The sequence below is a fragment of the Pseudomonas mangiferae genome, assembly GCF_007109405.1.
Classification (GTDB): Bacteria; Pseudomonadota; Gammaproteobacteria; order Pseudomonadales; family Pseudomonadaceae; genus Pseudomonas_T; species Pseudomonas_T mangiferae.
In genome coordinates, this window is record NZ_VJOY01000020.1 from 1 (window position 1) to 54009 (window position 54009).

The window sequence follows — 54009 nt, forward strand, 5'->3', positions numbered from 1 at the left end:
GATTGGGAGGCGGGCTCTCGGGCGGCGTGGATCCTGCCCACCTGCCCGTCGTCGGGATCAACGGCCCCATCAAACACTGATCAGGGAGGAACCGCCGTGGGTCAACCCGCTGCGCGCATGGGCGATGTCGCCCTGCACAAACAAGCCGAAGGCGCCATCCTGCAAGGCGAGCCCAGCGTACTCATCGGGCGGCTCCCCGCCGCCCGCGTGGGCGATCTGGTGAGGCACAACCATGCTGAAGAGCCGATCGTCGAAGGTGAACCCACCGTACTGATCGGTGGCCGCCCGGCGGCGCGTCTGGGAGATCTCGTCGCCTGCCAGGGGGCCATCGCAGTGGGCTGCGACAGCGTGTGGATCGGCCTGAATCGGCAGGGCGAGTGCTTGAAAAGCGCGGGGGATCACGGCACGGCCCTCGTACGGTCCGATGAGGGATGAGCCCGCCTGTTCCCTCCCCGTGTGAATGGTTCGCCGCTCGCCTCGATCCAGCGGCGGGCAGTTGCTTCGCCTTGATCGACAGCAGTCGTCACCCTCTTTTTTCTGACGTGCTGAAGCGGCATGGCATACGGGCCCGCTGTTTGTTCACTGGGATTGCCGAGGTTCGCCTCGGGCGGTATGCGCCCTACTGCGCCGAGTTTCCTCTGGATGGCGCTTTGGCTGCATTCTGGTTCAACCATCAGGGCCAAGGATGGCGCGAACAGTGGGGATGGTTGTTTCAGAGCCAAGCCGACCTGGATACGTTAAGGGGGCACTTCAAGAAATTCGTTCAGGTGGAGCTATCCGATGGAAGCTCCGCCTACTGGCGCTTCTATGACCCTCGCGTGTTCTGCAAGATCGTCCCGCTGATGACCCAGGCTCAGCACACCCAGATGTTCGGTTCTCTGATCAATCGCGCCTATTGCTTTCACGACCCCCAGCGAGCACTGCTGGAAGTGGGTTGGAAATCCTCTTGGCTGGATACGCTCTCAGGCGTACGCAGCCTGGAACTCAAGACCCACATACTCCCGGACTTTCCATGATTCAGTTCAATGCTCATCAACTCCAACAGCTTGCCCAGGCGGAACAGGACACGTTCGTCGATAAGGTGCAGGCGCATTTCCTGCAAACCTACATCCCCGATGCCAGGGAACCCTGGGGCGACTATACGCCACCCGAGTTGCGTGCCCTCATTGAGCGAGGGATCGCGCGTGCGAAACAGTACGGTTTTAACAGCGAAGAAGAGTGGTTCGATTTCCTCGTATGCCAGATGGCACTGGGAGAGGGATTCGAGTGTGATCCGCGTTATCCCTGGGCAGCGGCCATTCTGAACGACACGCAGGGATTGGAGCGTTCGCAGCGGCTATACAAGGCGATGATCATGCAGAGGCACATCGATATAAGGGAAGAGGTCCGCTGATACATGCACCCAATGGAGCGATACCCTGGCGAATTCGATGAATTTGCGCAGCTCGTCTATGAGGCCAAACTCGAGCGCGAGCGGAAGGTGGAGCAGGCCAATGCAGTGTTTCGAGACACACTGCGCAAGATGCGGGCCGATATCCCAGTCTACCAATGCAAGGATGGCAACTGCTGCGATGCGCGGTGGGCAGATGTGATGAAAGAAGTGGATTTCATCTCTGAACACCCTGACCCTATCGAGCGCAATCGCCAGATCAATGCTCTGTATGCCGACCTTTACCTCAAGGACCCCAACCAGAAATGGGCTGCAACTGCCGCCATCGTGTCCAAGCAGGTAGGATGTACGATGATGGGAAATCCGCTTGTAAATAATGATGTCCTAGGAAAAGGCAATGTTGCAATTTTTCAGAATATCTACCCCATCCTGAAGGTTTATCAAACGGCGAGGCCGCCTTTGACGGATGAGCAGCTTTTGAAATGCATAGAGCAGCACTTGATGCATTTGGATCCACGAGACCGCAAGAATTTACTAAAAGCAATTGATTTTATGATGAAAAACAAGCCGCAGGAAGCAGCATTAGCCATTGCGGAGCACGAGCAAAGTGTAGTAGTGCAAAACGCTATGTGGGATGATAATTTACTTGTCGTACAAGCATGGGTTAATGCCAAAACTGGGGAGATCGCTGTAGACCAAAGCGTTTATTTCACTTCCGGGTGCGATAAATCCGATAGCACTCGACTGAGCTTCCCCGGAGACCTGAATGTTTCCAACGCCAAAGATCGCGTAAATTTCTATAAAAATAATTTTTTACCGAAATTTGATGAAGTCAATACACAACCCGATAAGATTAATGAAATTCTGGGCGGAATCCGGGGCAGAGGGGAACGTTAATAATGCATAGAACGTTCCAGAGGCTTTCAAGTAAACTCACCTCAGGCTGGGGCATACTTTTTTCCTTCATAATCGCTATAGCAGGGGTAGGTCATATGGTTTATGAAAAGGTAAAAAATCCATGGGCCTCCTATATTAATAGGCCTCCTAGGGTCCTCAGAGTAGAACTGGGTATGCCATATGATGCGTTCATTGAAAATAATTCGAAGGATATTTTTGCTGAAAGTAACCCCTATGAAGGAGTCGACGATTATATAGTTTTTTCCATGGATCCTATCGCTGAGCCCAATATGAGCACCGTTATTGTCGAATATGGGGTCCCGAAAGTCGTTTTCACTTTACCGCGCTCCACGTTTGTGTCAACGGATTTTGTAGCAGGACATCTTAGGAGTTTATCGGTTAAACCACTTATATATCCAGTCAAGCGCGAAGAAGCTCTGAGGCTGGCGGGTGATTTGATAAAAATGTTCGATAACAGCAGCCTGAAAGCTGTCAGCGGAGGATTCCAATTCACCTTGGATGAGGTCAAGCTACGTATGCAGCTTCCAGTTAAGGATATGGATTATAAGTCGTTTCCTGTGGGTAGTTGGCAGCGCAAGGAGTCCTACGGCATAGGCGAATTTCAGGTTTTAATCAAAGTACTGGACAGACAGCTGCCGCCCGCAGAGCAACTTTATAGTGTCGATGTATCGATAACTGGATTGGACCTTCATGATCGGTTACCTGATTTGGTTAAAGAGGCTCGTCGACGTATTCATTTAGTGGGGACCAATGGCCCTTGTTCACCAGATGACTATCAGAGCTGTAAATACAACGATATGCGCATTTATTTGAATGCCTTGCGAAAGGCAGGCCTAAGTCCGCTTAAGCCGCAATAGACCATCTGATTCCTATAATTTTGGCTGGTGTATCGCTACCGAGATGTTGCAGGTGATGAAATCAAGGCCGCCTACCGCTACGAGGGCCTCTCCCGGCGCATCCTCAAGCAGGTGCTGCGCGGCGACACCCTCTCGACCACCCGCTTCGGCTGGGAGGGCGATCGCCAGTGCGCCGAGGTCGGCGAAGACTGGCAGCGCACCACCGTGCACGAACCGGGCGGCTTCGTGCCGCTGCTGCGCCTGGAACAGGCCCCCGCCCCGGACCCGCTGGAGCTGATCCAGGCCCGGCGCCTGCTGGCGAGCCAGGGCTAGGCCCTGCCCGCTGCCTACCGGCCGCCGGCGGACGCGCTGCGACTGGCCTGCTTCCATACCGACCACCTGGGCACCCCACTGCGCCTGACCGGCGAAGACGGCCAACTGCGCTGGCAGGCCGAACCGGACGACTGGGCCGCGGTACGCGCCGAACGCGGCGACACCGACCAGCCGATCCGCTTCCAGGGCCAGTACCATGACGAGGAAAGCGGGCTGTACTACAACCGCTACTACGCCCCGAGCTGGGACGCTACGTGAGCCAGGACCCGATCGGGTTGTTGGGGGATGAATGGGTATGCGTATCCGCTTGATCCGCATCTAAATGTTGACCCTAACGGCCTTGCTCCTTGTCCGCCTGGAACCGTTTCTCCTGGTACAGCTTGCTATATATCTGACGCAAGTGGACGGACTGGGCATCCAAATGAGGGAAGATGTGCAACAGGCGACTGCGCAGCTGACATGCCAAGAAAAAATGATTTAAGAGCTCCGGATTTTATCAATTTTCAAGTTGATATGTGTATGCTTAGTGCTTGGGGTACTTTTAGCAGAGACGGAAAAGCATTTTTTGGGTTTGGCACTAACAAAACTTATCCTTCTTTATTGAATATTTCTGGAAGTACTAGTGCTGGATGGCTAAATAGAGCTCAAGTTTATGAAGGGGATGTAAACAATTTTTTAAATGGATATTCAGCAAGCGGTACTAAAGCTTATTATTATCTAGGTGGCGGCGTAGTTTCATCACCCGGTAATGGTACAGCGACACTTATTGGGTTTGGCGCTGGCGCAAGTAAGGGCGTAAACAGCAATGCTGGAGGAAGTGCTGGCGCAGGTTACACTTATGAACAGGGCGATACAGGGGTGACTTGGTAATGTTTGGCGGTTTTCTGGAAAAAATCTTAATAAGAAAACTATCAGACCTTGGTTGACGGTTTTTCTATTTATTTTTATGCTTGGAACTATTATTTATGCAATTTCTAATGGGTAGAAAAGTAATCCTTGCTAAGATTTTAGTGGCAATTAATTTCATTAATATATTTTATAGTATTTCTAATATCTGATCGATGCTTGGCATGTTTATATAGTTTTTAAATTGTTATTTAAAGTTAGGCTGCTGAAATGTTGAGCAGGTTGAAATTTACTGCGCTACAGGAAATCTTAAAGAATTATTTTTGGTGTCGTTAACTGTCTATACTTAAAGAGATATAAAAATTTTTAACTCCTGATGAAGTTGTGCTTAGAAAGCATTGGTATTAATGGTTTTGCTTTAACCTCTACATCCAGTGGGGGCTGGGTAGGCGAAAGAGGTGCGGCGGGTTTAATGAGCTGTCAGCAGTACTCATATTGTGCTATAGATTAATTGAGGAATGAAAATGGGTTTGGTAAGTAGGGTTTTTCTTATTTTTTTATTTTCTTCAATTGTATCCTGTTCTCAGAGTAATGATGGTAGAGAGGAAGAAGGTGAAAAATATGTTGATTATTTTAACGGAAAATTCAACTCCAGGAAAATTTCTGAAATTTATGAAAATGCTTCAGAAAAACTCAAGGTTGGGGTAAGTAAGGATGATTTCGTTGGGAGTATAGAAAAAATTAGAGAAATACTTGGTGAAAGAGTTTCAACAAAAAAGGATAAGGTTTTTTATTTGAAAGATGGTGATGGTGTTCCATTAATAGTCTTGACATACAATACAAGATTTACTAATGGGGTGGGTGCAGAGTCTTTCCTTTTAGAGTTGGAAGATAATCGCGTTTCTTTGCACCGGTACAATATTAATTCGGATGACCTTATTCGTAGTCTTCTACTAGGCGAAAAGAAGAAATAGGCTCAATTATTTATTGTGGAGAATGGGCAAGGGTGCCTTAGCGCAACAAGTACTGGGACTACTAGCGAGCGGAGTCTAGTCTTGTCGGAGCCGTACCGCCTACCGCCTACCGCTTTCAGTAAAGGAATGGATGCTACCAAAGCGGCCTTGGAAGGGCTGCAGGCCTTAGTAAATGTTTACTTGGGAAGGGTTTGTCCGGAGTAAAGTATTTGGAAGGAATGAGCGCGGGAATGGCTATGAGTGGTTGTAAATGAAACTCCGCTTTTTGCTTTATGTAGTAATTATTTTTTTGGTCGCATTGTGTTGGCATGTCAAAATGGCGATGATTCCTTATATGCCTCCCAGCAGCTTTATGCATCAGGTCTTCTGAAGTTAGAGGTGGGCGATTTAAAAGCTGCAATAGATAATTTTAAAAGATCAGCAGGTCTAGGGTCGCCTTCGGCCGAAATTAAGTTATGTGAATTAAATGTTTATCAAGCTGGTTCTAGCGATCGAGATTCAGATAGTTATTGGTGCGAAAAATCAAATTCAAAAAAAATATATAGAAGAACTGAGTTCTAACGCTTCCAAGAATTTAAAGGCTAAAGAGTACCAAAAAGCCATTGCTCAGTATCAATTGGCAAAGAAACTTGGAAGTAATGAGGCGAGTTTACAGCTTGGAGTTATTTATGCCTCTGGTCTGGGGGTTGAAAAGGATTATGAAAAGGCGTTTTCTTACTTGCAGCCTTTGGCTAGCAACGGTGACGCTAAAGCCCAATTCATTTTGGGGTCAATGTACGAAATGGGTCAGGGTGTTAAAAAAACATGGTCTGATGCTGTAGCTTGGTATGTGAAATCCGCAGGTCAGCAGAACACAGCAGCTACTAGTGCGCTTGCATATTTATATCGGACGGGTGAGGCCGATCCGGTAATTAAAAAAGATGCTAAAAAGCGCGAGAATTATATAGCGCAATAGAAAATTATTCTCTGGCCCAACGTGAGCTGGGGCAAATGTATGAGCTGGGCGAAGGAGGAAGTGCCGATGAGGAAAAAGCAGCGGAGTTTTATAAGAAGGCAGCCAGGCAAGGAGATGCTTTAGCCAATCAACGCTTGGCAAGCTTGTATTTAAGAGGAGCAGGTGTGGAGAAGGATATGATTAAAGCTGCCGCCCTGTTCATAGTAGGTGATGGCGAAAACCTTAGCGATAGTAGTCAGGAACTATTGAGTATAATGAAGCCTGAGCAGAAAAAACGTTTTGGTAGATCTGCTTGATAACACTGAAAAATTATATGAGTAGAATGGTGAATATTATGAGGGTATCTGATTTTTGGGTTTTGATGTGATCATATGAAACGATGACCGTTGGCGCTCTATAAATCCCGGTACCTGTTACCGCATAGCTCGATGGTTATTGTCGAGCGCGAAGCGATGAAGCTATTCATGGAAACTGTTTTGTTAGCGGTTTTTCTGGAGGTACAACAGGAGATTACAGAGAGATGGGTTCCGGTGTCGGCAGCTTTTCTGGGCAAGAACAGCCACATTAATAGACGGTGGCCTGGGAGCAATGGCTGGGATCTTCTGTCGGAGTGTGTGATGTGTTTGGAGGGAGTGTTGCAGCTAATCCATCGGGTGCAGCATTAAACCTCGGGCTTGGTTGGGGAGGAGCAGGTATTACCCCTGAGTCTAACACCAAAAAAATAGGGAGTATAGATGGGAAATAGAAGTGTGGATTTTCTGAAACTGCTAAAGGGTTGCATCTTCACTATCTTTCTTGCCTTCTTTTTGGGGGTTTGGATTTTATTTGAGGCGCCTAAAAGCTCGGGCGTCGCAGACCTAAAGAGGCTGGAGGAGGAATTCGTAAAAATTCACCCCCCTGCATATTCCTACCAATCAGGGGAAAAACATGCATCTTCTAAAGTCAGCTCGGGTTTGGTTCAGCAGTTTTATCTAACTAAAATGGCGGAAGTAGATGTTAAGGATTTTTATGAAAAGCAACTTCTTGCTAATGGTTGGCGTGAATCACCCATAGAAAGCTTAACAGAGTGGACCTATTGTAAGGGAAGGCTTCGGGCTGAAATTTCTCCACAAGCGAAGCCGTCAGGCTATACATTTTCAATAAGTTGGTTTAGTCAAAATACATCAGGCTGTCCATAGCGAGTATGTCGACCCCCCAAATAGTCGACTGGGGTGATGTTGATAATGCCGAAAGGAATTGGGGTAAAGATTTGTTGTTTTCCGTATTTGTCTAAGTTCGCAGGTTGCCGCCGCAACATCTGAGGTTTTCATGTATTTTAGATTTTCCCTTTATAGTAAATTTTTTTGAGCTGTAGCGCTGGTTTAATTTTTGCTCTTTCTACGGTAGTTGCAAGTGCTGCGATGGCAAGGAAGCAGGGTTGTATATGGTCAGAAAAATTTCATTGTTTTTATGATTCTCATGAAGGGCCTGAGTTATCTGCTCAAGCTGCTTGTTCGCCGAATCACATATTTTACATTTCGAGTATTGAGCGGAAATTAATGCTGGTAAATCATGCGAGCTCCACCGTATTGGCTACTTATGTGAATCCGGGGTTGATGGAAATTTCGTGGGCACCGAACTCCAATGCTTTTTCAATAAATGTCAGTGATGGGGGTGGCGTAGGAAGCTGGGGTGTTGACTATTACACTGTTGACGGAAATGGTCTGCCTCAAAAGCACGATGTCACTATTCAAGTAAGTAAGGCTTCCGAGAAATTAGCCAAATGCGATGAGCAGGAAGAGCCCAATATCGCAATGTTGAGCTGGCTGAATAATGGACAGGGGGCCCTGATGGTGGCGGAGGTCCCGCCTCATTCTTCCTGTTCGAATATGGGGGCGCTACAAGGCTATAGGGTAAATTTGAGTGGAGGGGAAATTCTGGAAGTACTAAGTGAGAGCGAGCTTAGGCAGAAGTGGGGGAGGGTTTTAGGTGATAGGATAAAGCGGATACCATAAAAAATTTTACTTCCTGCTAACTGATAAGCATCGCGTTCTTTATTGTTTTGTAATTAAGAAAATTAAACTATATGAAAATTCTTAAAAAAATCTCATTGGTAACTCTGTTCGCTTTTCTCGTGGCTTGTGCGCGGATCGATCAGGAGATGACCAAGTCCGCCCAGCCCCACATGGATAGCCTGCACCAAGCCTATAATGCAAAGGATTTTTCCGGAATTTATAAGCGATCCGGTTCAGGCCTCAAGGCAGGCTGCACTGAAAAAGAGTTCACCAACTTTCTCAAATTCGTGCATGCCACCATGGGTGAGGCGGGAGCTTCAACGGTAGTGGGCATGCAAAAAATGCTGAACACGCAGGGTGAGCGGCTCACGATTTACACCTTGAATACCCACTTTGCCCAAGGTGAGGCGCTGGAGATTCTCTACATGCGCAATGACGACGGAAAGCTTGCCTTGCACCGCTATGAAATCAGGTCCGATCGGATAATGAAGCGCTTGGCCGAAAAGCTGGCGGAAGACGACGACGCTTGAGGGCATGAACATTTAGGGAAATAAAAAACGGGCGCCGTGGCGCCCGTGCCGGGTTTCCCCGGTGAAAGCTGCGCCGGCCGGAGCCGGCGCGGTTGGCATCAGAACTTGTAGCCGATGCCGACCATGTAGACCCACGGGTCCACGTCCACGTCGACCTTGACCTTGCCCACGCCATCCAGGTTCGTGGTGGCCTTGGTGTCGATGTCCATGTACCAGACAGCGGCGTTGAGGATCAGGTGGTCGGTCAGCATGTAGTCCATGCCGGCTTCCAGGGCCAGGCCCCAGGAGTCGTCCAGGTCCAGGTTGCTGAAGCCCTGCTGCTTGCGCTGGCCGGTCAGCTTCTCGTCGAAGAACACGGTGTAGTTCAGGCCCGCGCCGACGTACGGCTGGAAGGCGGAGTGCGGGTCCAGGGGGAAGTACTGCAGGTTCAGGGTCGGCGGCAGGTGCTTGATGTCGGCCAGCTTGCCGTCCAGTGCGCCCAGGCCTTTCACGCCCACTTCGTGCTTGAAGGGGGTGGCGGCGATCAGCTCGATACCGAGGTTGTCGGTGAGCATGTAGGTGCCGGTCAGGCCGAGCTGGGTGTCGCTGTCCAGGGTGGCTTTGGTTCCGCCTACCTTCGAGCCGGCGATGGACAGCTTGGAGCTGTCTTCATGGGGATCGACCGTTGCGGCGCCGGCACGGATGATGACGTCGCCGGCCTGGTGCGCGTTGGCCAGCGGTGCGGCGATGGCCAGGGCGAGCAGGGAGGCGGTGAACAAAGACTTGCGCATGATGGGCTCCATCAGGTTATGAGCATGTGTTGGCTGAGTTCAATGTTAGGCAGCGCGCTGCCCCCGGTCTTGATCCAGCTCAATGGATGGCCATATGACGGAGCGGGAGGACCCCGAAACGGGGAACGAATCGCGGTGCCGGCACTCAGTCCGGCGTGTCGTACGGGTACAGCTTGCTGGCGCGCATCCGGTATCCTGCCTGGGCCAGTTCGCTGTGGGTCGCCTCGACGTGCAGCGTGCCTTCCACCCAGAACGGCTGGTAGAGCGCATCGAGGCGGACGCCGTCCGCGTGCTCAATGTAGACGATCTGATTGGATGGCGGCGGCGGCACGTGGATGCAGGCGCCCAGGTAAGGAACGAAGAGGAAGGTGGTCACGTTACCGTCTTCGTTGACGTCCAGGGGTACCACGTAGCCAGGCAGCTTGATCCGCTGGCCGTCCAGGGCCTGGACCACCGGCGCCGCCGGGGACTGCTGGAGCGCCGCCGGCCCGCTTTCCGCCGCGGCCAGGGCATCGGCCAGAGTCTGGGCATGCAGTGGCAGGGGCGGCGGCTCGGGCGGGGCGTCGGCGGGGATCAGCTCGGCCCAGTTCAACTCGCGCAGGGCATCGGCGCCGGCGGGCGCGGTTCCGGTGACCAGCAGCAGAGCCAGCAGGCCGGTGAGCAAGGCGCGCGTCATAGCCGGATCGACAGGCCGTCGGCCAGGGAGTGGCGATAGGCGCGCCAGGCCGGGATGGCCCCCATCAGCAGCGCCGCCAGCAGGATCGCTCCCAGCAGCGCCCACTCGTAGGCGCTGGGCGCCTCCAGGGGCAGGTAGAGGCCGAAGCGGCTCTGCACGTAGCCCTGGCCTGCGAGTATCCCCAGGTAAAGCAGCGCCAGTCCGGCCGCCACGCCCGCCAGGGCCAGGGCGAAGGCTTCCAGCACCAGCAGGCCGGCGATGTGCCAGGGGCGTGCGCCCACGGAACGCAGGATCGCCATTTCCCGACGCCGCTCGTTGAGGCTGGTGAGGATCGCGGTGAGCATGCCGATCAGCCCGGTCAGCACCACGAACAGCGAGACCACGAACAGCGCCTGTTCCGCGGTGCCCATCAGGCTCCACAGTTCCTGCAACGCCACGCCGGGCAGGATCGCCAGCAGCGGTTCGCCCCGGTACTCGTTGATCTGCCGCTGCACCGCGAAGGTGGCCACCTTGTTGTCCAGGCCCAGCAGCATGGCGGTGATGGCCGTGGGCTGCAGGTCCAGGGTGCGCGCCTGTTCCGCACTGACCCGGCCGGCGCCCCGGGCCGGCATGCCGTTGCGCCAGTCCACGTGCAGGGCTTCCATGCCCGCCAGGGAAATGTGCAGGGTACGGTCCACCGGCGTGCCGGTGCGGGCGAGGATGCCGCTGACCACGAAGGGCTTGTCATCGTGCTGCACCAGGCTGACGGTGCTGACGCCATGAGACAGGACGATGCGGTCGCCCAGGCGGTAGTGCAGCGCCTCGGCCACCTCGGCCCCCAGCACCACGTCGAACAGGTCGTCGAAGGGCTTGCCCTCGGCCAGGCGCAAGGGCTGGCCACGGCCGTAGTGGTAGTGCTCGAAATAGCGGGCGTCGGTGCCCATCACCCGGTAGCCACGGTGGGAGTCCCCCAGGGAAATGGGGATCGCCCACTTCACCCGCGGGTGATGGGCGAAGGCCTCGAAACTGTCCCAGCGGATGTTGTTGGTGGCGTTGCCGATGCGGAACACCGAGTACAGCAGCAGGTTCACCGCGCCGGAACGGGCGCCCACCACCAGGTCGGTGCCGCTGATGGTGCTGGCGAAGCTGGCGCGGGCCTCGCTGCGCACCCGTTCCACCGCCAGCAGCAGGCAGGCCGACAGGGCGATGGCAAAAACCGTGAGCAATGCGGTGAAACGGCGGTTGTTGAGGCTGGCGAGGGCGAGGCGCAGCAGGTGCATGTCAGGTCTCCGCCGGCTGGCTGGCGCGATTGAGCGCATTGAGGGACAGATCGCGGTCGAACAGGCCGGCCAGGCTACGGTCGTGGCTGACGAACAGCAGGCTGGAGCCGGCGGCCCGGCATTCGGCGAACAGCAGGTCGAGGAAACTTTCCCGGGCATCGGCGTCCAGGGCCGAGGTGGGTTCGTCGGCGATCACCAGTTCGGGTTGGCCGATCAGCGCCCGGGCGGCGGCCACCCGCTGCTGCTGGCCGATGGACAATGTGCCGGCGCGGCGCTCGTGCAGTCCCTCGGGCAGGCCCAGGTGGCCCAGCAGGGCGGCGGTCGCCGTCGCCACGCTGCCGTGGCGCTGGCGTGCCCGGTCGCGACGCAGCCGGGAGAAATGGCAGGGCAGCGCCACGTTCTCCCGCACCGAGAGAAACGGCAGCAGGTTGAACTGCTGGAAGATGTAGCCGGTATGGTCGACCCGGAAGCGGTCCCGTGCCGCCGCGGACAGCGCGGCGAGATCCTGACCCAGCAGGGCGACTCGCCCGCGCCCGGCCTTCTGCACGCCGCCCAGCAGGCCGAGCAGGGTGGTCTTGCCACTGCCGCTGGGGCCGCGCAGGAACAGGGTTTCGCCCGGCGCCAGGGTGAAGTGGCGGATGTCCAGCAACTCCGGCTGGCCGGGCCAGGCGAAGCCGAGGTCGGTGAGTTCGAGCAAGGGCGTCATGGAAGGTCCCCGGGGGCGCCAAGGGCGCGGCGAGCCGCCGCGCGGTGGGTCAGAACTGCAGGGTCGCCTCGGCGGGCGTGAGGGACACGCCTTGCTGCCCCTTGGGCCCGATGACCTGGGCGCGCAGGGTGTGGGTCGCCGGGAAGCGTTTGAAGAACGCGCCCAGGTCTACCTGGCCGAGGGAGCCAGGGTGGGTGCAGGCCAGGCTGTAGTCGGCATCGATGTCACTGTGGACATGCTCGTGGTGCTCGCCCGAGGCTGCGTGGTCGTGGTCGTGGTCGTGGTCGTGGTCGTGGTCGTGGGTCGCGTCGCCGAACAACGGGCTTTTCACCGCGAGGCTGCTCACCGAGCAGCCGGCGGCGGCCGGGATGCCGAACAACTCCAGCGGTCGTTCCAGCTGTGCCCGGGCGGCGGCCAGGGTCGCCTTGTCCGCCTCGCTGGTGGCGGGGTGCTCGAAGCCCACCAGGTTCATCGCCGGGCTTTCCAGTTCGATCTCCAGGGTATTGCCTTCCAGCGCCAAGTTCAGGGTGGCTACGCCGTGTTCGTGCGGGGCGAGGCTGGCATGGTCGTCATGGGCAACGGCCAGCAGCGGCAACAGGGCGAAAGGGAGAAGCAACGAGGACGTGCGCATGACGACTCCGGACAGCTGGGAATAATTTGGTTACGTTATAACAAATTTTACCCGCTGAACAGGGTGCTTGGCGCGATAACGGAGGCCATGGGAGCATGCCGGCTTGAACGAAGGAGTGACCCATGCGGATTCGCGGCATGATCGGCGACTGGCCGGTCGACCTGACCCTCGAACTGGACGCCTCGGAGTGGGCCGCGCTGGCGGGGACGACATCGGCACCCGCCACGGTGGACGCCGCGCCTCTAGTCGCACCGAGTCCGCCACTTGCCGAACCGCCGGCGGATGGGCTCTGGCTGTCGGCACTGGACCTGGTGCGCCAGGCCGGTCATCTGGATGGCCCGCGCCTGCTGGCCGACCTGGAGTCCCTGGCGGGTGGCGCGGCAGCGGGCAAGCGGTTGCTGGTCCGGCTGCGCCACTGTCCGCAGATCGCGGTGGAGAGCGGGTCGGACGCGCCCGTTTACCGCTGGGTCGGCTGACGATCACCTGGCGGGAGGCCCCGCCAGGGCAAGGCTTAGGCGAAGAACGCGCGCTGCGTCGCCCGGTCGGGGCGACACGCTCAGAATGAGAAGGGAAGGGCGGGGCGGTACAGTCCGCCCCGGGAGGCACTCAGTACAGCGCCTGGTAAAGACGGCGGCGATAGGTCGCCACCAGCGGGTGGGCGCTGCCCAGCAGGTCGAAGACCTGCAGCAGCGTCTTGTGGGGCAGACCGTCGGCATAGCTGCGGTTGCGCACGAAGAGCTTGAGCAGAGCGTCCAGCGCCGGCTCGTACTGCTGGCGGGCCAACTGCTGGATGGCCAGTTGGTAGACGGCTTCGTCGTCCTCCGGTTGCTGAGCCAGGCGGCTCTTCAGGGTGGCGACTTCCGGCAGGTCGCCGGCCTGGCGCAGGAAGGTGAGCTGCGCCCGGGCCCCGGCCAGGGCCTGCTTGTGCTCGTCCCCCTGCACGGCATCGAGGACGGTCTCCGCCTCGCCCAGTTCGCCCCGCTCGGCCAGGCAGCGGGCATAGAGGATCAGCGCGGCGGCATTCTGGTTGTCCTCCACCAGCACCTGCTTCGCCAGGGCCTCGGCCTCGCCGATGCGGCCCTCGGCGAACAGCGCCTGGGCGCTCTCCAGCAGGTCCGCTTCCGGTTCCGGCGGCAGTTGCACGTGGGGTTGCAGCATGGCGCGGATGGCCGATTCCGGCTGCGCACCGGCGAAGCCGTCCACCGGCTGACCGTCCTTGAACAGCACCACGGTGGGCAGGCTGCGCACGCCGAAGCGCATGACGATGTCCTGCTCCACGTCGCAGTTGACCTTGGCCAGCAGCAGCTCGCCCTGGTAGCTCTCGGCAATCTGCGCCAGCAGCGGCATCAGCGCCTTGCACGGGGCGCACCACTCGGCCCAGAAATCCACCAGCACCGGCTTGTGGAAGGAATTCTCGATCACCAGTTGATCGAAGCCGGCGGCGCCGGACACGTCGAAGATGTAGGGGGTGGCGCTCATGGCTCGCGTCTCGCAGGCGAAAAGTTGCCACTATAGATGCGGGCGCGCGGGGCTGTCTTCAAGCCCGCCGTGCGGTACGGGGCTGCCGGGAAATGCGGGAGAACGGGCGGCGGAATCAGGCGGATGCCGGCGCGTCAGCGTCGTCTCCGGGATTCCGGCCATCCGGCCCGCCGTCCGGCAGGCGCACCTTCACACCCCATCGCGGCGTGCGTGGTACAGGCTGACGTGGCGGAATTCCGCGGGTTCGGCCAGGTCCGGCCAGGTGCAGGCCTCGAGGCGCGCCAGGCGGCGGTACAGTGGATGGGCGAAGTCCCGGACCCGGGAGTCCGCCACCAGGGCTTCCCGGCCGCGCTCCAGGAAGGCGTCCAGCAGCGGCAGGTTGGCCCGGTCGTAGAGCACGTCGGCCACCAGGATCAGGTCGAAGCGGTCGGCCTCGGCGAAGAAGTCCTCGGAGTAGCCGAGGGTGACCCCGTTCAGTGCGGCGTTGGCGCGGCTGGCCAGCAGCGCCAGCGGGTCCAGGTCGCACGCCACCACCTCGGCGGCGCCGGCCCTGGCCGCGGCGATGCCGGCGACCCCCGAACCGCTGCCGAAATCCAGCACGCGCCGGCCGCGCACCCAGTCGGGGCGCTCCGCCAGCCAGCGGGCCAGTACCAGGCCACTGGCCCAGCAGAAGCACCAGTAGGGGGGCGCCTCCAGCAGGCGGCGGGTTTCCTCCGGGTCGAAGGCGCGATCCATGTTGGCGGCGTCGATCAGCCACAGGGACAGGTCGGTACCGGGCAGCGGCTGGGCCAGCAGGCGCGCTTCCCCGAGCAGATCGCCCAGGGCGTCCTGCAGGGCCGCCGGCGGGGTCACGGGGCCGGCACCATCTGCAGGGCGCCGAGGGTCTGGGTCTGGGGCGCGGTAATGCGCTGGGCCGGCAGGTGCTGGGTCAACTGGCCGGACTGGCTGACCCGGCCGCGCAGCTCCACCCGGGCCTCCGGGGGGAACACCTCGGGATTGAAACGCAGGCGGAACGGCAGGTCGGCGCCGGTGCCCTGCAGCTTGAGGCTACCCAGCAGGCGCTGCGGGCGGTCGCGCTCGTCGATGACCAGCAGCGCCAGTTCCACCTCGCCGCCCGCGGGTACGTTCTTCAGGCTGCCGACGAGTTCCCGCAGGTTGGCCGGCAACGGTTCCTCCAGCGGGGCCACCGGTTTGCGGGCGACGGGCTTCGGCGCCGGGGCGGGTTTGGCAGGGGTGGGCGACTCGCTGACGCAGGCGACCAGCAGGACGAGCACCGCGGACGGGATGAGCAGGCGCAGCAGCATGGCAGGGCTTACCGATGGCGAAGGAAAGGCGGATTTTCCTGCGTGCGCCGGGATAACGCAAAGGGTGTGCGGGGTGGGCGCCGAACGGCAGCGACGCGGGGCGCGGCAGCGGAGGCGGGCGGCTTGTCTCGTCGGTCGGATGCGCTACCATGGCCGCCTCCTTTCCCGTTGCCCCTTTCTCCCCATGCATTGTCCTTTCTGCGGCGCCCACGACACCAAGGTCATCGATTCGCGCCTGGTCGCCGAGGGCGAGCAGGTCCGCCGGCGGCGCGAATGCCTCGCCTGCGAGGAACGCTTCACCACCTTCGAGACCGCCGAGCTGGTCATGCCGCGGCTGATCAAGCAGGACGGCAGCCGCCAGCCCTTCGACGAGGACAAGCTGCGCGCCGGCATGCAGCGGGCGCTGGAAAAGCGGCCGGTGAGCGTCGAGCGCCTGGAGGAGGCCATCGCCCACATCAAGCACCGCCTGCGCGCCACCGGCGAGCGCGAGATCAAGTCGCGGGTGCTGGGCGAGCTGGTGATGGCCGAGCTGCAGAAGCTCGACGAGGTGGCCTACATCCGCTTCGCCTCGGTGTACCGGCGCTTCCAGGACCTCAACGAATTCCGCGAGGAGATCGAGCGCCTGGCCCGGGAGCCGGCCAAGGAATGAGCGCGAACGATCCGGCGTTCATGGCGCGCGCCCTGGAACTGGCGCGCAAGGGCGTGTATTCCACCCACCCCAACCCGCGGGTCGGCTGCGTCATCGTCGCCGACGGGCAGATCGTTGGCGAGGGCTGGCATGCCCGGGCCGGCGAACCCCACGCCGAGGTCCATGCCCTGCGCCAGGCCGGCGCCCGGGCCCGCGGTGCCACCGCCTACGTGACCCTGGAACCGTGCAGCCACCACGGCCGCACGCCGCCCTGCGCCGACGCGCTGGTAGCCGCCGGGGTGGCCCGGGTGGTGGCGGCCATGCAGGACCCCAATCCCCAAGTGGCCGGGCGCGGCCTGCTGCGCCTGGCGCAAGCCGGCATCGCCGTGCACAGCGGCGTGCTGGAAGAAGAGGCGCGGGCCCTCAACGTTGGCTTCCTCAAGCGCATGGAGCACGGTCTGCCATTCGTGCGGGTGAAGCTGGCCATGAGCCTGGACGGCCGCACCGCCATGGCCAGCGGCGAGAGCCAGTGGATCACCGGGCCCCAGGCGCGGGCCGCGGTGCAGCGCCTGCGGGCCCGTGCCAGCGTGGTACTGACCGGCGCCGACACCGTGCTGGCGGACGATGCCCGGCTCACCGTACGCCCCGACGAACTGGGCCTGAATGCCGAGCTCACCGCCCTGGCCATGACCCGCCCGCCCCAGCGCCTGCTGGTGGATGGCCGCCTGCGGGTGCCCCTGGACGCCGCCTTCTTCCGCGCCGGTCCCGCCCTGGTGGCCACCTGCGCCGCCGCGGCGGCCCGCGACCGTTACCACGACGACGGCCACGAACTGCTGGCGGTCCCGGCCGCCAATGGCCACGTCGACCTGCACAAGCTGCTGCTGGCACTCGCCGCCCGCGGTGCCAACGAGGTGCTGGTGGAGGCCGGGCCGCGGCTGGCCGGCGCCTTCGCCCGCCTGGGCCTGGTGGACGAGTACCAGATCTTCGTCGCGCCCAAGCTGCTGGGCTCCAGCGCCCGCCCACTGCTGGACCTGCCCCTGGCGCGGATGGCCGAGGCCCGGGCGCTGACCATCGTCGACATCCGTGCGGTGGGCGACGACTGGCGGATCGTCGCGCTGCCGGCCCGGTGAGCGCTTCGGCGTCTCCGCCCTTCCGACCGAGCGGCGTTCTGTGTTAAAAACACCGTCCGGCCGCGAAATGGCCGGTTACGTTCTCAGGGCGGGGTGAAAGTCCCCACCGGCGGTAATGGCGAATGCCTAGCCCGCGAGCGCCCGGTACGGCTCACGCCATCCGGGGTCCAGCAGATCCGGTGCGATTCCGGAGCCGACGGTCATAGTCCGGATGAAGAGAGAACGGGATGCTGCCTTCATGGCCGCCGTCCGGCGCGTCCGTGCACTCCCTTTCGATCGAAAAGCCCTGTTTTGTCATGAAACAGGAGATCACTCATGCCTTATCCCCTTGCCGCACGCACCCCGTGCCCGCGGCCCCTCAACGCGAACCGCGCCCTGTCGCGCGCCGTCGGGGAGGTCCCATGTTCACCGGCATAATCGAAGCCATCGGCACCCTTCGGGCCCTGACGCCCAAGGGCGGCGACCTGCGCGTACGGGTCGCCACCGGCGCCCTGGACCTGGGTGACGTCAAGCTCGGCGACAGCATCGCGGTGAACGGCGTCTGCCTCACCGTGGTGGAACTGCCCGGCGACGGCTTCTGGGCCGACGTCAGCCGCGAGACCCTCGCCCGCAGCGCCTTCCCCGGGCTGACCGTGGGCAGCCGGGTCAACCTGGAAAAGGCCCTCACCCCCAGCAGCCGCCTCGGCGGCCACCTGGTCAGCGGCCACGTGGACGGCGTCGGCCAGGTGCTGGCCCGGGAGGATAACGCCCGCGCCGTGCAGTTCCGCCTGGCGGCGCCCCCGGAGCTGGCGCGCTACATCGCCCTCAAGGGGTCCATCACCGTGGATGGCACCAGCCTCACGGTGAATGCGGTGAACGGCGCCGAATTCGAACTGACCATCGTGCCCCACACCCTGGCCCAGACCATCATGGCCGACTACCGGCCGGGTCGCGCGGTGAACCTGGAGGTGGACCTGCTGGCCCGCTACCTGGAGCGCCTGCTGCTGGGCGACAAGGCCGCCGAGCCCAGCGGTTCCGGCATCACCGAAGGTTTCCTGGCCGAACACGGCTACCTGAAGCATTGAGAAGGAGCGCCCCATGGCACTCAACAGCATCGAAGAACTGATCGAAGACATCCGCCAGGGCAAGATGGTCATCCTCATGGATGACGAGGACCGGGAGAACGAGGGCGACCTGATCATGGCCTCCGAATGCGTGCAGACCGAGCACATCAACTTCATGGTCAAGCACGCCCGCGGGCTAGTGTGCATGCCCATGACCCGGGAGCGCTGCGAGACCCTCAAGCTGCCGCTGATGGCGCCGCGCAACGGTTCCGGCTTCGGCACCAAGTTCACCGTCTCCATCGAGGCGGCGGAAGGGGTGACCACCGGCATCTCCGCCGCCGACCGCGCCCGCACGGTACAGGCCGCCGCGGCGAAGAGCGCCCGCGCCGAGGACATCGTCAGCCCCGGCCACATCTTCCCGCTGATGGCCCAGCCCGGCGGCGTGCTGGCCCGCGCCGGCCATACCGAGGCCGCCTGCGACCTGGCGCGGATGGCCGGCTTCGAGCCCAGCGGGGTGATCTGCGAGGTGATGAACGACGACGGCAGCATGGCCCGTCGCCCGGAGCTGGAAGCCTTCGCCGCCGAGCACGGCATCCGCATCGGCACCATCGCCGACCTGATCCACTACCGGCTGATCCACGAGCGCACCGTGCAGCGGGTGGCCGAGCAGCCCCTGGACACCGAGGTGGGCCCGTTCAACCTGGTGACCTACCGCGACGCGGTGGAGGGCGACGTGCACATGGCGCTGACCCTGGGCCACATCTGCCCGGAGGAGCCGACCCTGGTGCGGGTGCACAACATGGACCCGCTGCGCGACCTGCTGATGGTGCGCCAGGCGGGCCGCTGGAGCCTGCGGGCGGCGATGCAGGAAGTGGCCAAGGCCGGCAGCGGCGTGGTCCTGCTGCTGGGGCATTCCCTGGACGGCGACGAGGTGCTGGCGCACCTGCGGGACGCCGACGCCAGCGCCAAGACGCCCAGCACCTACAGCACCGTCGGCGCCGGCTCGCAGATCCTGCGCGACCTGGGGGTGCGCCAGATGCGCCTGATGAGCTCGCCGATGAAGTTCAACGCGATATCCGGTTTCGACCTGGAGGTTGTAGAATACCTGCCCGCCGAATGAACCCTGCCCGTCGGACCGGCCCCTTAGCCGGCCCGGCGGCGTCCATTATGTTCAGTGCGGCGCGCGTCGCACTGGCTCTTTAATTCGAACGAGATCGTCCATGACCCTGAAGACCATCGAAGGTAACTTCATCGCCCCCCAAGGCCGCTTCGCCCTGGTGGTCGGCCGCTTCAACAGCTTCGTCGTCGAAAGCCTGGTGAGCGGCGCCGTCGATGCCCTCGTGCGCCACGGCGTGAGCGAGAGCGACATCACCGTGATCCGCGCCCCCGGTGCCTTCGAGATTCCCCTGGTGACCCAGAAGGTGGCCCAGCGCGGCGAATATGCGGCGATCATCGCCCTCGGCGCGGTCATCCGCGGCGGCACCCCCCACTTCGAGTACGTCGCCGGCGAGTGCACCAAGGGCCTGGCCCAGGTGTCCATGGAGTTCGGTGTCCCGGTGGCGTTCGGCGTGCTGACGGTCGATTCCATCGAGCAGGCCATCGAGCGTTCCGGCACCAAGGCCGGCAACAAAGGCGCCGAGGCCGCGCTTTCCGCCCTTGAAATGGTCAGCCTGCTGGCGGCCTTGGAGGCCAAGTGAGCTTCAACAGCGACATCGACCACCCCGAAGAGCCGGCGGCCAAGCCCAAGGGCAAGACCGCCGCGCGCCGCGCCGCCCGCAGCCTGGCGATGCAGGCCTTGTACCAGTGGCAGCTGGCCGGGCATTCGCTCAACGAGATCGAAGCGCAGTTCCGCGTCGACAACGATTTCTCCGCTGTCGACGGGGCCTACTTCCGCGAGATCCTCCACGGCGTGGCGACCCAGAAGACCGAGCTGGACGCCGAGCTGACCCCGTGCCTGGACCGTCCCCTGGACGAGCTGGACCCGGTGGAACTGGCGATCCTGCGGTTGTCCACCTTCGAGCTGCGCAACCGCCTCGACGTCCCCTACCGGGTGGCGATCAACGAAGGCATCGAGCTGGCCAAGGTGTTCGGCGCCACCGACGGGCACAAGTTCGTCAACGGCGTGCTGGACAAGCTGGCGCCGCGCCTGCGGGCCGCCGAAGTCAGCGCCGGCCGGCGCTGAGCGCATCCTCGGGCCGGCGGAGATGAACGAGTTCGAGCTGATCCGTCGCTACTTCGCCGTGTCGCCCTGCGCCGGGCGCGCGCCTGGCGTGGCCCTGGGCATCGGCGACGACTGCGCGCTGCTGGCGCCGGCCGCCGGCGAACAGCTGGCGGTCTCCACCGACACCCTGGTGGAAGGCGTGCATTTCCCCGCGGACTGCGACCCGTTCCAGCTCGGCCAGCGTGCCCTGGCGGTGGCCGCCAGTGACCTGGCGGCCATGGGCGCGACGCCCCTCGGCTTCACCCTCGCCCTGACCCTCACGCAGGCCCTGCCGGCCTGGCTGGAGGCCTTCGCCCGCGGTCTCGACCGGATGGCCCGGGCCTGCGCGCTGGCCCTGGTGGGCGGCGACACCACCCGTGGCCCCCTGAGCCTGACCCTCAGCGTGTTCGGCCGGCTGCCCGCCGGGCAGGCGTTGCGTCGCGACGGCGCGCAGGCCGGCGACCTGCTGTGCGTCGGCGGCAGCCTCGGCGACGCCGCCGGTGCATTGCCCCTGGTGCTGGACCAGCGCCAGGCGCCACCGGAGCTGGCCGACCCGCTGCTGGCGCGCTACTGGGCGCCGCAGCCGCAGCTGGCCCTCGGCCAGGCGCTGCGCGGCCGGGCCAGCGCTGCCCTGGACGTGTCCGACGGCTTGCTGGCGGATTGCGGCCACCTGGCCCGCGCTTCGGGCGTGGCGCTGTACGTGGAGCGGGAGCGGCTGCCGCTGTCCGCGCCGCTGCTGGATTTGCTGGGCCGCGAGGCGGCCCTGGCGTGCGCCCTGGCCGGCGGCGACGATTACCGGCTAGCCTTCACCCTGCCCGCGGAGCACTGGCCGGCCCTGCAGGCCGCCTTCCCGGAGGCCCGGGTGATCGGCCGCGCGGCGGCCGGCGAGGGCGTGCACCTGCTGGACGCCGATGGCCGCGAACGTCAGCCCCTGGCCCTGGGCTACCAACATTTCGGACCTTCCCGTGACTGACCACCCCAACCAAGTCTCCGCCGAAAACGTGCCGCCCTCGGTGTGGCGCAATCCCTGGCACTTCCTCGCCTTCGGCTTCGGCTCCGGCACCCTGCCCAAGGCCCCGGGCACCTGGGGCTCCCTGGTGGCGCTGCCCTTCGTGCCGCTCTGGCAGTGGCTGCCGGACTGGGGCTACTGGCTGGCCCTGGCGCTGACCATGCTGTTCGGCTTCTGGCTGTGCGGCAAGGTGGCCGAAGACCTGGGGGTCCACGACCACGAGGGCATCGTCTGGGACGAGATGGTGGGCATGTGGATCACCCTCTGGCTGGTGCCGGAAGGCTGGGGCTGGCTGCTGGTCGGCTTCCTGGTCTTCCGGGTGATGGATATCCTCAAGCCCTGGCCGATCCACTGGATCGACCGCCACGTGCGGGGCGGCGTCGGCATCATGCTGGACGACGTGCTGGCCGGGGTGTTCGCCTGGCTGGCGATGCAGGGCCTGGTCTGGCTCAAGCCGCTGGTCCTGCCCTAGGAGAGACGCCCATGCGCGCCTGGCTGCTGCTGTCTCTGCTGCTCTGGCTACCGGCCCTGCCGGCGGCCGAGGCGCCCGTGAAGGCGGTGCGCCTGGTGAGCGGCGATTGGCCCGGCTTCACCAACCGCGACGGCAGCGGCCTGGTCTGGGACATCATGCGCCTGGTGTTCGAGCCGGCCGGGGTCACCCTCAGCTACCGCACCGAACCGTACACCCGGGGCGTCGGCCTGGTGCAGCGGGGCGAGGCCGATGCCTGGCTCGGCTCCTACGCCGACGAAGGCTTCGATGGCGTGGTCTACGGCCAGCTCACCTATGGCATCGACCGCATCGCCGCGCTGAGCCTCGCCCGCCAGGTGGTGCCCGAATTGAAGGCCATCGGCCGCTACCGCCTGGCCTGGGTCCGCGGCTACGGCTACCAGCGCCACCTGCCGGGCGTGACGTCCTTCCGCGAGGTGGAGCGGCGCAGCGGCATCCTGGAAATGCTCGACCGCGACCGCGCGGACTTCTACATCGATGCCCTGCCGGACGTGGAGGGCGTGCTGGCCCAGAGCCCCGAGCCGCAGCGCTACCGAGTCACCGAGCTGACCGGCATTCCCCTCTACCCCGGCTTCGCCGACACCGAGCACGGCCGTCGACTGGCCGCGTTCTATGATCGTCGCATCGCCGCGCTGATGGCCGACGGCAGCCTGCGCCAGCTCTACCAGCGCTGGCAGCAACCCTATCTGATCGATTCGTACCGGGAGTCCACCGATGCGTCCCAGTGAGCGTTTCCTCGCCTGCCTCTGCCTGTTGCTCGGCCTCGCCGGCACGGCCCAGGCCCAGCCGACCTCGGTACAGGTGGTCGGGCTGTTCCCCAACGCCGCGGTGGTGCTGGTGGATGGCCAGCGCAAGCTGGTCAAGGTGGGCCAGACCGGCCCCGGCGGGGTGCAGGTGGTGAGCGCCGACAACCACGGCGCGGTGCTGCGGGTGGACGGCAGCGAACGCCGCTACGAGCTGACCCGGGAGTACAACGCCGTCACCTCCGGCCTGGGCGGGTCGTCCAGCCGCGCCCAGGCCAGCATCGCCAAGGGCGCCGGCGGCCACTTCTGGGTGGCCGGCTCGATCCAGGGCCAGGGCGTGCAGTTCCTGGTGGATACCGGCGCCAGCGCCGTGGCGATGAACGAAGGCCAGGCCCGGCGCCTGGGCATCGACTACCGGGTGAGCGGCCAGCCGATGCGGGTCAGCACCGCCAGTGGCACCGCCGGTGCCTGGCGGATCACCCTGAACAGCGTCAAGGTGGGCGCCATCGAGGTGCTTGGGGTGGAGGCCGTGGTGATCCAGGGCGACGCCCCTACCGAAGTGTTGCTGGGCATGAGCTTCCTCAACCGCGTGCGCTGGCGCGAAGACCAGGGCGTGCTGCTGCTGGAATCCAAGACCTGAGCGCCCGACCCCGTCCCATTCAACCCGCGGAGCGCGCCGGCCAGCCTGTCGCCACGCCCTCCGCCCTGCCAGGAGTACCCGCGGTGCCCGTCGTGTACGTCGCCACCTCTCAACTGCCCACCCCCTTCGGCGTGTTCGCCATGCACGGTTTCCTCGACGAGGAGACCGGCAAGGAGCACGTGGCGCTGACCCTCGGCCAGGTGGACGACGGCCAGCCGGTACTGGGCCGGGTCCACTCGGAATGCCTGACCGGCGACGCGCTGTTCAGCCTGCGCTGCGACTGTGGCTTCCAGCTGGAGGCCGCGCTGCGGGCCATCGCCGAGGACGGGCGCGGCGTGCTGCTCTACCTGCGCCAGGAAGGGCGCGGCATCGGCCTGATGAACAAGATCCGCGCCTACGCCCTGCAGGACGCCGGCGCCGATACCGTGGAAGCCAACGAGCGCCTGGGCTTCAGCGCCGACCTGCGGGACTACGCCATCTGCCTGCCGATGCTGCAGCACCTGGGTATCGCCTCAATCCGCCTGATGACCAACAACCCGCGCAAGGTCAACGCCCTGGAAGGCTTCGGCATCCGCGTGGCGGAGCGCCGGCCGCTGCAGTTCGGCCTCAACCCCCACAACAGCAAGTACCTGGCGACCAAGGCCGGCAAGCTCGGCCACATGCTTGGCCAGCAGCACCAGAACGAGGCCGATCCGGAGTGACTCGCGGCCAGGTCCGGCAGCGGCTCGCCCTGGAATGGTGGCGGCAGCTGGGGTTCACCCTGGCGCCGCTGTTCGTCTTCAACCTGCTGTTCGGCGCCGCGCCCACCCACCTGACGGTGCTGCAGCTGCCGCTGTTCGCCGCCGGCGGTGCCTCGATCTTCCTCAGCCTGCCGCTGTTCTCCGCCTACAAGCGGGCCTTGTTCGACACCCAGCGTGCCCTGGACAGCGAGGCCGAGCCGGCGGCCTGGATCGAGCTGGCCCGGCGCCGGCGCATCGCCTTCCTGGCCGCCAGCCTGCCAGCCTGGATCGGCGCCGCGGCGGCGTTCACCGGGCTGCACGCGGCGGCCCTGGTGCTGCTGGCCCTGAGCAGCGTGATGCTCCTGTGCCTCTACCGCATCCCGCGCCAGCTGGGCTGATGGCCCGTCTGCTGGCGGGGTTGCTGGCGGCGTGGCTGGCGACCACGGCCATGGCCGCGCCGCCCCGGGTGGTGAGCCTGGCGCCCTCGCTCTCGGAGATCATGCTGGACCTGGACGCAGGCGACCTGCTGGTGGGCGTGCTGGACGGCGGCGAGCGCCCGGCGGCGCTGCGGGGCGTGCCCTCCGTGGGGCGTTACGGCCAAGTGGAGGCGGAGCGCCTGCTGGCGTTGCGCCCCGACCTGGTCCTGCTCTGGCCCGGCAGTGTGCCGCCGGCGCAACGCGAGCAACTGCAACGCTTCGGCATTCCCACCTACGTGGTCGAACCCCACAGCCTGGACGAGCTGGCCCGGCAATTCGCCGAGATCGGCACGCGCATCGGCCAGCCCGCGCGTGGCCAGGCGCGCGCCGCGCAGTTCGCCGCGGGGCTCGCCGAGCTGCGTCGCCGCTACCGGCGCGAGACGCCACTGACGGTGTTCTACCAGGTCTGGAACGCGCCCCTGTATACCGTTGGCGGTGGCCAGATCATCAGCGATGCGCTGCGCACCTGCGGCGCGCGCAACGTTTTCGACGACCTGCGGTTGCCGGCGCCCCAGGTCAGCCTGGAGGCGGTGCTGGCCCGCGACCCCCAGGTGGTGATCGCCGGCAGCCATGCCGAGCTGGACCTGTGGAAGGATTGGCCCCAGGCCCGTGCGGTGCGCAACGGGCATCTGCTGACGGTGCCGGACAAGGGCCTGGAGCGGCCCAGCTTCCAGATGCTGGAGGCGACCCGGCGCCTGTGCGAGCAGTTGGCGCCGATCCGCTGAGGGTTTCGCCGGGCGGCACGGGAAGGCCGGCGCGAACGGGGCGTCGCGCCGGGGTCGGCGTCAGATCGACGGTGTCCAGGTCACGCCCAGGGTGGCGCTGCGGCCTTCCTGGCGGTAGCCGTAGGCGTCGCCCTCGTAGCTGTACAGGGCGCGGGTGTAGTCGCGGTCCAGCAGGTTGTCGAGGCGCAGGTCCAGCTTCACCTCGGTGGTCGCCTGCCAGGCGCCGCGCAGGCCCAGCAGGCCATAGCCGCCGATGCGCTGGCGGTTGTCCGGGTCGTTGAAGCTGCTGCTCACCGCCTGCCAGGTGCCGCCTACGGACAGTGCGCCGAAGCGCCGGTCCAGGTCCAGGCTGAGGGTGCGCCGCGCGCGGCGGTTGAGGGTGTGCCCGGTGTCGCGGTCGCGCGGGTCGACGAAGGCCACGCCCAGGGCGCTCTGCCAGCCGAACAGCTCCTGCTGCAGCGAGGCCTCCGCGCCGTGGATGCGCGCCTCGGCGATGTTCTGCGGCACGAAGCGCGAATCGCTGGCGATGGCGTCCTCGATGTCGGTGCGGTACAGCGAGGCCTCCAGGCGGGTGCGCTCGGCCAGTTGGCTACGCCATTGCACCTCGTAGCTCTTGGAGTGCTCGGGCTTCAGGTCCGGGTTGCTGTAGCCGGGGTAGTAGAGGTCGTTGAAGGTGGGCGCGCGGAAGCCCTCGGCGTAGGAGAAGACCAAGTCGTTGGCGTCGTTGAGCGGCACGGTCAGCGCGCCGCTCCAGGTGTTCTCGCTGCCGAACTGCTCGTTGCGGTCGTGGCGCAGGCCCAGCTCGGTGGAGAAGCCGTCGCCGCGGTAGCGGTGCTGCACGAAGGCTGCCTCGTTCCAGCGCGAGGTCTCGTCGTAGACGGTGCTGCTGTTGAGCCGGTCCTCGTAGAGGTCGGCGCCCAGCAGCAGGCTCTGGCGGTCGTCCAGGGTCACGGTGTTGAGCCAGTTCAGGGCGTCGCGGTAGGTGTTGAATACGTCCGTGCCCGGGTGCAGCTTGTCCCGGCTGCGCTCGCGGTTCTCGCTGTGCCCGGCTTCCAGGCGGCTGTTCCAGCGCTCGGCCAGTTGCGCATCCAGGTAGGCAGACATGTTGCTCAGGTGGAAGTCGCTGTAGGGCTGCTGGCCTTCCACGGCATAGGTGACCGGGTCGAAGTAGCCGAACGGGTTGTCGTACTCGCTGCGACCGCTCTGGTCCAGCACGTTGACCCCGGCTTCCAGGTTCTCGCCGAAACTGTGGCTCAGGGCCAGGCTGAAGGCCTTGTTGCGATAGGCATCGTGGTCCTCGTCGCTGGCGAAGGACTCGCGGGTGCGGTCGATGCCGTGGGTGTCGTCGAGGCTGCCGCTGAGGCTGAAGCGGGTCGCGCCATCGCCGCCGGACAGCCCGGCGCTGCGCTGCCAGGTGTCGCGGCTGCCGTAGGCCAGGCGCGCCCACGGGGCGAGGCCCTGGGCGTCGCCGCGGCGGGTGAAGATCTGGATCACCCCGCCGATGGCGTCGGCGCCGTAGATCGCCGAGCGGCTGCCACGCAATACCTCGACCCGCTCGATCTGGTCGACGTTGAGGAACTGCAGGTTGCTGTCCCCGGAGCTGGCCGAGGCGATTCGCATGCCGTCCACCAGCACCAGGGTCTGGGCCGACTTGGTGCCGCGCAGGTAGACGCTGGTCTGGCTACCGAGGCCGCCGTTCTGCACGGTCTGCACGCCGGGCACCCGGTCCAGCAGGTCGCTCACCGAGCGCGGTTGCAGGCGCTCGATGTCGGCGCGGGTGAACACCGTGCTGGCCGCCGGGCTGTCGGCGCGGGGCTGGGCCTCGCGGTTGGCGCTGATCAGGGTGTCGGAGAGCTTCAGGGCATCGTCCTGGGCGGCGCCGGCGAACGGGACGGCGGGTAGCAGGGCGATCGCGAGGGCGAGTCGGGACAGTTTCATCGGGATGGAATCCTCAAAAGGGCGAGACTTTTGAGAAGGGCAGGCAAGCGCGGGCCCCGGGGCCGGACGCTTGACGGTGATGCCCTCCGCAACACCAGTCGGAATCCGCCAGGCCGGTCTCCGGGCTCTCGATCGTCGGAAGGCTCCGTCGCGCCGCCCGGCCTTCCCGGGCGGACCCAGTGGCATGAGGGGCGGCGCGCAGCCGAGGCTGCGCTCGATCACCGTTGCGGGGGCAGCGCCGGGTTTGCTCCGAAGAGCGCACCGGCTTCCCGTTTAACGCCGTCCGGCGGGACGGCGCACCATGGCGGAAAGTGAAACGCCGGCACCTTATGCGCGGGCGCGGCGCGATGCAAGCGCGCCCGGCGGACGGCCGGGCGGGGGCAGGAGGATCAGCCGGGCAGGCGTGCCAGGCGGGCGCGCACCGAGGCTTCCAGGCCGGCAGCGTCGAGGCCGCACTCGGCGAGCATCTGCGCCGGCTTGGCGTGCTCCACGTAGCAGTCCGGCAGGCCCAGGTTGAGGACCGGCACCTGGCGGTTCTCGCCGGCGAGGAATTCGTTGACCGCCGAGCCGGCGCCGCCCATCACGGCGTTCTCCTCGATGGTCACCAGCAGGTCGTGGCCCTCGGCCAGGTCCCGCAGCAGGGCCTCGTCCAGGGGTTTGACGAAGCGCATGTCCACCACCGTGGCGTCCAGCGCCTCGCCCACCTTGAGCGCCTCGCCCAGCAGCACGCCGAATACCAGCAGCGCGATTCGCCGGCCTTCCCGACGGACCCGGGCCTTGCCGATCTCCAGGCCTTCGAGGCTGGCGTCTAGGGGGAAGTCCGGGCCGTTGCCGCGGGGGTAGCGCACCGCCGCCGGGCCGGGGTAGTGGAAGCCGGTGCTGAGCAGGCGGCGCATCTCGTTGCCGTCGCTCGGGGTCATGACCAGCATGCCGGGGATGCAGCGCAGGTAGGACAGGTCGAAGCTGCCAGCATGGGTCGGGCCGTCCTCGCCCACCAGCCCGGCGCGGTCGATGGCGAACAGCACGTCGAGGTTCTGCACCGCCACGTCGTGGATCAGCTGGTCGTAGGCGCGCTGGAGGAAGGTGGAGTAGATCGCCACCACCGGCTTGGCGCCGTCGCAGGCAAGGCCTGCCGCCAGGGTCACCGCGTGCTGCTCGGCGATGGCCACGTCGAAGTAACGCTCCGGGAAGCGCTCGCTGAACTCCACCAGGTCGGAGCCTTCCTTCATCGCCGGGGTGATGCCCACCAACTGCGGCGCCTGCTCGGCCATGTCGCACAGCCACTGGCCGAATACGCTGGAGTATTTCGGGCCGACCGCCTTCTTCGGCGCCGCCGGGGCGTTCAAGGGTTCCAGCTTGGTGATGGCGTGGTAGCCGATGGGGTCGGCCTCGGCCGGGGCGAAGCCCTTGCCCTTCTTGGTCACCACGTGGAGGAACTGCGGGCCCTCCAGGTCGCGCATGTTGCGCAGGGTGGTGATCAGGGTCGGCAGGTCATGGCCGTCGATGGGGCCGATGTAGTTCCAGCCCAGTTCCTCGAACAGCGTGCCGGGCACCAGCATGCCCTTGGCGTGTTCCTCGGTCTTGCGGGCGATCTCCCAGGCGCCGGGCAGGCGCGAGAGGATCTTCTTGCTGCCCTCGCGCATGCTGGCGTAGGTGCGGCTGGAGAGGATCTTCGCCAGGTAGTTGGACAGCCCGCCGACGTTGTGGGAGATGGACATGTCGTTGTCGTTGAGCACCACCAGCATGTTGGCGCGCACGTCCGAGGCGTGGTTCAGCGCCTCGAAGGCCATGCCGGCGGTCAGCGCGCCGTCGCCGATCACCGCCACCGCCTTGCGTGCGCTGCCCTGCAGGCGGGCGGCGATGGCCATGCCCAGGGCGGCGCTGATGGAGGTGCTGGAGTGGCCGACGCCGAAGGTGTCGTATTCGCTCTCGCTGCGCCGGGGGAAGGCGGCGATGCCGTCCTTCTGGCGCAGGGTGTCCATGCGCTCGCGGCGGCCGGTGAGGATCTTGTGCGGGTAAGCCTGGTGGCCGACGTCCCAGACCAGGCGGTCCTCGGGCGTGTCGAAGACGTAGTGCAGGGCGATGGTCAGTTCCACCACCCCCAGACCGGCGCCGAAATGCCCGCCGGTGCGACCCACCGTGTAGAGCAGGTACTCGCGCAGCTCGTCGGCCAGGGTTTCCAGTTCCGCCTCGCCCAGCAGCCGCAGCGCGTCCGGGGTCGCGGCGCGGTCCAGCAGGGGCGTCAGGGGGCGCTCGCGGGGGATCTCTTGGAACGTCGTGGGCATCAGGCGAATCGTTATAGGTGCGGAAAGGGCGGCAGTTTACCCGATCAGGCGCCGATGCTTGAAGTTGTCTGCGGATCGCCGCCCGTTCCAGCCAGGGCCCGCGCCCGCGGCGTTCGCGGCCCGGGCCAGGCCTGCCGATGACCGGCGTGGGCGACGGGCGGCGCTCAGTGCCGCCGTTCGACGATGTAGCGGGCGAGGGCGCCCAGCGCTTCGGCGTCCGGCCCGAAGCGGCCGAGGGCGTCCAGGGCCTGGTCGCGCAGTTCCAGGGCGTAGCCCTTGGCGCGGGCCAGCCCGAGCAGGGCAGGGTAGGTGGGTTTGTCCCGGGCGATATCGGCGCCCTGGCGCTTGCCCAGGGTGACGGTGTCGCTTTCCACGTCGAGGATGTCGTCCTGCACCTGGAACGCCAGGCCCACCGCCCGGGCGTAGCGCTGCAGGTCGGCCAGGCCGGCCTCGTCGGCACGGCCGCTGGCCAGGGCGCCAAGGCACACGCTGGCCTCGATCAGGGCGCCGGTCTTGTGCCGGTGCATGACTTCCAGGGCCGCCTGATCCAGCTTCAGGCCGATGGAGCCCAGGTCGATGGCCTGGCCACCGACCATGCCGGCGGGGCCGGCGGCGCGGGCTAACTGGCCCACCATGCGCAGGCGGGTGTCGGCGTCCCGGGGGTTGCGCACGGGGTCGGCGAGCACCTCGAAGGCCAGGCTCTGTAGGCCGTCGCCGGCGAGGATCGCACACGCCTCGTCGAATGCCTTGTGGGTGGTGGGCTGGCCACGGCGCAGGTCGTCGTCGTCCATCGCCGGCAGGTCGTCGTGGACCAGGGAGTAGGCGTGGATCAGCTCCACCGCGCAGGCCGCGCCGTCGGCCTGGCCGGCGTCACCGCCCAGGGCTTCGCAGGCGGCGTAGGCCAGCAGCGGGCGCACCCGCTTGCCGCCATTGGTGACGCTGTAGCGCATCGCCTGGTAGAGGCGATGCAGTTCCGCTCGGGGTGGGGTGAACAGCTCGGCCAGGGCCGCATCGACGCGCTGCTGGCAGCGCGCCTGGTAGGCCGCGATCATGCCTCGCCATCCGCCTCGAACGGCGCTTCCTGCAGCTCGCCGTCGCGCTCCAGCAGGATCTGCACCTTCTGCTCAGCCTGGGTCAACGCGGCCTGGCATTCGCGGGTCAGGCGCACGCCCTGCTCGAAGGCGGTGAGGGAGTCCTCCAGCGACAGCTCGCCGCTTTCCAGGCGTTCCACCAGTTGCTGCAGGTCGGCGAGGGATTGTTCGAAATCGAGGGCGGCTTTCTTGCGTGCCATGGCGGTCTCAGGCGGGTTCACAACCGGCGGGACACTAGCAGAGGCGCGCCTTGCGGGCAATCGGCGGGGGCGCCGAATGGCTCAGGCATGGGCCTCCGGCGGCGCGCCGGGGGTGGCGTCGTCGGCCGCGAAATGCAGACGCTCCACCAGGAAATCGACGAACGCCCGCACCTTGGGAGAGCGGCCATGGCCCTGGGGGAACACGGCATTGAAGGCGGGGCGCGGGCCGTCCCAGTCCGGCAGCACCCGGCGCACCCGCCCTTGCTCGACGAAAGAGCGCAGGTTGATGCCCATGGTGAGCAGGATGCCCTGGCCGGTGAGCAGCGGGTCGTACAGCGCTTCCGGGTCGCTGGCCACCAGGGTCGGGGCGATCGGGTAGTCCTGCCACTGGCCGTCCCGGCACAGCGCCCAGGCGTAGCCGTCGTGGCGCCGGGCCAGGGGCAGCGCCAGGGTGCGGTGCTCCCGCAGTTCGTGCGGGTCGCGAGGTTCTCCGTAGCGCTGCAGGTAGGCCTCGCTGGCATACAGGTGCATGGCGAACGTCGCCAGGCGCCGCGCCACCAGGCTGGAGTCCGCCAGGGGACCCAGGCGCAGGGCGATGTCCAGGCGCCGATCCAACAGGTCCAGCCGTTCGTGGCCCAGCAGCAGCTCCACCCGGACCTCCGGGTAGCGCTCGCTGAACGGCCCCAGCAGCGGCGCGATCCAGCGCACCCCGAAGGAGTGGGGCGCCGCCACCCGCAGCCAGCCCCGCGGGCCGCCGAGCACCTGTTCGATCTCCGCCTGCCCCTCCGCCAGGGCCTCGGCGGCGCGTAGGCCGTGCTCGTAGTACAGGCTGCCCGCCTCGGTGAGGGCGATGCGCCGTGTGGAACGGTGCAGCAGGCGTGTGCCCAGGCGCTTCTCCAGCTCCTGGACCTTGCGGCTGACGGTGGTCTTGGGCATCCCCAGCAGCTGGGCGGCGGCGGTGAAGCCACCGGCCTGCACCACCCGGACGAAGACCAGGGTGTCGTTCATATCCAGCGATGGATTCATGGATTGTCCCGTGAGTGGTCCGGTATTTCCCGGAGCAGCCTACTAAACCGGTGAGGGAATCGGGTCCATGCTGTCCACTGTCCCGACGAAGAAACGATTCTTCGCCATTCACCCCTGATAGGAGATCCCCATGACCCTTCCCCCCTTCCTGCGCCAGGCTCTGGCCGGCGCGCTGCTCGCCGGGCTTGGCCTGTCCGTCCTGGCGCCCGCCGCGGTGCAGGCCGCGGCACCCCAGGTGCGTACCCAGGCACCGGGCTTCTACCGGATGATGCTGGGCGACTTCGAGATCACCGCGCTGTCCGACGGCACCGTGCCGCAGCACATGGACCGCGAGCTGAAGGACGCCGCCCCCGGCCAGGTGGAAGCCCTGCTGGCCCGCGCCCACCAGACGTTGCCGGTGGAAACCTCCATCAACGCTTTCCTGATCAACACCGGCAAGCAGTTGCTGCTGGTGGACACCGGCGCCGGCCGCGCCTTCGGCCCCCAGGTCGCCAACCGCCTGGTGGGCAATCTCCGGGCCGCCGGCTACCGGCCCGAGCAGATCGACGCGGTGCTGCTGACCCACGTCCATTCCGACCACTCCGGTGGCCTGGTGGTGGACGGCCAGCCGGTGTTCCCCAAGGCCCGGGTCTACCTCGACCAGCGGGAGCTGGACTACTGGTCCAGTGACGAGGCCCGGGCCCAGGCGCCGGAGCAGAAGAAACCCTGGTTCGCCGCCGGCCGCGCATCCCTGGCGCCCTACGCCCAGGACGGGCGCCTGCGCCCCTTCAACGCGCCGCAGACCCTGTTCGCCGGCGTCAGCGTCATCCCTGCACCCGGCCACACCCCGGGGCACAGCTTTTACGTCGTGGAGAGTCAGGGGCAGAAACTGGTGTTCTGGGGCGACCTGGTGCACGCCGAGGCGGTGCAGTTCCCGGTGCCCACCATCACCATCTCCTACGACAGCGACCAGGGCACCGCCGCCCACCACCGCCTGGCCGCCTTCGCTGACGCCAGCCGCGAGGGCTATTGGGTCGCCGCGCCCCACATCAGCTTCCCCGGCCTCGGCCACGTCGTCCCCGACGGCGACGCTTACCGCTGGCTGCCGGCGCCGTACAGCCTGGGCGTGGAGAAGCGCTAGGGCGAAGGGAGCAAGGCGGGCCCGCCTTGAGGCAGGTGCGCTCTTTCGACGCAACCACTGGAAAGTAGTGATGCGCCCCGGGGGTACGCTTCGCTGGCGGCGCACTGATGGCGCGCAGGGAGGTTATTGGTAGGCCGTTAGGTTCTGTACGAAAAGTCGTCGAGCGAAGGTCAGGCAAGGTAAAAACAGGCGAAGAAGCGGAGTTTACGTGCTGTAAATGAGCATTCTGAACCTGTTTTTTTTCGCAGCATCACCGAGCGCAGACACTTTTCGTACAGAACCTAGTAAATCCCCTTGCAGCATTGCCAATGGAATTGGTTGTCAACTCGAGGCGGCACTGCCGAACTGCAGCCGGAGAGATTTACTGCGCGGTGAGAGAGGAACTTGAAACTCGTCTTGCCGCGGTTCAAGCGAAGAAAGTGGTTTTGCACGCTGTGTGAAGCGTTCACCCGCCAAAACAGTGCTCAAGTGCCTGCCGAGGGTAGTGCAACGATTTAGGGCTCAGATGAATCGTCTGTCCTGTTCGAGGATAATGAGTTGCCCGGAAAAGTATTCCGGGTTGTACGGTTTATCGGCAGTGCTTGTCGATAAACGATCCGTTGTACTCATCCTCTATCGCCATGAAGCCGATTTCTGCGAAGTAGAATTTTCTGAATCCGGTGTAACCACCGTATGAGTTCTTCGCATTGATGAGCCCGCAGTACTGCTTCGTGCCGGGAGCGTCTTCTTTGTCACCGACCTTCACTGATCTATAGCGTGCACCGAGGCCGTCCTTGAGGTAAAGGTCCGCCTGCTTGGCCAGGGTAGCCAAGTCCTCGGCCTCCGCTTGCCTCCAGACGGTTAGGCGTTTTGCCTTGTACTGCTCGAAAGCTGTTTTGTGTGGCGGGGAGGGCGAATTGTCTGGTGGTCTCAGGTCTTCGGGGGCGGGGCCACGCGTCCCACTTTTGCAGCTAGGGTGGTCTGGCTGTAGTGAGCAGAAATCCCCATGTGCAACGTCTTCTTTCCCGTCCCACTCGATAAGGTGTGCTGGGCAGGTCTGGGAGGGTCGATAGAAATTGCCATAACCCTTGGTGATCCAGAACTCCTGTGTTTCGAGGACGGGGAATCCATTCATATTCGCTGCGGTGTACTGGAAGCATGTCTTGAAACCGCAGACGTCTCGTCTTCCCGGCCCTCGCGATGTGCAGCCAGGTTCAGGCTTGGCTATGACGAGAGTTTTCAGCGAGTCAGGGCTAAAGAGATAGGACTCGAGCTGCGAAATGATCGAGGAGTGCAAGGAACCAATATCTGGTCTCGTGCCGAATCCATAGTAGCGCGCGGAGCGACTCGTACAGCCAGACAGGATGAGAGCGGTCAGTAGCAGAATAATGAAGCGCATCGCTTGCCCTTGATGAAAGAAACTATGCCTTGTCCCGTTCACTCTTGCTCATCCTGAAACCTGCTTTGCTCACGATACCGTTCTAAGGCGGCCTTCATCTCGCCACTCATGAAAACTCTCGTTTCTTAAGAAGATTGGAGTGATAGCAACTTCTTGTTGCCTGCGTTGGCATGGGTTGGCCCGAGCCTGCACGTCCCTTCAGGTAGAGCAATGCAAGAGGTAGCAGGGGGCGCCTGAAAGGCTCTGTTTATCCAGCAGTGAAGGATGCCATTGAATTCTCCGAATAATAAAAAAGCCGGCTTGTGGCCGGCTTTCAGGGGGTGGTTCCGGCTCGCTTCTGGTGAGCCGCAACCGCCTTCGGATGCGTTACGCGAGGACGAGCCTGCGCGAAGGGTGCAAACCGTAGCAGATCGGGCGCTTTTTCACTACCGCTAAATGCTCAGTGGGAGACGATCCAAAGATGGGGGCGATCGGTGAGCAAGTGGGTGGTGGCGCAATGATACTGCGGTTCCGCCTCGACCAGCCCTTGGGAAGGACCCCTATGCAATGTCCAACGTGTGAATACGAAGCGCCCGTCTCGGCATTCGGCGATCCGCTTCGCTGTCCGGAATGCGGCGCCTGGTACGAAAAGGCGGTGCAGTTGAAGGTGATTGAACCACAGCACCAACGGCATCAATGCGCACGGCAGCCTCGCTGAGCATCATCGACCCGCGCAGCTAGCCCATTTGGCTGCAGGCACGCTTCGCCCCCGCCCAAACGAAAAAGCCCGGACAGGTCCGGGCTTTTTTGGCGTCGTGAGCGCTTACGGCTTGTAGGCGGCGACGGCCTTGGTGATCTCGGCGCGGGCGGCGTCGGCGTTGCCCCATCCCTCGACCTTGACCCACTTGCCCTTCTCCAGGTCCTTGTAGTTCTCGAAGAAGTGCTTGATCTGCTCCAGCAGCAGGGCCGGCAGGTCGGTGTATTCCTTCACGTCGACGTAGAGCTGGCTGAGCTTGTCGTGGGGTACGGCGAGCAGCTTGGCGTCGCCGCCGGCTTCGTCGGTCATGTGCAGTACGCCGACGGGACGGGCACGGATCACCGAGCCGGGCGTCACCGGGTAAGGGGTCACTACCAGCACGTCCAGCGGGTCGCCGTCGTCGGCCAGGGTGTTGGGGATGTAGCCGTAGTTGGCCGGGTAGAACATGGGGGTGGCCATGAAGCGGTCGACGAACAGGCAGTCGCTGTCCTTGTCGATCTCGTACTTGATCGGCGCATGGTTGGCCGGGATCTCGATGGCGACGTAGATGTCGTTCGGCAGGTCCTTGCCGGCCGGGATCTTGCTGTAGCTCATGGGAAACGCTCCTGAAACGGGCCAAAAAAGTGGCCGGATTATAGGCGCATTCCGGCGGCCTTACTACGCTGGCCCGGCGCCCGGGAGACGAGGCGCGACCCCGGCCCTTCAGCGCGGGTGATGAGGGGCGTGGGTGCGGTAGTCGGGGTGCTCGCGCTGCAGCCGCTGCAAGCGGGCCAGCGGGTCCTGGCGGTAGAAGGCCCGCAATTGGGCATACACCGCCGGCCAGGTACGCGCCAGCAGGTCCGGGGCGCTGAAGAAGTATTCGCTGGTGACGGCGAAGAACTCGGCGGGGTTCTCGGCCGCATACGGGTCGATGGCGGTTTCCGCGTCGGGGTGGGCGTCCAGTTCGGCGTTGAGGCGGTCGTAGGCCTGCTGCATGGCCTCGGCCCAGTCCGACGGGCGCATGTCCCGGTGCAGCGGCGGCTGGCCGTTGGCGTCGCCGTTGAGCATGTCCAGCTTGTGGGCCAGCTCGTGGATCACCAGGTTGTAGCCTTCCCAGCCTCCGCTGGCCTGCACTCCGGGCCAGGACAGGATCACCGGCCCCTGCAGCCAGGCCTCGCCGCTGTGTTCGGCGTCCCATTCGTGGACCACGCCGCTGGCGTCGCGGTGGCGCTGGGGGCTGCGGAAATCGTCGGGGTAGAGCACCAGTTCGTGGAAGCCCTGGTACCAGTCCAGGTCCGCCAGGTGCAGCAGCGGCAACTGCGCCTGGGCCGCCAGCAGCAGCCGGGCCTCGCCATCCAGTTCCAGGCCACCCAGGGTGGTCAGGCGCTTGTCATGGAGGAACAGCACGCTGCGATCCCGCAGCCGCTGGTCTTCCTCGGCGTCCAGGCCGTCCAGCAGCGGCAGCGTCTCGCGCACCCGGGCCCACAGCGCCGGGTCCACCGGGTTGCGCGCGAGGATGCGCCGCTGGCGCCAGGCCCGGAGCGACCACATGGGCTAGCGCCCGTAGCTGTCGCCCGGACGCAGGCGGTGGCGCAGCAGGCCGATGGCCATGGGCAGCAGGGACAGGGCGATGATACCGATCACCAGCAGCGAGAGGTTCTGCTTGATGAAGGGCACGTTGCCGAAGAAGTAGCCGAGGGTCACCAGGCCGCCGACCCAGGCCACGGTGCCGATCACGCTGAAGAACACGAAACGCGGGTAGGACATCTTCGCCATGCCGGCGACGAAGGGGGCGAACGTGCGCAGGATCGGCAGGAAGCGCGCCAGGGTCACGGTCTTGCCGCCATGCAGCTCGTAGAAGTCATGGGTGCGCTGCAGGTAGTCGCGGCGGAACAGCTTGGAGTTCGGGTTGCTGAACAGCCGCTCGCCGAGGGTGCGGCCGATCAGGTAGTTGGTGCTGTCGCCGGAGATCGCGGCGACCATCAGCAGCCCCCCCAGCAGCAGCGGGTCCATGCCGCCCCCGGCGCAGATGGCGCCGGCGATGAACAGCAGCGAGTCGCCGGGCAGGAAGGGCGTCACCACCAGGCCGGTCTCGCAGAAGATCACCAGGAACAGGATCGCGTAGATCCACACGCCATAGTTGCTGACCAGCAGGTTCAGGTAGGTATCCAGGTGGAGGATGAGGTCGATCGGGTTGAAATCCATGGTGCGCCTGTGTCGAGCCAGCCGGCTGGGGAATGCGAAGGCGGGCATTATAGGGATAAGCGCCGGGCGTGGGCGGGCACTTTGTCGCACCTGGCGGCAGCGCCTGGCGCAGGCATGGCGCCGGAGTGTTGCCGGAGGTTTCCACAGGCGAAGCGGGCCGCCTGGGGCGGCCCGGCCGGGCGTTGCGCCTCAGCTCTCCATGTCGAGGACGATGCGGCCCTCGATCTGGCCCTTGTGCATGCGTTCGAACACCGCGTTGATGTTCTCCAGCTTTTCCGTGGCCACGGTGGCCTTCACCTTGCCTTCGCCGGCGAAATCCAGGGCTTCCTGCAGGTCCTGGCGGGTGCCGACGATGGAGCCGCGCACCGTGGTGCCGTTGAGCACCATGTCGAAGATCGACAGCGGGAACTCACCCGGCGGCAGGCCGTTGAGGGCGATGGTGCCGCCGCGCCGGGTCATGCCGATGGACTGCTCGAAGGCCTTGGGCGAGACCGCGGTGACCAGCGCGCCGTGGGCGCCGCCGATGGTTTCCTTGAGGTAGGCCGCCGGGTCCTGCTCCCGGGCATTCACCGTCACCTCGGCGCCCAGCCGCCGCGCCAGGTCCAGCTTGGCGTCGTCCACGTCCACCGCGGCGACGTTCAGGCCCATGGCCTTGGCGTACTGCACGGCCATGTGGCCGAGACCGCCGATGCCGGAGATGGCCACCCACTGGCCCGGCCGGGTGTCGGTCATCTTCAGGCCCTTGTAGACGGTGACGCCCGCGCAGAGCACCGGGGCGATCTCGATGAAGCTGACGTTGTCCGGCAGGCGCCCGACGTAGTTGGCGTCCGCCAGGGTGTATTCGGCGAAGCCGCCGTTCACCGAGTAGCCGGTGTTCTCCTGGGTCTCGCAGAGGGTTTCCCAGCCGCCCAGGCAATGCTCGCAGTGGCCGCAGGCGGAATACAGCCAGGGCACGCCGACCCGGTCGCCTTCCTTGATGTGCTTCACGCCGGCGCCGACCGCTACCACGTGGCCGACACCCTCGTGGCCGGGGATGAACGGCGGGTTCGGTTTCACCGGCCAGTCGCCTTCCGCGGCGTGCAGGTCGGTGTGGCAGACGCCGGACGCGGCCACCTTCACCAGCACCTGGCCCGGACCGGGCGTGGGCACTGGCACTTCGCGGATTTCCAGCGGCTTGCCAAAGGCGTGGACGACGGCGGCTTTCATGGTTTTCGGCATGGGGGAGTCCCTCCTCGTATGCGGACGAATGGAAAACACGCTCAGCGCGGAGCGGGGCGGCTGCCCCGCTCCGATTGGCTCAGAAGAAGCCCAGCGGGTTGATGTCGTAGCTCACCAGCAGGTTCTTGGTCTGCTGGTAGTGGTCGAGCATCATCTTGTGGGTCTCCCGGCCGACCCCGGATTTCTTGTAGCCGCCGAAGGCGGCGTGGGCTGGGTACAGGTGGTAGCAGTTGGTCCACACGCGACCGGCCTTGATGCCCCGGCCCATGCGGTAGGCGCGATTGATGTCGCGGGTCCAGAGACCGGCGCCGAGGCCGAACTCTGTGTCGTTGGCGATGGCCAGGGCCTCGGCTTCGTCCTTGAAGGTGGTGACGCTCACTACCGGGCCGAAGATTTCCTCCTGGAACACGCGCATCTTGTTGTGGCCCTTGAGCAGGGTCGGCTGGATGTAATAGCCGCTGGCCAGGTTGCCCTCGAGCTTCTCCACGCCGCCGCCCACCAGCACCTCGGCGCCTTCCTGCTGGGCGATGTCCAGGTAGGAAAGGATCTTGTCGAACTGCTGCTCGGAGGCCTGGGCGCCCACCATGGTGTCGGTGTCCAGCGGGTCGCCGCGCTTGATGGCCTGGACCTTCTTCATCACCTCGGCCATGAACGCCGGGTAGATCGATTCCTGCACCAGCGCCCGGGACGGGCAGGTGCACACTTCGCCCTGGTTGAAGAACGCCAGCACCAGGCCTTCGGCAGCCTTCTCGATGAAGCTCGGCTCGGCCTGCATGATGTCTTCGAAGTAGATGTTCGGCGACTTGCCGCCCAGCTCCACGGTGGACGGGATGATGTTCGCCGCCGCGCACTTGAGGATGTGGGCGCCCACCGGGGTGGAGCCGGTGAAGGCGATCTTGGCGATGCGGGTGCTGGTGGCCAGGGCTTCGCCGGCTTCTTTGCCGAAGCCCTGGACGACATTGAGCACGCCCGGCGGCAGCAGGTCGCCGATCAGCTCCATCAGCACGCTGATGCCCAGGGGCGTCTGCTCGGCGGGCTTGAGCACGATGCAGTTGCCGGCGGCCAGGGCCGGGGCCAGTTTCCAGGCGGCCATCAGCAGCGGGAAGTTCCACGGGATGATCTGGCCGACCACCCCCAGCGGCTCGTGGATGTGGTAGGCGACGGTGTTTTCGTTGATCTCCGCGGCGCCGCCTTCCTGGGCGCGGATGCAGCCGGCGAAGTAGCGGAAGTGATCGGCCGCCAGGGGGATGTCGGCGTTGAGGGTCTCGCGCACCGCCTTGCCGTTGTCCCAGGTTTCGGTCACCGCCAGCAGCTCGAGGTTCTGCTCGATGCGGTCGGCGATCTTCAGCAGGAGATTGGAACGGTCCTGGACCGAGGTGCGGCCCCAGGCGTCGGCGGCGGCATGGGCGGCGTCCAGGGCCTTCTCGATGTCTTCCGCGCCGGAGCGGGGGAATTCGGCGATGGGCTGGCCGTTCACCGGCGAGGTGGAGGTGAAGTACTCGCCTTTCACCGGCGGGACGAATTCGCCGCCGATGTAGTTGCCGTAGCGGGACTTGAAGGAAACGATGGCGCCTTCGCTGCCGGGTTGGGCGTAACGCATGGGGTCTCTCCTGGCTCTTGTGCTTGTGTGGAGGTGGCCCGGGCCGCATCGCCTGGCGCAGGGTGAAGGGAGGGCGGGCAGCGCCGCTCCGTTCGCGGCCCTGGCAGCGGTCCGGAAAGCCCGAAGCCTGGAGCAAGGGCCGGGCCAGAAACGGCCGAGGCCCGTGGCACGGGGATGTGCGTCGCCCAGGCGTGACGTTCAGGGGCGCGATTGTCGCGGTGCTGGTACGGCGAGGGTGACAAAACGTACCGCTGGCGTTACAGCCCGTGACCTGGGAGTCATCCAGGCGTTGCGCCCTCACCCTGCCTTGGAGGATGCTGGCCGGCACGACGGGTCGCCGCGAGGCGCGCAGGCGACCGCGCGGTGCTTCCGCCGGAGGACGACCATGACGCGCAACGACGAACGCCGCCACGCCCAGCAGGTGCTGACCGTGGCCCAGGGACGGACCGTGGGCACCGCCGTCGATCCTTCCATCGCCCGCTCCTGGCGGCGCTGCCTGGAGCAGTACCGACTGGACCCGGCGCTGCCCGTGGCGCCGGCGGTACTGGAGTCGGCGCGCATGCGCGAGCGCCGCGAGCCGCTGCGGGACATGCTGGAGATCGCCGGCGGCGAACTGCACAGTCTGCACCGCCAACTGGCCGGCCGCGACCATGCGGTGCTGCTCACCGATGCCCGCGGGGTGATCCTCGATTGCGTGACCCACGAGGCCGAGCGTCGCACCTTCGAACGGGCCGGGCTGTGGCTCGGCGCCGACTGGAGCGAGGCCTGCGAGGGCACCAACGGCATCGGCACCTGCCTGGCCGAGCGCCAGGTGCTGACCATCCACCAGGCGGAGCATTTCCGCAGTTGCCACACCGGGCTGACCTGCTCGGCGAGCCCGGTGTTCGACCCCCACGGCGACCTGCTGGCCGTGCTGGACGTCTCCTCGGCCCGCTCGCGGGTGTCGCGGCAGAGCCAGTTCCACACCCTGTCCCTGGTCAGCCTGTCGGCCCGGGCCATCGAGACCCGCTACTTCCTCCGTCGCTATGAGCACGACTGGCTGCTGCGCTTCCATCCGCAGCCGGACGGGCTCGGCCTGCTCAGCGAAGGGCTGCTGGCGTTCGACGGCGAGGGGCGGGTGCTGGCCCTCAACGCCGGTGCCCTGGCGCAACTGGGGTGCGAGCGCGAGACGGTGCTGGGGCGCCTGCTGGAGGACCTGTTCGACACGCGCCTGGACGACCTGCTGGGCCGCGCCACGCCGCAGCCGGCCAGCGTCTGGCCGCTGCACACGCGGAGCGGCCAGCGCCTCCACGCTCAGTTGCGCGGCCGGGCGCGCCCGGTGGCCGCCGCGCCCATTGCATCGGCGGCGCCGGTTCCGCCCCAGCCCCCGGCGCCCACCCTGTGCCTGGCGGACCCCGCGCTGCAGCGGGACTTCGTCCGCGCCGGGCGGGTCTACGAGCGTGACGTGCCGCTGCTGCTGCACGGCGAGACCGGCAGCGGCAAGGAAGCCTTCGCTCAGGCCCTGCACCGGGCTTCGTCCCGGGCGGGCCGCCCGTTCGTCGCCCTCAACTGCGCGGCGATCCCGGAGACCCTGATCGAGAGCGAGCTGTTCGGCTACCGCGGCGGCAGCTTCACCGGCGCGCGCAAGGACGGCATGCGCGGCAAGCTGCAGCAGGCCGACGGCGGCACCCTGTTCCTCGACGAGATCGGCGACATGCCCCTGGCGCTGCAGGCCCGCCTGCTGCGGGTGCTGGAAGAGCGCCAGGTGGTGCCCCTGGGCGGCGAGGCCCAGGCGGTGGACCTGCGGTTGATCAGCGCCACCCACCGCGACTTGGGCGAGCGGGTCGCCCAGGGCACCTTCCGCGAGGACCTCTACTACCGCCTCAACGGCCTGGTGATCGAACTGCCGCCCCTGCGCGCGCGCAGCGACCGCAGCGACCTGCTGGAGCAGTTGTTGCGCCAGGAGGCCCGCGGCGAGCCCATCCGCCTCACCGCCGATGCCCACGAAGCGCTCCACGGCTACCCCTGGCCGGGCAACATTCGCCAACTGCGCAACGTGCTGCGGACCCTGGCGGCCCTCTGCGAGGACGGCTGGATCCGCCTCGACGACCTTCCCGCCGACATCCGCCGCACCGAACCGGCACCCGCCACCCCGACGGCCGCGCCCCTGGACGTCGCCGAAGGCGCCGCCCTGCGCGCCGTGCTGGAAGCCCAGCGCTGGCACGTCACCGCCGCGGCGGAACAACTGGGCATCAGCCGCAACACCCTGTACCGCAAGCTGCGCAAGCACGGGATCAGCCGCTCCGAACCCTAGGTGCGAGCTGACGCAGCTAATACCAACGGTTAAATTCTTCGCTTTCGTTAAGGAGAATGGCCATGGCAGGCAAGTATTGCGGTAACGCGGAGGCTGTCCTGTTCATCAGGACGTACAGGGATGAGAGTTTGCGTATTGCTCGAAAGCTGGATGTTCCTGTCGAGTTCAGCGCAAGAGAGTCAGTACGGCTCAGGCCGCATAGCACGCGATTATCACAACTATTTCTCGATGCATGCCCCGGCGCTCCTGCAAGTCGGAGAAGGGGAGGCGAGGAACAACCCAAGCGTCAGATTGGCCAGATACAGTTCATTCGGGCAGGCGGCCGAGTCATTTGCCGCTAGATATGGTGCTTCGGTCAGAGGGGTAAAGGACGTCCATCAATTCGCGAATGCTCTTGTGAGAGCTGGCTTCAACAGTGGTGACGACATGAATGGCGGAAAGACGGGTTTCGCCAACTACCTGATCGGCATCATTGGAATGGTCAAGATCAGAATGGAGTGCGAGTCGTGACAAGGTTGAAAACGGCCGCTTGCTTCTTGCTGCTTACCGCTTGCACAACTGAGCCTGCTCTCGGACCGGTCGAGCCCCAAGGGCTGACGCGTGAGCAAGCTGCACAATGGCTTCGTCTGGCGCTTGAAGCGCAAGGCCAGGCGGTGCAGGGCCCTGGCTGTTTTATCGATAGTGATTTAGTGAACGATGCGGGGGAGCCGCCTCATCCAGGGTTCTACGATCTGAGCGTAGGGTGCGATTCAGAGGCGTCAGGGGCGACTCAATTCAGCGGGCTGTACGCTGTGGACAGGGCAAGTGGCGACATCTGGGAAATCAACCTTTGCGAACCGGTGCATGCGCCTATCTTGGAGCGGGCCCAGGTACGCCTGCGCCATGCTACGGGCTCGACACCGGAGCAGGCGGCGGAGCGGCTGAAGGGGTTGGGCTGCGAGAGCGACTGAGGCCCGGCCGCGCCTGGGTCGGCGGGGCCCGCTGTGCTAACCTGCGGCGATCTTCCGGGCCGCCTCGGGCCCGCCACAGAGGTTCTCCATGCATATCCACATCCTCGGCATCTGCGGCACCTTCATGGGCTCGCTGGCGGTGCTCGCCAAGGCGCTCGGCCATCGTGTCACCGGTTCCGACGCCAATGTCTACCCGCCCATGAGTACCCAGCTGCAGGCCCAAGGCATCGAGCTGATGCAGGGCTACGAGCCCGCCCATCTGGAGCCGGTGCCGGACCTGGTGGTGATCGGCAACGCGCTGTCCCGGGGCAACCCCGCGGTGGAGCACGTGCTGAACAAGGGGCTGCCGTACGTCTCGGGGCCGCAGTGGCTGGCGGACCACGTATTGCAGGGGCGCTGGGTGCTGGCGGTGGCGGGGACCCACGGCAAGACCACCACCAGCAGCATGCTGGCCTGGATTCTGGAGCATGCGGGCATGAGCCCGGGCTTCCTCATCGGCGGGGTACCGCAGAACTTCGGCATCTCCGCACGCTTGGGCGACACGCCGTTCTTCGTGGTGGAGGCCGACGAGTACGACAGCGCCTTCTTCGACAAGCGCTCGAAGTTCGTCCACTACCGGCCGCGCACGGCGATCCTCAACAACCTGGAGTTCGACCACGCGGACATCTTCCCCGACCTCGCGGCCATCGAGCGGCAGTTCCATCACCTGGTGCGCACCGTGCCGGGGGAGGGGCTGATCGTTCACCCGGCCGGCGACGAGGCGTTGCAGCGGGTGGTCCGCATGGGCTGCTGGACACCGGTGCAGACTACCGGCGCCGGCGGCCGCTGGCACGCGCGGCTGCTGGCGGAGGACGGCTCGCGCTTCGAGGTGGGCTTCGACGGCCAGCCCCAGGGCGTGGTGGAGTGGGCCCTGAGCGGCCAGCACAACGTCGCCAACGCCCTGGCCGCCCTGGCGGCGGCGCGCCACGTCGGCGTGGTGCCGGCCCAGGGGGTCGCCGCCCTCGGTGCGTTCCTCAGCGTGAAGCGGCGCATGGAGCGCTTCGCCGAGGTCAACGGGGTGACCCTCTACGACGATTTCGCCCACCACCCCACGGCCATCGCCACCACCCTGGACGGCCTACGCAAGCGCATCGGCGACGCCCCGCTGATCGCCATCATCGAGCCGCGCTCCAACTCCATGAAGCTGGGCGCCCACCGCGACGGCCTGCCGGAATCGGTGAAGCTGGCCGACCAGGTGTTCTGGTACGCGCCGCCGAACCTGGGCTGGGACCTGCACGCCACCTCCGCCCGCTGCAGCGTGCCGTCTCAGGTCTGCGACTCCCTGGAGGCCATCGTCGAGCAGGTGCGCGCCCAGGCCACCCCGGGCACCCAGGTGGTGATCATGAGCAATGGCGGGTTCGGCGGGCTGCACGGCCGCCTGGCCGCGGCCTTGGGCGGTTGACGAGGTGTCCATGAGCGGCCCCGAGCGCGTCACCCTGGCCATGACCGGTGCCTCCGGCGCCCCCTACGGCCTGCGCCTGCTGGACTGCCTGGTGCAGGAGGAGCGGGAGGTGCACTTCCTGATCTCCAAGGCGGCGCAACTGGTGCTGGCCACCGAGACCGACGTCAGCCTGCCGGCCAAGCCCCAGGCCATGCAGGCGTTCCTCAGCGAGTACACCGGCGCGGCGCCGGGGCAGATCCGCGTGTACGGCAAGGAAGACTGGATGGCGCCGCCGGCCTCCGGCTCCGGCGCGCCAGGCGCCATGGTGGTAGTGCCCTGTTCCACCGGTACCCTGTCGGCCATCGCCTGCGGCGCCAGCAACAACCTGATCGAGCGGGCCGCCGACGTGGCCCTGAAGGAGCGCCGGCCGCTGATCCTGGTGCCGCGGGAAGCGCCGTACTCCGCGATTCACCTGGAGAACATGCTCAGGCTGACCCAGTTGGGCGCGGTGATCCTGCCGGCCTCGCCGGGCTTCTACCACCAGCCGCGCACGGTCGACGACCTGGTGGACTTCATCGTGGCGCGCATCCTCAACCTGCTGGGCATTCCCCAGGACATGCTGCCGCGCTGGGGCGAGCATCACCTCGGGGGCAGCGAGGAGTGACCGCGCGGGGCGCCGGGCCGCTGCTGGCGCTGACCCTCGCCCTGGACGGTTGCGCCAGCGTGCGCATGCTGGATGCCGACCACGCCGACGCGCCGCTGCTCTACGCCGGCACCCGCCTGGACCATTACGCCCTGCAGGGCGGTTGCTGCTCCCAGGCGCGCTTCGGTGCGCAGCCGCCCGCCCATCCGGGGCTCGACCTGCCGGCCAGCGTACTACTGGACACGCTGCTGGCACCCTTCGCCCTGGCCGCCGAGCTGGGTATCGGCCTGGGCGTGCGCAACTGAGCGCGCGGCGGCGCCGGCCGGTCGCCTATCCCGGGCAGTTTCCGTAGCGGCCCCAGGCGTCAGACCAGATCCTGGCAAACATCTACCCACTGCGCATCCACCAGCGCCGCCAGGCGCGCCGTGCCGATGCGCACCGCGCTGTGCACCGCGCCCGCCGCCGGCACCACCTCGTCGAAGGCTTGCAGGGACTGGTCGCAATAGACCGGAAGCGAGGTGGCCAGGCCGAACGGGCAGACCCCGCCCACCGGGTGGCCGGTGAGGGCCTGGACTGTCTCGGCGTCCAGCAGCCTGGGTTTGCTGCCGAAGGCCTGCTTGAACTTGCGATTGTCGATCCGCGCATCGCCCCGCGCCACCACCAGCAGCACCCGCTCGCCGACGCGGAACGCCAGGGTCTTGGCGATCCGCCCGGGCTCGACGCCATGGGCGTCGGCCGCCAGGGCCACGGTGGCGGTGCTGGTGTCGAGTTCGATGACGGCGATGTCGGGGGCATGTTCGGCGAAGAAGGCGCGTACGGATTCGAGGCTCACGGGGACGGTCTCCGGGCGGAAACCGCCATCCTCGGCCGTGGCCTTCGCCAGCGTCAACCCGGCGCCGGCGCTACTCGGCCAGGTCGCGCACCTGGGCCAGGGGCTGCGCCAGGACGAAGCGGCCGCCGGCCTCGCGCTGCAGCCGACCGAGGGCGATCTGCGGGTCATGGGTGAACACCAGGCGCCCGCCACGGACCAGCAGGTCGTACAGCAGCGCCTGCTTCTCGTCGATCAGGCCTTCGGGGAAGCGGTCGTAGCCCATGGTGATGGGCAGGTGCAGCCAGGCGGCGCCGGGCACCAGGTCGCCAGCGAACAGCACCGGCCCGCCAGGCATGGCGACTTCTGGCAACAGCTGCCCCGGGGTGTGGCCGTCGCTCCAGTGCAGGCGCCAGTCGGGGCCGAGGGTGGCCGAGGTCGCGTCCTCGTCCAGCAGTTCCAGGCGGCCGCTGGCCTCCAGCAGGTCCAGCAGTTCGGGGATGTAGGAGGCGCGGTCGCGGGAATGGGGCTGGCGGGCGCGCTGCCACTGGCGGCGGCCTGTGACGAAGCGGGCGTGGGGGAACAGCAAGCGCGCCGGCTGGCCCTCGCGCCAGGCTTCCAGCAGGCCACCGGCATGGTCGAAGTGCAAGTGGGTGAGCAGCACCACGTCGATATCGGCGTCGCTCAGGCCCACCTCGGCCAGGCTGTCCAGCAGCACGTGGCGGTCTTCCTGGACGCCGAAGCGGCGCTTCAGCTCGGGGCTGAAGAACGCGCCGATTCCGGTCTCCACCAGCACGTTGCGCTCCGCCTCGCGCACCAGCAGCGCGCGGCAGCCCAGGTCGATGCGGTTTTCAGTGTCCGGCGCCAGCCAGCGCGCCCATAGCGCCCGGGGCGCGTTGCCGAACATGGCGCCGCCGTCGAGCTTCTGGCTGTTGCCGGCGAGGGTGGTGAGGGTGCGCATGGGGCTTCCTTGGCGGCGAAAACGCCGAGGATAGCGGAAGCCGCCGGTTCAGCGGCCCAGCTTGCGCAACTCGTCGGACTCCACCACCCGGGTGCCGGTGCTTTCTTCCAGGGCCAGGCGCCAGAGCGCGCGGGCCAGTACCGCCACCTCGATGCCCTGGTACTTGCCCGGCAGCAGCTTGCTGAAGGGCGCGGCGAGGCGTTCCCCCAGGCGCGGCTCGTCCCGCGGCCCCAGCAGCAGGGACGGCCGCGCCAGGGTCAGCTGCGGCCAGTTCTGGGCGCGCAGCGCCTCTTCCAGCTCGCCCTTCACCCGGCTGTAGAACACCGAGGCCTTGGGGTCGGCGCCCACCGCGCTGATCACCAGCAGGTGACGGGCCCCCAGTTCCCGGGCGCGGCGGGCGAAGGCCAGCACCAAGTCATGGTCGACGGCGCGGAACGCGGCCTCCGAGCCCGCCTGCTTGAGGGTGGTGCCCAGGCAGCAGAACGCGGTGTCCACCGGCCCCGCCAACTGCGGCAGCAACGCCGCCAGCTCACCCACCGGGTTCTCCAGGTGCGGGTGCTCGGCGAGGGGGCGCCGGGTGGGGGCCAGGACGCGGGTCACGGTGGGTTCGTCGAGGAGTCGGTCGAGCAGATGCTCGCCGGTCAGGCCGGTGGCGCCGGCGAGCAGGATGTGCTGGGGCGTCAGGTGCATGGTGAGGTCTCCGCCGGTCTCGGCTCAGGGTGTCGTAGACGCTTGGACCGCACCGTCCTGCGCGTGTGCGGCCGATGCGCGCGCGGCCTGCTGCGCCCGCAGGGCGCGCCACTGCCCGAGCACCGCCAGCGGCGCCCAGAGCTGCGGTTCCGAGGGGGCGAAACCCTGGGCCTTTTCCCGCTCGGCGACGGTGGCCTTGGCCAGGGCGAAGGCCTGCTCCAGGTCGTCGGTCTGGTTCAGCGCCTCGGCGAACAGCGCACGGCCGAAGTAGGTGAAGTCGTTCTCGTCGGAGCAGCCGAAGGAGACCCGGTCCGCCCGCGAGGCGGTCATCACCAGGGTCTTGTCGTCCTTCAGCGCCGGCAGGAAACCGCCGGAATAGCAGGCGGAAATGACCACCACCTTGTACCGCTCCTTGAGGGGCGCCAGGACCTGCGCCAGTTGCCAGGCCGGCAGGTCGCCCAGGGCCAGGCCGGGCTGGCGCAGGCTGAGTTCGTGCTGGGCGGAGCCGTGGCTGGTGAAGTAGAGGAAGACCAGGTCCTCCGGGCCGCTGCGCTCGGCCAGGGCGCGTACCGCCCGGGCCAGGCTCTCGCGGGTGGCCATGGGCCGGTCGGCCAGGTGGTCGCGCTGGTTGACCAGGGTGATCCGCCCGCGGGCGCCGAAGCGCTCGCCCAGCAGGGTGGCGACGTAGTCGGCCTCACGCATGAACACGCGCTGCTGGCCGTCGCCGCCCAGGGTCAGGGCGTAGAGTTCCTTGGCCGGGGTCGAGACGGGCAGCGCGGCCAGGGCTTCGTCGAGCAGGCGGCCCTGCTCCAGCAGGCCGACTTCCAGCGGGTCCGGCACCGCGTCGCCGCTGGCGTCGCGCACGCGCGTGCCGCGCCGCCAATGGCCGTCCTCCAGGCGGCCGTCGGCCAGGCGCAGGCGCCCCTCGCCGTCGTAGCGACCGTAGGCGAAGCGGCCCTCGTAGACGCTGCCGTCCGGCTGTTGCAGGCGGCCCTTGCCGTGGAAGCGGAACTGCCTGAATGCGCCGTGGTAGGCACTGCCGTCGCTGCCGCGGTAGTCGCCCTCGGTCAGCTCACCCTGGACGAAACGGCCGCTCCAGACCGCGCCCTGGCCGTCCTCGTAGCGGCCCTTGCCGTGGAACTGATCATCCTTGAATTCGCCGCTGTAGCGGTCGCCGTCGCGACCCACGTAGGTGCCTTCGCCGTTCAGCCCGCCGCGGGTGAAGCGCCCGCTGCTCTGGTTGCCCTCGGCGTCCACGCGCACCCCTTCGCCCGCCGGCTCGCCCTTGGCGAAGCGGCCCTGGAAGCTGCCGCCGTCGGCGGTCTCCAGGCGGCCCAGGCCATGGTAGCGGTCGTCCTTGAACTGGCCGCGGTAACGCCCGCCGCCAAGCAGGGTCAGGCTGCCCTCGCCGGACATCCGGCCCTGCTCGAAATGACCGTCGTAGGTGCTGCCATCGGCGTAGTGCAAGGTGCCGGGACCCTGGAACGCGCCGCGGTGGAAGTCGCCGGCATAGCGCTCGCCCGCGGCGCCCCGCCATTCGCCGGGGCCTTCCAGCAGGCCGTCCTTGAACGACCCGCGGAATACGCTGCCGTCGGGGTAGTCGAGGCGGCCCTCGCCCTGCAGCAGGCCCGCCACCACCTGGCCGTGGTAGACGGCGCCATCCGGCAACCGGGCGTCCGGCGGCGTCAGCGGCTGGCCGTCGCCGCAGGCAGCCAGCAGCAGGGCGAAGGAGAGGGGAAGCAGCTGGCGCATGGCGGACGTCCGGGTCGGTGCGGGCGCGCCAGTAAAGCGCAGCCGGCCGGCGCGGTGCAAACCGCTCGGCGGCCGCGCGCGTCAGCCCAGGGTCAGACGAAGCACAGGCTCAGGGTCTCGGCCACGTAGGCGGGCTTCTCCTGACCCTCGATCTCCAGGGTGGCGCGGGCCTTGAGCAGCCACTGGCCGGGCTTCTTTTCGAAGACATCCAGCAGCTCCAGCCCCAGGCGCACCCGGGACCCCACCGCCACCGGCTGGATGAAGCGCACGCTGTCCAGGCCGTAGTTGACCGCCATCTTCAGGCCCTCGGGGCGCGGCAGCAGGTCGGCGCTGAGGGTCGGCACCAGGGATAGGGACAGGAAGCCGTGGGCGATGGTGCCGCCGAACGGGGTCTGCCGCGCCCGCTCCGGGTCGATGTGGATGAACTGGTGGTCGCCGGTGCAGTCGGCGAAGCGGTCCACCCGCTGCTGGTCGATGGTCAGCCACTCGGAGTGGCCCAGGTCCTTGCCGATGTAGTCCTTGAGCGCGTCGACCGGTACGGAAGGCATGGCAGTGTCCTCTGAATAGGGGTGTCGGAAGGGCCGGCTCGCGGCCGGTCCCGACAGGTCAGCACGCTGGGGGCGGTGCGGCAAGCGTGCGCGCCGCCGCGAATACCCCGTCATAGCGGCGACGGGGTGCGACCGGCCGGTCGCCCACGGGCCTGTGCCTATAATGGGCGCCCGTTCCGCCGGAGACCTTTCCATGCTGCTACGTGGCCTGACCTGGCTGGTGCTGTTCCAGTTGCTCGGCACCGGTCTGAATGTCCTGCTCCTGCCCATGCTGCCGGGGCCGATCATCGGCCTGCTGCTGTTGTTCGGCGCGCTGCTGGCCCGCGGCGGCGTGGACGACGCCCTGAGCCTGGCGGCCGGCAACCTGCTGCGCTACCTGCCGCTGCTGCTGATCCCCCCGGCGGTGGGGGTGATGGTCTACGCCGAGGCGATCCGGGCGGAATTCTGGGCACTGCTGGGGGCGCTGGTGCTGCCACTGCTGCTGGCGTTCTTCGGCACCGGGTTGCTGATGCAGAAGCTGATCGAGCGCCAGGCGCGCCGCCGGAGCGCGCCATGACTCCCCACTGGCAGGCCGCCTGGCAGGCCATCGTCCATCACCCGCTGTTCGGCTTCGCCATCACCCTGGGTGCCTACCAGCTGGCCCTGGCCGCCTACGAGAAGACCCGCTGGATGCTGCTGCAGCCGGTGCTGGTCTCGGTGCTGATCCTGGTGGGCGTGCTGCTGATCTGCGGCATCGACTACGACGAGTACCGCCGCAGTACCACCCTGCTGAGCCTGTTCCTTGGCCCCGCCACCGTGGCCCTGGCGGTGCCGCTGTACCTCAACCTGCGGCGTATCCGCCAACTGCTCTGGCCGATCCTCCTGAGCCTGACGGCCGGCGGCCTGCTGGCCACCGCCTCGGTAGCGGCGCTGGCCTGGTCGCTCGGCATCGAGCGAACCCTGGCCATGACCCTGTTGCCGAAATCGGTGACCTCGCCCATCGCCATGCTGGTGGCCGAGCAGATAGGCGGGGTCGCGCCCCTGGCGGCGGTGTTCGTGCTGATCACCGGGATGCTCGGGGCGATCCTGGGGCCGGAGTGCCTGCGCCGGCTGGGGGTCGTGCACCCGGCCGCCCAGGGCCTGGCCCTGGGCCTGAGTGCTCACGCCGTGGGCACCGCCCGGGCGCTGCAGGAAGGCGAGGAATGCGGCGCCTTCGCTGCCATGGCCATGAGCCTGATGGGCGTGGCCACCGCGGTGCTGCTGCCGCTGGCGGTGGCCCTGGTGGCCTAGCCGCTATCACGAGGAGAAGACCGATGCAGTTGCCGCTGTTCCCCCTGGACACCGTCCTGTTCCCCGGTTGCGTGCTGGACCTGCAACTGTTCGAGGCACGTTACCTGGACATGCTCGGCCGCTGCCTGAAGCAGGGCCATGGCTTCGGCGTGGTGGCGCTGTATGCCGGCAGCGAGGTGGGCGAGGCGGCCAGCGACTTCGCCGAGGTGGGCTGCGAGGCGCTGATCCGCGACTGGCAGCAGCGCCCCAATGGCCTGCTGGGGGTGCGGGTGAAGGGCGGGCGGCGGTTGCGGGTGACCGCCAGCCAGGTGCGGCCGGATCGCGCCCTGATGGGGGACGTGGAGTGGCTGCCGGAGCCCGCCGACCTGCCTCTGGACGACGCCCACGACGACCTGCTGGCGCTGCTCGGCGCCCTGGGCGAGCACCCCATGGTGGCGGCGCTGGGCATGGACGGGGCGGTGCAGGGCCAGCGCGACCTGGCCAACCGGCTGGCCTACCTGCTGCCCTTCGAGCTGCCGCGCAAGGTGGAATTGCTGGCCCTGGACGACCCGCGGCGGAGGCTGCAGCGCCTGCAGGCCCTGCTGGAGCTGCTGCAGGGCGAGTCGTTCGGCTGAGCCGCGCCTGGCGGCCGCGTCGATGGCCTCCGGGCCGGCGGCGCCATGGCCGCCCTCAGAGCGCGCGGTAGCGCTCGATCGCCTCGGGCAGTGACCAGCCGGCGTGGATGCCCAGCAGCGCCAGGCTCAGGGGCAGGATCAGCCACCACAACCGCGCACCCAGGGCCAGCAGCGGCGCCCGGCGCTGGGCCAGGCTCAACCCGGCGGCGCAGAAGCCTCCGGCCAGCAAGGCGCCGGCGAGTACGTCGGTGGGCCAGTGCACCCCCAGGTAGACCCGCGACAGGGCGATGGCCAGGGCCGGCAGGCCGGCCAGCAGCATCCAGGCCAGGCGCATGCGCGGCGGCTGGTCGCGGCCGGCCAGCACCCCCAGGGTGAGGAAGAAGGCGAAGGCCGCGGAACTGTGGCCGCTGGGTAGGCTGAAGGTGGTCAGCGGCTCGCTGAGCACGTCCGGCCGGGTGCGGGCGAACAGTTGCTTGAGCACGCCGTTGGCCAGGGCGGTGCCCAGCAGGGCGACCCCGGCGAAACACAGGGCGCCCCAGCGCCGCGCCAGCAGCAGGATCACGCAGAGCAGTACGCCCACCGCGGTCTGCACCCGCAGGTCGCCGGCCCGGGTGATCAGCACCATGGCGCTGTCGAGGGCGGGCTGGCGGTGTTCCTGGATCAGCGTCATCAGGCCCCGGTCGAGGCTGTCCAGGTGGGTCCAGCCCAGCAGCAGCGCGGCCAGCAGGACCAGGCACAGCCCGGCGGCCAGCGGCCCGGCGCGGCGGGCGCCGCCGAGGCTGGCGTGGACCATCAGCGCCAGGGCCGCCGCCAGGGCCGCGGCGACCACGCCGGCGGCGGTCCAGAAGCCCTCCGGCAGCGGCAACCGCAGCGCGGCGCCGGCGGCCCAGCCGGGCAGGATGTAGGCCAGCGCCCAGCCGGCGGAGGCCACCAGGCTCACCGCCAGGAAGCGCGGGAAGGGCATGTCCACCATGCCCGTCACCATGGGCAGCATCGGCCGCAGCGGGCCGATGAAACGCCCCACCAGCAGGCTGGCCACGCCGTAGCGGTGAAAGTAGCGCTCGGCGCCGCCGAGCCATTCCGGGTGGTCCCGCAGCAGCGGCAGGCGGCGGATGTTCTGGTGGAAGCGCCGGCCGAGGGCGTAGGACAGCAGGTCGCCGGCCAGACCGCCGCAGTAGGCCAGCACCAGGGTTTCCCACAGCCCCAGGGCGCCGCCGCCGGCCAGCACGCTGACGGCGAACAGCAGCACGGTGCCGGGCACCACCAGGCCGGCCACCGCCAGGCATTCGGTGCAGGCGATCAGCAGCACGGCCACGCCCAGCCACTGCGGGTGGGCGCCCAGCCAGGCGGTGAGGCTGTCGAACCAGTGACTCATGGGGAAGGCTCCTGGGGCTCGATCCATCGATAGTCCCGACCTTCGACCTGACCCCGGCGCAAAGGGTTGCGCGTGCAGTGGCGGGCGCCGTCCAGGTCGACGAAGCGATAGGCCAGGTGCTCGTCGCGACCGGCCGGGATGCCCAGCCGGGTGGTCTGCACGATGCGCGCCGGGCGCAGGCCCACGTCGTCGATGAAGAACCGCGTCGGGTCGAAGCGCCGGGCGTTCCAGTCCGGCACCTTCAGGCCCAGGGCCTTGCACAGCAAGGTCTGCCCGGCGCACAGCCGCTCGGGCGGGCGCGGGTGGCCGGCCGGGGTGGGGTTGTTGCGCTGCATCGCGGCCAGGCTGTCGGCGTCGGAGACCGCGTCGACCCAGGGCAGGGCGGACTTCACTAGCACCGCGTCCCCCAGGCCGGCGTCACCGACGCTGACGTTGAGGCTGTCGCCGCCGCGGGCGTAGTACATGTAGATGTGCCCGGCGCCCATGAA

61 protein-coding genes, 1 pseudogene and 2 riboswitches (1 of these 64 only partly in view) are annotated in these 54009 nt (G+C 66.1%); of the genes and pseudogenes, 36 read left to right on the plus strand and 26 right to left on the minus strand.

Translation table 11 applies throughout. The features are described 5' to 3' along the window. From FM069_RS19285 to FM069_RS19340, 13 genes and pseudogenes are all read left to right on the plus strand, one after another. Window positions 1–435 (plus strand): PAAR domain-containing protein (locus FM069_RS19285; protein WP_218570316.1); only part of this gene is annotated, 435 nt, incomplete at its 5' end. A 71-nt stretch (window positions 436–506) separates the two neighbouring features. Further along, window positions 507–1016 carry a DUF4123 domain-containing protein gene (locus FM069_RS19290; RefSeq protein ID WP_178106858.1) on the plus strand — a complete coding sequence of 170 codons (510 nt, stop codon included), beginning with the start codon at window positions 507–509 and terminating at the stop codon, window positions 1014–1016. Continuing rightward, window positions 1013–1393, plus strand: coding sequence for a hypothetical protein (locus tag FM069_RS19295; RefSeq protein WP_143490048.1), 381 nt, complete (start codon window positions 1013–1015; stop codon window positions 1391–1393). The genes FM069_RS19290 and FM069_RS19295 overlap by 4 nt, the downstream gene beginning before the upstream one ends. Window positions 1394–1396: 3 nt before the next feature. Further along, entirely contained in the window at window positions 1397–2287 is an 891-nt protein-coding gene (locus FM069_RS19300) for a DUF2515 family protein (RefSeq protein WP_143490049.1), read from the plus strand. 2 nt (window positions 2288–2289) lie between these two features. After that, entirely contained in the window at window positions 2290–3165 is an 876-nt protein-coding gene (locus FM069_RS19305) for a hypothetical protein (RefSeq protein ID WP_143490050.1), read from the plus strand. 24 nt (window positions 3166–3189) lie between these two features. Then, window positions 3190–3819 (plus strand): annotated as a pseudogene (locus FM069_RS21935) (RHS repeat-associated core domain-containing protein); the annotation flags it as partial. A 117-nt stretch (window positions 3820–3936) separates the two neighbouring features. Continuing rightward, window positions 3937–4347, plus strand: coding sequence for a hypothetical protein (locus FM069_RS21940; RefSeq protein ID WP_233282087.1), 411 nt, complete (start codon window positions 3937–3939; stop codon window positions 4345–4347). 500 nt (window positions 4348–4847) lie between these two features. Continuing rightward, a complete protein-coding gene (locus FM069_RS19315; protein ID WP_178106860.1) occupies window positions 4848–5297 on the plus strand; it encodes a DUF4019 domain-containing protein in 450 nt (149 codons plus the stop codon). A 466-nt stretch (window positions 5298–5763) separates the two neighbouring features. After that, window positions 5764–6252 carry a tetratricopeptide repeat protein gene (locus tag FM069_RS19320; protein ID WP_143490052.1) on the plus strand — a complete coding sequence of 163 codons (489 nt, stop codon included), beginning with the start codon at window positions 5764–5766 and terminating at the stop codon, window positions 6250–6252. A gap of 11 nt (window positions 6253–6263) precedes the next feature. Next, window positions 6264–6548, plus strand: coding sequence for a tetratricopeptide repeat protein (locus tag FM069_RS19325; protein WP_267904209.1), 285 nt, complete (start codon window positions 6264–6266; stop codon window positions 6546–6548). 453 nt (window positions 6549–7001) lie between these two features. Further along, the gene (locus FM069_RS19330; RefSeq protein WP_143490053.1) at window positions 7002–7430 is read left to right on the plus strand and encodes a hypothetical protein; all 429 of its coding nucleotides are present in this window, start codon (window positions 7002–7004) and stop codon (window positions 7428–7430) included. A 222-nt stretch (window positions 7431–7652) separates the two neighbouring features. After that, window positions 7653–8246: a hypothetical protein gene (locus tag FM069_RS19335; protein WP_143490054.1), complete on the plus strand. Its 594-nt coding sequence runs from the start codon at window positions 7653–7655 to the stop codon at window positions 8244–8246. 71 nt (window positions 8247–8317) lie between these two features. Then, window positions 8318–8776: a hypothetical protein gene (locus FM069_RS19340; protein WP_143490055.1), complete on the plus strand. Its 459-nt coding sequence runs from the start codon at window positions 8318–8320 to the stop codon at window positions 8774–8776. A 98-nt stretch (window positions 8777–8874) separates the two neighbouring features. Here FM069_RS19340 and FM069_RS19345 read toward each other — a convergent pair whose 3' ends face one another. The 5 genes from FM069_RS19345 to FM069_RS19365 form a co-directional block, all read right to left on the minus strand. After that, window positions 8875–9546 (minus strand): OmpW/AlkL family protein, encoded by a 672-nt coding sequence (locus FM069_RS19345; protein WP_143490056.1) that lies wholly within the window; start codon window positions 9544–9546, stop codon window positions 8875–8877. 145 nt (window positions 9547–9691) lie between these two features. Next, window positions 9692–10222: a DUF3299 domain-containing protein gene (locus FM069_RS19350; RefSeq protein ID WP_143490057.1), complete on the minus strand. Its 531-nt coding sequence runs from the start codon at window positions 10220–10222 to the stop codon at window positions 9692–9694. Beyond that, window positions 10219–11481: an ABC transporter permease gene (locus FM069_RS19355; RefSeq protein WP_143490058.1), complete on the minus strand. Its 1263-nt coding sequence runs from the start codon at window positions 11479–11481 to the stop codon at window positions 10219–10221. Before FM069_RS19355 ends, FM069_RS19350 begins: the two co-directional genes overlap by 4 nt. 1 nt (window position 11482) lies before the next feature. After that, the gene (locus FM069_RS19360; protein ID WP_143490059.1) at window positions 11483–12187 is read right to left on the minus strand and encodes an ABC transporter ATP-binding protein; all 705 of its coding nucleotides are present in this window, start codon (window positions 12185–12187) and stop codon (window positions 11483–11485) included. 49 nt (window positions 12188–12236) lie between these two features. After that, on the minus strand, window positions 12237–12818 hold the full coding sequence (locus FM069_RS19365; protein ID WP_143490060.1) for a DUF2796 domain-containing protein: 582 nt from the start codon (window positions 12816–12818) through the stop codon (window positions 12237–12239). Window positions 12819–12940: 122 nt separating this feature from the next. On the opposite strand from FM069_RS19365, the gene FM069_RS19370 reads away from it, so the two are divergent. Further along, window positions 12941–13294, plus strand: coding sequence for a hypothetical protein (locus FM069_RS19370; protein ID WP_143490061.1), 354 nt, complete (start codon window positions 12941–12943; stop codon window positions 13292–13294). A gap of 130 nt (window positions 13295–13424) precedes the next feature. Here FM069_RS19370 and trxA read toward each other — a convergent pair whose 3' ends face one another. From trxA to FM069_RS19385, 3 genes are all read right to left on the minus strand, one after another. Then, complete coding sequence (gene trxA, locus FM069_RS19375) at window positions 13425–14297, minus strand: thioredoxin (protein ID WP_143490062.1); 873 nt, start codon at window positions 14295–14297, stop codon at window positions 13425–13427. A gap of 189 nt (window positions 14298–14486) precedes the next feature. Continuing rightward, window positions 14487–15149: a class I SAM-dependent methyltransferase gene (locus FM069_RS19380; protein WP_143490063.1), complete on the minus strand. Its 663-nt coding sequence runs from the start codon at window positions 15147–15149 to the stop codon at window positions 14487–14489. Further along, window positions 15146–15601: a YbaY family lipoprotein gene (locus FM069_RS19385; protein ID WP_143490064.1), complete on the minus strand. Its 456-nt coding sequence runs from the start codon at window positions 15599–15601 to the stop codon at window positions 15146–15148. The genes FM069_RS19380 and FM069_RS19385 overlap by 4 nt, the downstream gene beginning before the upstream one ends. Before the next feature lie 184 nt (window positions 15602–15785). Between FM069_RS19385 and nrdR the strand changes: the two genes are divergently transcribed. The 13 genes from nrdR (at window position 15786) to FM069_RS19450 (ending at window position 25422) form a co-directional block, all read left to right on the plus strand. Then, complete coding sequence (gene nrdR / locus FM069_RS19390) at window positions 15786–16250, plus strand: transcriptional regulator NrdR (protein ID WP_143490065.1); 465 nt, start codon at window positions 15786–15788, stop codon at window positions 16248–16250. Beyond that, on the plus strand, window positions 16247–17359 hold the full coding sequence (ribD, locus tag FM069_RS19395; protein ID WP_143490066.1) for a bifunctional diaminohydroxyphosphoribosylaminopyrimidine deaminase/5-amino-6-(5-phosphoribosylamino)uracil reductase RibD: 1113 nt from the start codon (window positions 16247–16249) through the stop codon (window positions 17357–17359). The genes nrdR and ribD overlap by 4 nt, the downstream gene beginning before the upstream one ends. Window positions 17360–17434: 75 nt before the next feature. Continuing rightward, window positions 17435–17587: riboswitch (FMN riboswitch) on the plus strand. A gap of 173 nt (window positions 17588–17760) precedes the next feature. Beyond that, complete coding sequence (locus tag FM069_RS19400) at window positions 17761–18423, plus strand: riboflavin synthase (protein WP_143490067.1); 663 nt, start codon at window positions 17761–17763, stop codon at window positions 18421–18423. A gap of 13 nt (window positions 18424–18436) precedes the next feature. Next, window positions 18437–19522, plus strand: a complete 1086-nt coding sequence (gene ribBA, locus FM069_RS19405; RefSeq protein ID WP_143490068.1) for a bifunctional 3,4-dihydroxy-2-butanone-4-phosphate synthase/GTP cyclohydrolase II — start codon at window positions 18437–18439, stop codon at window positions 19520–19522. A gap of 100 nt (window positions 19523–19622) precedes the next feature. Continuing rightward, entirely contained in the window at window positions 19623–20099 is a 477-nt protein-coding gene (ribH, locus tag FM069_RS19410; protein WP_143490069.1) for a 6,7-dimethyl-8-ribityllumazine synthase, read from the plus strand. A gap of 14 nt (window positions 20100–20113) precedes the next feature. After that, entirely contained in the window at window positions 20114–20584 is a 471-nt protein-coding gene (gene nusB, locus FM069_RS19415) for a transcription antitermination factor NusB (protein WP_143490103.1), read from the plus strand. A gap of 22 nt (window positions 20585–20606) precedes the next feature. After that, on the plus strand, window positions 20607–21575 hold the full coding sequence (gene thiL, locus FM069_RS19420; protein WP_143490070.1) for a thiamine-phosphate kinase: 969 nt from the start codon (window positions 20607–20609) through the stop codon (window positions 21573–21575). Beyond that, window positions 21568–22083, plus strand: a complete 516-nt coding sequence (locus FM069_RS19425) for a phosphatidylglycerophosphatase A family protein (RefSeq protein WP_143490071.1) — start codon at window positions 21568–21570, stop codon at window positions 22081–22083. Before thiL ends, FM069_RS19425 begins: the two co-directional genes overlap by 8 nt. An 11-nt stretch (window positions 22084–22094) precedes the next feature. Then, a complete protein-coding gene (locus FM069_RS19430) occupies window positions 22095–22847 on the plus strand; it encodes a substrate-binding periplasmic protein (RefSeq protein WP_143490072.1) in 753 nt (250 codons plus the stop codon). Then, the gene (locus FM069_RS19435; protein ID WP_143490073.1) at window positions 22834–23502 is read left to right on the plus strand and encodes a retropepsin-like aspartic protease family protein; all 669 of its coding nucleotides are present in this window, start codon (window positions 22834–22836) and stop codon (window positions 23500–23502) included. Before FM069_RS19430 ends, FM069_RS19435 begins: the two co-directional genes overlap by 14 nt. An 83-nt stretch (window positions 23503–23585) precedes the next feature. After that, window positions 23586–24203 (plus strand): GTP cyclohydrolase II, encoded by a 618-nt coding sequence (gene ribA, locus FM069_RS19440; RefSeq protein ID WP_143490074.1) that lies wholly within the window; start codon window positions 23586–23588, stop codon window positions 24201–24203. Beyond that, complete coding sequence (locus FM069_RS19445; RefSeq protein ID WP_143490075.1) at window positions 24200–24619, plus strand: MFS transporter; 420 nt, start codon at window positions 24200–24202, stop codon at window positions 24617–24619. Before ribA ends, FM069_RS19445 begins: the two co-directional genes overlap by 4 nt. Further along, window positions 24619–25422 (plus strand): cobalamin-binding protein, encoded by an 804-nt coding sequence (locus tag FM069_RS19450; protein ID WP_143490076.1) that lies wholly within the window; start codon window positions 24619–24621, stop codon window positions 25420–25422. Before FM069_RS19445 ends, FM069_RS19450 begins: the two co-directional genes overlap by 1 nt. Window positions 25423–25482: 60 nt before the next feature. Here the strand turns inward: FM069_RS19450 and FM069_RS19455 are convergent, their stop codons facing one another. From FM069_RS19455 to FM069_RS19475, 5 genes are all read right to left on the minus strand, one after another. After that, on the minus strand, window positions 25483–27360 hold the full coding sequence (locus tag FM069_RS19455; protein ID WP_143490077.1) for a TonB-dependent receptor domain-containing protein: 1878 nt from the start codon (window positions 27358–27360) through the stop codon (window positions 25483–25485). A gap of 97 nt (window positions 27361–27457) precedes the next feature. Continuing rightward, window positions 27458–27677, minus strand: a riboswitch (cobalamin riboswitch). A 72-nt stretch (window positions 27678–27749) separates the two neighbouring features. Next, window positions 27750–29645 (minus strand): 1-deoxy-D-xylulose-5-phosphate synthase, encoded by a 1896-nt coding sequence (gene dxs / locus FM069_RS19460; RefSeq protein ID WP_143490078.1) that lies wholly within the window; start codon window positions 29643–29645, stop codon window positions 27750–27752. 164 nt (window positions 29646–29809) lie between these two features. Continuing rightward, a complete protein-coding gene (locus tag FM069_RS19465; protein WP_143490079.1) occupies window positions 29810–30697 on the minus strand; it encodes a polyprenyl synthetase family protein in 888 nt (295 codons plus the stop codon). Then, window positions 30694–30936 (minus strand): exodeoxyribonuclease VII small subunit, encoded by a 243-nt coding sequence (locus FM069_RS19470; protein ID WP_143490080.1) that lies wholly within the window; start codon window positions 30934–30936, stop codon window positions 30694–30696. The genes FM069_RS19465 and FM069_RS19470 overlap by 4 nt, the downstream gene beginning before the upstream one ends. Window positions 30937–31017: 81 nt before the next feature. Beyond that, window positions 31018–31962, minus strand: a complete 945-nt coding sequence (locus tag FM069_RS19475) for a LysR family transcriptional regulator (protein WP_143490081.1) — start codon at window positions 31960–31962, stop codon at window positions 31018–31020. 130 nt (window positions 31963–32092) lie between these two features. On the opposite strand from FM069_RS19475, the gene FM069_RS19480 reads away from it, so the two are divergent. Continuing rightward, entirely contained in the window at window positions 32093–33082 is a 990-nt protein-coding gene (locus FM069_RS19480; RefSeq protein ID WP_143490082.1) for an MBL fold metallo-hydrolase, read from the plus strand. 568 nt (window positions 33083–33650) lie between these two features. On the opposite strand, the gene FM069_RS21725 is transcribed toward FM069_RS19480, so the two are convergent. The 6 genes from FM069_RS21725 to exaC form a co-directional block, all read right to left on the minus strand. Continuing rightward, entirely contained in the window at window positions 33651–34196 is a 546-nt protein-coding gene (locus FM069_RS21725) for a hypothetical protein (protein WP_218570317.1), read from the minus strand. A gap of 1066 nt (window positions 34197–35262) precedes the next feature. Continuing rightward, window positions 35263–35790, minus strand: a complete 528-nt coding sequence (gene ppa / locus FM069_RS19490; protein ID WP_143490084.1) for an inorganic diphosphatase — start codon at window positions 35788–35790, stop codon at window positions 35263–35265. A gap of 108 nt (window positions 35791–35898) precedes the next feature. After that, complete coding sequence (locus FM069_RS19495) at window positions 35899–36726, minus strand: M90 family metallopeptidase (protein WP_143490085.1); 828 nt, start codon at window positions 36724–36726, stop codon at window positions 35899–35901. A 3-nt stretch (window positions 36727–36729) separates the two neighbouring features. Then, window positions 36730–37380: a DedA family protein gene (locus tag FM069_RS19500; RefSeq protein ID WP_143490086.1), complete on the minus strand. Its 651-nt coding sequence runs from the start codon at window positions 37378–37380 to the stop codon at window positions 36730–36732. Window positions 37381–37569: 189 nt separating this feature from the next. Next, window positions 37570–38598, minus strand: coding sequence for an alcohol dehydrogenase AdhP (gene adhP / locus FM069_RS19505; RefSeq protein WP_143490087.1), 1029 nt, complete (start codon window positions 38596–38598; stop codon window positions 37570–37572). A gap of 79 nt (window positions 38599–38677) precedes the next feature. Next, complete coding sequence (exaC, locus tag FM069_RS19510) at window positions 38678–40198, minus strand: acetaldehyde dehydrogenase ExaC (RefSeq protein ID WP_143490088.1); 1521 nt, start codon at window positions 40196–40198, stop codon at window positions 38678–38680. Between the two features lie 385 nt (window positions 40199–40583). Here exaC and FM069_RS19515 point away from each other — a divergent pair, with 385 nt between their 5' ends. From FM069_RS19515 to FM069_RS19535, 5 genes are all read left to right on the plus strand, one after another. After that, window positions 40584–42491: a sigma-54-dependent Fis family transcriptional regulator gene (locus FM069_RS19515; RefSeq protein WP_143490089.1), complete on the plus strand. Its 1908-nt coding sequence runs from the start codon at window positions 40584–40586 to the stop codon at window positions 42489–42491. 150 nt (window positions 42492–42641) lie between these two features. Further along, entirely contained in the window at window positions 42642–43001 is a 360-nt protein-coding gene (locus tag FM069_RS19520) for a glucosaminidase domain-containing protein (protein WP_218570318.1), read from the plus strand. Between the two features lie 528 nt (window positions 43002–43529). After that, entirely contained in the window at window positions 43530–44882 is a 1353-nt protein-coding gene (mpl, locus tag FM069_RS19525) for a UDP-N-acetylmuramate:L-alanyl-gamma-D-glutamyl-meso-diaminopimelate ligase (RefSeq protein WP_143490090.1), read from the plus strand. A 10-nt stretch (window positions 44883–44892) separates the two neighbouring features. Continuing rightward, the gene (gene ubiX, locus FM069_RS19530; RefSeq protein ID WP_143490091.1) at window positions 44893–45525 is read left to right on the plus strand and encodes a flavin prenyltransferase UbiX; all 633 of its coding nucleotides are present in this window, start codon (window positions 44893–44895) and stop codon (window positions 45523–45525) included. Continuing rightward, window positions 45522–45809, plus strand: a complete 288-nt coding sequence (locus FM069_RS19535) for a YceK/YidQ family lipoprotein (RefSeq protein WP_143490092.1) — start codon at window positions 45522–45524, stop codon at window positions 45807–45809. The genes ubiX and FM069_RS19535 overlap by 4 nt, the downstream gene beginning before the upstream one ends. 59 nt (window positions 45810–45868) lie before the next feature. Here FM069_RS19535 and FM069_RS19540 read toward each other — a convergent pair whose 3' ends face one another. The 5 genes from FM069_RS19540 to FM069_RS19560 form a co-directional block, all read right to left on the minus strand. Further along, a complete protein-coding gene (locus FM069_RS19540; protein ID WP_143490093.1) occupies window positions 45869–46336 on the minus strand; it encodes a YbaK/EbsC family protein in 468 nt (155 codons plus the stop codon). Window positions 46337–46406: 70 nt separating this feature from the next. After that, window positions 46407–47273, minus strand: coding sequence for an MBL fold metallo-hydrolase (locus tag FM069_RS19545; RefSeq protein ID WP_143490094.1), 867 nt, complete (start codon window positions 47271–47273; stop codon window positions 46407–46409). Window positions 47274–47321: 48 nt separating this feature from the next. After that, entirely contained in the window at window positions 47322–47963 is a 642-nt protein-coding gene (locus tag FM069_RS19550) for an oxidoreductase (protein ID WP_143490095.1), read from the minus strand. Window positions 47964–47987: 24 nt separating this feature from the next. Continuing rightward, window positions 47988–49715, minus strand: coding sequence for a C13 family peptidase (locus FM069_RS19555; RefSeq protein WP_143490096.1), 1728 nt, complete (start codon window positions 49713–49715; stop codon window positions 47988–47990). 92 nt (window positions 49716–49807) lie between these two features. Continuing rightward, on the minus strand, window positions 49808–50263 hold the full coding sequence (locus FM069_RS19560; RefSeq protein WP_143490097.1) for a MaoC family dehydratase: 456 nt from the start codon (window positions 50261–50263) through the stop codon (window positions 49808–49810). Window positions 50264–50456: 193 nt separating this feature from the next. Between FM069_RS19560 and FM069_RS19565 the strand changes: the two genes are divergently transcribed. From FM069_RS19565 to FM069_RS19575, 3 genes are read left to right on the plus strand one after another with little or no spacing between them, the layout of a single operon-like run. After that, window positions 50457–50819 carry a CidA/LrgA family protein gene (locus FM069_RS19565; RefSeq protein ID WP_143490098.1) on the plus strand — a complete coding sequence of 121 codons (363 nt, stop codon included), beginning with the start codon at window positions 50457–50459 and terminating at the stop codon, window positions 50817–50819. Next, window positions 50816–51532, plus strand: a complete 717-nt coding sequence (locus tag FM069_RS19570) for an LrgB family protein (RefSeq protein ID WP_143490099.1) — start codon at window positions 50816–50818, stop codon at window positions 51530–51532. Before FM069_RS19565 ends, FM069_RS19570 begins: the two co-directional genes overlap by 4 nt. Before the next feature lie 23 nt (window positions 51533–51555). Further along, on the plus strand, window positions 51556–52146 hold the full coding sequence (locus tag FM069_RS19575) for an LON peptidase substrate-binding domain-containing protein (RefSeq protein WP_143490100.1): 591 nt from the start codon (window positions 51556–51558) through the stop codon (window positions 52144–52146). 55 nt (window positions 52147–52201) lie between these two features. Here the strand turns inward: FM069_RS19575 and FM069_RS19580 are convergent, their stop codons facing one another. Continuing rightward, window positions 52202–53521, minus strand: coding sequence for a bifunctional DedA family/phosphatase PAP2 family protein (locus FM069_RS19580; RefSeq protein WP_143490101.1), 1320 nt, complete (start codon window positions 53519–53521; stop codon window positions 52202–52204). Further along, window positions 53518–54009: the 3' portion of a DNA-3-methyladenine glycosylase gene (locus FM069_RS19585; RefSeq protein ID WP_143490104.1), read on the minus strand. It continues 183 nt past the right edge of the window; only the last 492 of its 675 coding nucleotides appear in the window; its start codon lies off the right edge, out of view — the gene reads right to left on this strand; the stop codon is at window positions 53518–53520. Before FM069_RS19585 ends, FM069_RS19580 begins: the two co-directional genes overlap by 4 nt.

Excerpts from the sequence above, each read along its gene's own strand:
- FM069_RS19295 (WP_143490048.1), top strand. The coding sequence starts at position 1,013 with ATGATTCAGTTCAATGCTCATCAACTCCAACAGCTTGCCCAGGCGGAA.
- FM069_RS19300 (WP_143490049.1), top strand. The coding sequence starts at position 1,397 with ATGCACCCAATGGAGCGATACCCTGGCGAATTCGATGAATTTGCGCAG.
- FM069_RS19305 (WP_143490050.1), top strand. The coding sequence starts at position 2,290 with ATGCATAGAACGTTCCAGAGGCTTTCAAGTAAACTCACCTCAGGCTGG.
- FM069_RS21940 (WP_233282087.1), top strand. The coding sequence starts at position 3,937 with ATGCCAAGAAAAAATGATTTAAGAGCTCCGGATTTTATCAATTTTCAA.
- FM069_RS19315 (WP_178106860.1), top strand. The coding sequence starts at position 4,848 with ATGGGTTTGGTAAGTAGGGTTTTTCTTATTTTTTTATTTTCTTCAATT.
- FM069_RS19320 (WP_143490052.1), top strand. The coding sequence starts at position 5,764 with ATGTTTATCAAGCTGGTTCTAGCGATCGAGATTCAGATAGTTATTGGT.
- FM069_RS19335 (WP_143490054.1), top strand. The coding sequence starts at position 7,653 with ATGGCAAGGAAGCAGGGTTGTATATGGTCAGAAAAATTTCATTGTTTT.
- FM069_RS19340 (WP_143490055.1), top strand. The coding sequence starts at position 8,318 with ATGAAAATTCTTAAAAAAATCTCATTGGTAACTCTGTTCGCTTTTCTC.
- FM069_RS19345 (WP_143490056.1), bottom strand. The coding sequence starts at position 9,546 with ATGCGCAAGTCTTTGTTCACCGCCTCCCTGCTCGCCCTGGCCATCGCC.
- FM069_RS19350 (WP_143490057.1), bottom strand. The coding sequence starts at position 10,222 with ATGACGCGCGCCTTGCTCACCGGCCTGCTGGCTCTGCTGCTGGTCACC.
- FM069_RS19355 (WP_143490058.1), bottom strand. The coding sequence starts at position 11,481 with ATGCACCTGCTGCGCCTCGCCCTCGCCAGCCTCAACAACCGCCGTTTC.
- FM069_RS19360 (WP_143490059.1), bottom strand. The coding sequence starts at position 12,187 with ATGACGCCCTTGCTCGAACTCACCGACCTCGGCTTCGCCTGGCCCGGC.
- FM069_RS19365 (WP_143490060.1), bottom strand. The coding sequence starts at position 12,818 with ATGCGCACGTCCTCGTTGCTTCTCCCTTTCGCCCTGTTGCCGCTGCTG.
- FM069_RS19370 (WP_143490061.1), top strand. The coding sequence starts at position 12,941 with ATGCGGATTCGCGGCATGATCGGCGACTGGCCGGTCGACCTGACCCTC.
- trxA (WP_143490062.1), bottom strand. The coding sequence starts at position 14,297 with ATGAGCGCCACCCCCTACATCTTCGACGTGTCCGGCGCCGCCGGCTTC.
- FM069_RS19385 (WP_143490064.1), bottom strand. The coding sequence starts at position 15,601 with ATGCTGCTGCGCCTGCTCATCCCGTCCGCGGTGCTCGTCCTGCTGGTC.
- nrdR (WP_143490065.1), top strand. The coding sequence starts at position 15,786 with ATGCATTGTCCTTTCTGCGGCGCCCACGACACCAAGGTCATCGATTCG.
- ribD (WP_143490066.1), top strand. The coding sequence starts at position 16,247 with ATGAGCGCGAACGATCCGGCGTTCATGGCGCGCGCCCTGGAACTGGCG.
- FM069_RS19400 (WP_143490067.1), top strand. The coding sequence starts at position 17,761 with ATGTTCACCGGCATAATCGAAGCCATCGGCACCCTTCGGGCCCTGACG.
- ribBA (WP_143490068.1), top strand. The coding sequence starts at position 18,437 with ATGGCACTCAACAGCATCGAAGAACTGATCGAAGACATCCGCCAGGGC.
- ribH (WP_143490069.1), top strand. The coding sequence starts at position 19,623 with ATGACCCTGAAGACCATCGAAGGTAACTTCATCGCCCCCCAAGGCCGC.
- thiL (WP_143490070.1), top strand. The coding sequence starts at position 20,607 with ATGAACGAGTTCGAGCTGATCCGTCGCTACTTCGCCGTGTCGCCCTGC.
- FM069_RS19430 (WP_143490072.1), top strand. The coding sequence starts at position 22,095 with ATGCGCGCCTGGCTGCTGCTGTCTCTGCTGCTCTGGCTACCGGCCCTG.
- FM069_RS19435 (WP_143490073.1), top strand. The coding sequence starts at position 22,834 with ATGCGTCCCAGTGAGCGTTTCCTCGCCTGCCTCTGCCTGTTGCTCGGC.
- FM069_RS19450 (WP_143490076.1), top strand. The coding sequence starts at position 24,619 with ATGGCCCGTCTGCTGGCGGGGTTGCTGGCGGCGTGGCTGGCGACCACG.
- FM069_RS19455 (WP_143490077.1), bottom strand. The coding sequence starts at position 27,360 with ATGAAACTGTCCCGACTCGCCCTCGCGATCGCCCTGCTACCCGCCGTC.
- dxs (WP_143490078.1), bottom strand. The coding sequence starts at position 29,645 with ATGCCCACGACGTTCCAAGAGATCCCCCGCGAGCGCCCCCTGACGCCC.
- FM069_RS19465 (WP_143490079.1), bottom strand. The coding sequence starts at position 30,697 with ATGATCGCGGCCTACCAGGCGCGCTGCCAGCAGCGCGTCGATGCGGCC.
- FM069_RS19470 (WP_143490080.1), bottom strand. The coding sequence starts at position 30,936 with ATGGCACGCAAGAAAGCCGCCCTCGATTTCGAACAATCCCTCGCCGAC.
- FM069_RS19475 (WP_143490081.1), bottom strand. The coding sequence starts at position 31,962 with ATGAATCCATCGCTGGATATGAACGACACCCTGGTCTTCGTCCGGGTG.
- FM069_RS19480 (WP_143490082.1), top strand. The coding sequence starts at position 32,093 with ATGACCCTTCCCCCCTTCCTGCGCCAGGCTCTGGCCGGCGCGCTGCTC.
- FM069_RS21725 (WP_218570317.1), bottom strand. The coding sequence starts at position 34,196 with ATGAATGGATTCCCCGTCCTCGAAACACAGGAGTTCTGGATCACCAAG.
- ppa (WP_143490084.1), bottom strand. The coding sequence starts at position 35,790 with ATGAGCTACAGCAAGATCCCGGCCGGCAAGGACCTGCCGAACGACATC.
- FM069_RS19495 (WP_143490085.1), bottom strand. The coding sequence starts at position 36,726 with ATGTGGTCGCTCCGGGCCTGGCGCCAGCGGCGCATCCTCGCGCGCAAC.
- FM069_RS19500 (WP_143490086.1), bottom strand. The coding sequence starts at position 37,380 with ATGGATTTCAACCCGATCGACCTCATCCTCCACCTGGATACCTACCTG.
- adhP (WP_143490087.1), bottom strand. The coding sequence starts at position 38,598 with ATGCCGAAAACCATGAAAGCCGCCGTCGTCCACGCCTTTGGCAAGCCG.
- exaC (WP_143490088.1), bottom strand. The coding sequence starts at position 40,198 with ATGCGTTACGCCCAACCCGGCAGCGAAGGCGCCATCGTTTCCTTCAAG.
- FM069_RS19515 (WP_143490089.1), top strand. The coding sequence starts at position 40,584 with ATGACGCGCAACGACGAACGCCGCCACGCCCAGCAGGTGCTGACCGTG.
- FM069_RS19520 (WP_218570318.1), top strand. The coding sequence starts at position 42,642 with ATGTTCCTGTCGAGTTCAGCGCAAGAGAGTCAGTACGGCTCAGGCCGC.
- mpl (WP_143490090.1), top strand. The coding sequence starts at position 43,530 with ATGCATATCCACATCCTCGGCATCTGCGGCACCTTCATGGGCTCGCTG.
- ubiX (WP_143490091.1), top strand. The coding sequence starts at position 44,893 with ATGAGCGGCCCCGAGCGCGTCACCCTGGCCATGACCGGTGCCTCCGGC.
- FM069_RS19545 (WP_143490094.1), bottom strand. The coding sequence starts at position 47,273 with ATGCGCACCCTCACCACCCTCGCCGGCAACAGCCAGAAGCTCGACGGC.
- FM069_RS19550 (WP_143490095.1), bottom strand. The coding sequence starts at position 47,963 with ATGCACCTGACGCCCCAGCACATCCTGCTCGCCGGCGCCACCGGCCTG.
- FM069_RS19555 (WP_143490096.1), bottom strand. The coding sequence starts at position 49,715 with ATGCGCCAGCTGCTTCCCCTCTCCTTCGCCCTGCTGCTGGCTGCCTGC.
- FM069_RS19560 (WP_143490097.1), bottom strand. The coding sequence starts at position 50,263 with ATGCCTTCCGTACCGGTCGACGCGCTCAAGGACTACATCGGCAAGGAC.
- FM069_RS19565 (WP_143490098.1), top strand. The coding sequence starts at position 50,457 with ATGCTGCTACGTGGCCTGACCTGGCTGGTGCTGTTCCAGTTGCTCGGC.
- FM069_RS19570 (WP_143490099.1), top strand. The coding sequence starts at position 50,816 with ATGACTCCCCACTGGCAGGCCGCCTGGCAGGCCATCGTCCATCACCCG.
- FM069_RS19575 (WP_143490100.1), top strand. The coding sequence starts at position 51,556 with ATGCAGTTGCCGCTGTTCCCCCTGGACACCGTCCTGTTCCCCGGTTGC.
- FM069_RS19580 (WP_143490101.1), bottom strand. The coding sequence starts at position 53,521 with ATGAGTCACTGGTTCGACAGCCTCACCGCCTGGCTGGGCGCCCACCCG.